The 51,620-nt window shown below is 42.0% G+C and carries 47 protein-coding genes; 25 read left to right on the top strand and 22 right to left on the bottom strand.

Going from position 1 to position 51,620, the window contains the following annotated elements:
• Nucleotides 1-178: 178 nt before the first annotated feature.
• A complete protein-coding gene (locus JUI58_RS09105; protein WP_239121352.1) occupies nt 179-997 on the top strand; it encodes a tetratricopeptide repeat protein in 819 nt (272 codons plus the stop codon).
• Between the two features lie 60 nt (nt 998-1,057).
• Nucleotides 1,058-2,089: a type 2 isopentenyl-diphosphate Delta-isomerase gene (gene fni / locus JUI58_RS09100; RefSeq protein ID WP_204103451.1), complete on the top strand. Its 1,032-nt coding sequence runs from the start codon at nt 1,058-1,060 to the stop codon at nt 2,087-2,089.
• A gap of 65 nt (nt 2,090-2,154) precedes the next feature.
• Here fni and JUI58_RS09095 read toward each other — a convergent pair whose 3' ends face one another.
• Nucleotides 2,155-2,514: a PadR family transcriptional regulator gene (locus tag JUI58_RS09095; RefSeq protein ID WP_204103450.1), complete on the bottom strand. Its 360-nt coding sequence runs from the start codon at nt 2,512-2,514 to the stop codon at nt 2,155-2,157.
• A gap of 737 nt (nt 2,515-3,251) precedes the next feature.
• Between JUI58_RS09095 and JUI58_RS09090 the strand changes: the two genes are divergently transcribed.
• The 4 genes from JUI58_RS09090 to JUI58_RS09075 all read left to right on the top strand — a co-directional run bounded on the left by JUI58_RS09090 (nt 3,252) and on the right by JUI58_RS09075 (nt 7,045).
• Nucleotides 3,252-3,860: a DUF3611 family protein gene (locus JUI58_RS09090; RefSeq protein ID WP_239121351.1), complete on the top strand. Its 609-nt coding sequence runs from the start codon at nt 3,252-3,254 to the stop codon at nt 3,858-3,860.
• 47 nt (nt 3,861-3,907) lie between these two features.
• Complete coding sequence (gene serS, locus JUI58_RS09085; protein ID WP_204103449.1) at nt 3,908-5,200, top strand: serine--tRNA ligase; 1,293 nt, start codon at nt 3,908-3,910, stop codon at nt 5,198-5,200.
• Nucleotides 5,201-5,241: 41 nt separating this feature from the next.
• Nucleotides 5,242-6,315, top strand: a complete 1,074-nt coding sequence (locus JUI58_RS09080) for an Rpn family recombination-promoting nuclease/putative transposase (protein ID WP_204103448.1) — start codon at nt 5,242-5,244, stop codon at nt 6,313-6,315.
• 190 nt (nt 6,316-6,505) lie between these two features.
• Entirely contained in the window at nt 6,506-7,045 is a 540-nt protein-coding gene (locus JUI58_RS09075) for a hypothetical protein (RefSeq protein ID WP_204103447.1), read from the top strand.
• A gap of 16 nt (nt 7,046-7,061) precedes the next feature.
• On the opposite strand, the gene JUI58_RS09070 is transcribed toward JUI58_RS09075, so the two are convergent.
• From JUI58_RS09070 to JUI58_RS09060, 3 genes are read right to left on the bottom strand one after another with little or no spacing between them, the layout of a single operon-like run.
• The gene (locus JUI58_RS09070; protein WP_204103446.1) at nt 7,062-7,280 is read right to left on the bottom strand and encodes a hypothetical protein; all 219 of its coding nucleotides are present in this window, start codon (nt 7,278-7,280) and stop codon (nt 7,062-7,064) included.
• Nucleotides 7,281-7,316: 36 nt separating this feature from the next.
• Complete coding sequence (locus tag JUI58_RS09065) at nt 7,317-7,769, bottom strand: ribonuclease HI (protein ID WP_204103445.1); 453 nt, start codon at nt 7,767-7,769, stop codon at nt 7,317-7,319.
• Nucleotides 7,770-7,776: 7 nt separating this feature from the next.
• Nucleotides 7,777-9,186 carry a response regulator gene (locus JUI58_RS09060; RefSeq protein ID WP_204103444.1) on the bottom strand — a complete coding sequence of 470 codons (1,410 nt, stop codon included), beginning with the start codon at nt 9,184-9,186 and terminating at the stop codon, nt 7,777-7,779.
• Between the two features lie 397 nt (nt 9,187-9,583).
• On the opposite strand from JUI58_RS09060, the gene ispG reads away from it, so the two are divergent.
• On the top strand, nt 9,584-10,807 hold the full coding sequence (gene ispG, locus JUI58_RS09055) for a (E)-4-hydroxy-3-methylbut-2-enyl-diphosphate synthase (RefSeq protein WP_204103454.1): 1,224 nt from the start codon (nt 9,584-9,586) through the stop codon (nt 10,805-10,807).
• A gap of 45 nt (nt 10,808-10,852) precedes the next feature.
• On the opposite strand, the gene JUI58_RS09050 is transcribed toward ispG, so the two are convergent.
• The 4 genes from JUI58_RS09050 to JUI58_RS09035 form a co-directional block, all read right to left on the bottom strand.
• Entirely contained in the window at nt 10,853-11,221 is a 369-nt protein-coding gene (locus JUI58_RS09050) for a hypothetical protein (protein WP_204103443.1), read from the bottom strand.
• Between the two features lie 98 nt (nt 11,222-11,319).
• Nucleotides 11,320-11,601: a DUF1816 domain-containing protein gene (locus JUI58_RS09045; protein WP_204103442.1), complete on the bottom strand. Its 282-nt coding sequence runs from the start codon at nt 11,599-11,601 to the stop codon at nt 11,320-11,322.
• Between the two features lie 174 nt (nt 11,602-11,775).
• Nucleotides 11,776-12,162 carry a hypothetical protein gene (locus tag JUI58_RS09040; RefSeq protein WP_204103441.1) on the bottom strand — a complete coding sequence of 129 codons (387 nt, stop codon included), beginning with the start codon at nt 12,160-12,162 and terminating at the stop codon, nt 11,776-11,778.
• A gap of 39 nt (nt 12,163-12,201) precedes the next feature.
• Nucleotides 12,202-15,777, bottom strand: a complete 3,576-nt coding sequence (locus JUI58_RS09035; RefSeq protein ID WP_204103440.1) for a hypothetical protein — start codon at nt 15,775-15,777, stop codon at nt 12,202-12,204.
• Nucleotides 15,778-16,037: 260 nt separating this feature from the next.
• Here JUI58_RS09035 and JUI58_RS09030 point away from each other — a divergent pair, with 260 nt between their 5' ends.
• The gene (locus JUI58_RS09030) at nt 16,038-16,397 is read left to right on the top strand and encodes a hypothetical protein (RefSeq protein WP_204103439.1); all 360 of its coding nucleotides are present in this window, start codon (nt 16,038-16,040) and stop codon (nt 16,395-16,397) included.
• A 30-nt stretch (nt 16,398-16,427) separates the two neighbouring features.
• On the opposite strand, the gene JUI58_RS09025 is transcribed toward JUI58_RS09030, so the two are convergent.
• Both JUI58_RS09025 and lspA read right to left on the bottom strand, forming a co-directional pair.
• On the bottom strand, nt 16,428-18,659 hold the full coding sequence (locus JUI58_RS09025; RefSeq protein ID WP_204103438.1) for a transglycosylase domain-containing protein: 2,232 nt from the start codon (nt 18,657-18,659) through the stop codon (nt 16,428-16,430).
• A gap of 40 nt (nt 18,660-18,699) precedes the next feature.
• Nucleotides 18,700-19,191: a signal peptidase II gene (gene lspA / locus JUI58_RS09020; RefSeq protein WP_204103437.1), complete on the bottom strand. Its 492-nt coding sequence runs from the start codon at nt 19,189-19,191 to the stop codon at nt 18,700-18,702.
• Between the two features lie 249 nt (nt 19,192-19,440).
• On the opposite strand from lspA, the gene JUI58_RS09015 reads away from it, so the two are divergent.
• Both JUI58_RS09015 and mfd read left to right on the top strand, forming a co-directional pair.
• Nucleotides 19,441-19,863: a hypothetical protein gene (locus JUI58_RS09015; protein WP_204103436.1), complete on the top strand. Its 423-nt coding sequence runs from the start codon at nt 19,441-19,443 to the stop codon at nt 19,861-19,863.
• 9 nt (nt 19,864-19,872) lie between these two features.
• Nucleotides 19,873-23,418 (top strand): transcription-repair coupling factor, encoded by a 3,546-nt coding sequence (gene mfd / locus JUI58_RS09010; protein ID WP_204103435.1) that lies wholly within the window; start codon nt 19,873-19,875, stop codon nt 23,416-23,418.
• Between the two features lie 151 nt (nt 23,419-23,569).
• On the opposite strand, the gene guaD is transcribed toward mfd, so the two are convergent.
• The 5 genes from guaD to JUI58_RS08985 all read right to left on the bottom strand — a co-directional run bounded on the left by guaD (nt 23,570) and on the right by JUI58_RS08985 (nt 28,918).
• Nucleotides 23,570-24,895: a guanine deaminase gene (gene guaD, locus JUI58_RS09005; RefSeq protein ID WP_204103434.1), complete on the bottom strand. Its 1,326-nt coding sequence runs from the start codon at nt 24,893-24,895 to the stop codon at nt 23,570-23,572.
• A 42-nt stretch (nt 24,896-24,937) separates the two neighbouring features.
• Nucleotides 24,938-25,813: a Tab2/Atab2 family RNA-binding protein gene (locus tag JUI58_RS09000; protein WP_204103433.1), complete on the bottom strand. Its 876-nt coding sequence runs from the start codon at nt 25,811-25,813 to the stop codon at nt 24,938-24,940.
• A gap of 246 nt (nt 25,814-26,059) precedes the next feature.
• Nucleotides 26,060-26,254, bottom strand: coding sequence for a hypothetical protein (locus JUI58_RS08995; RefSeq protein ID WP_204103432.1), 195 nt, complete (start codon nt 26,252-26,254; stop codon nt 26,060-26,062).
• A gap of 152 nt (nt 26,255-26,406) precedes the next feature.
• On the bottom strand, nt 26,407-28,107 hold the full coding sequence (locus JUI58_RS08990) for a Gldg family protein (RefSeq protein WP_204103431.1): 1,701 nt from the start codon (nt 28,105-28,107) through the stop codon (nt 26,407-26,409).
• A 25-nt stretch (nt 28,108-28,132) separates the two neighbouring features.
• Nucleotides 28,133-28,918, bottom strand: coding sequence for an ABC transporter permease (locus tag JUI58_RS08985; protein ID WP_204103430.1), 786 nt, complete (start codon nt 28,916-28,918; stop codon nt 28,133-28,135).
• 248 nt (nt 28,919-29,166) lie between these two features.
• Between JUI58_RS08985 and JUI58_RS08980 the strand changes: the two genes are divergently transcribed.
• The 13 genes from JUI58_RS08980 to JUI58_RS08920 all read left to right on the top strand — a co-directional run bounded on the left by JUI58_RS08980 (nt 29,167) and on the right by JUI58_RS08920 (nt 41,409).
• Nucleotides 29,167-29,337, top strand: a complete 171-nt coding sequence (locus tag JUI58_RS08980; RefSeq protein ID WP_204103429.1) for a ssl1498 family light-harvesting-like protein — start codon at nt 29,167-29,169, stop codon at nt 29,335-29,337.
• 140 nt (nt 29,338-29,477) lie between these two features.
• Complete coding sequence (locus JUI58_RS08975) at nt 29,478-30,008, top strand: phycobiliprotein lyase (RefSeq protein ID WP_204103428.1); 531 nt, start codon at nt 29,478-29,480, stop codon at nt 30,006-30,008.
• 25 nt (nt 30,009-30,033) lie between these two features.
• Entirely contained in the window at nt 30,034-30,957 is a 924-nt protein-coding gene (locus JUI58_RS08970; RefSeq protein WP_204103427.1) for an alpha/beta hydrolase, read from the top strand.
• 5 nt (nt 30,958-30,962) lie between these two features.
• Nucleotides 30,963-31,418, top strand: a complete 456-nt coding sequence (locus tag JUI58_RS08965; RefSeq protein ID WP_204103426.1) for a cupin domain-containing protein — start codon at nt 30,963-30,965, stop codon at nt 31,416-31,418.
• A gap of 27 nt (nt 31,419-31,445) precedes the next feature.
• Nucleotides 31,446-32,627, top strand: coding sequence for a nucleotidyltransferase family protein (locus JUI58_RS08960; protein WP_204103425.1), 1,182 nt, complete (start codon nt 31,446-31,448; stop codon nt 32,625-32,627).
• A 76-nt stretch (nt 32,628-32,703) separates the two neighbouring features.
• On the top strand, nt 32,704-32,889 hold the full coding sequence (locus tag JUI58_RS08955; protein WP_204103424.1) for a hypothetical protein: 186 nt from the start codon (nt 32,704-32,706) through the stop codon (nt 32,887-32,889).
• 103 nt (nt 32,890-32,992) lie between these two features.
• Nucleotides 32,993-34,555, top strand: a complete 1,563-nt coding sequence (locus tag JUI58_RS08950; RefSeq protein WP_204103423.1) for a rhomboid family intramembrane serine protease — start codon at nt 32,993-32,995, stop codon at nt 34,553-34,555.
• 111 nt (nt 34,556-34,666) lie between these two features.
• A complete protein-coding gene (locus tag JUI58_RS08945; RefSeq protein WP_204103422.1) occupies nt 34,667-35,887 on the top strand; it encodes a hypothetical protein in 1,221 nt (406 codons plus the stop codon).
• The gene (locus tag JUI58_RS08940; RefSeq protein ID WP_204103421.1) at nt 35,884-37,533 is read left to right on the top strand and encodes a mechanosensitive ion channel family protein; all 1,650 of its coding nucleotides are present in this window, start codon (nt 35,884-35,886) and stop codon (nt 37,531-37,533) included. Before JUI58_RS08945 ends, JUI58_RS08940 begins: the two co-directional genes overlap by 4 nt.
• 112 nt (nt 37,534-37,645) lie before the next feature.
• Nucleotides 37,646-38,887: a HAMP domain-containing sensor histidine kinase gene (locus JUI58_RS08935; protein WP_204103420.1), complete on the top strand. Its 1,242-nt coding sequence runs from the start codon at nt 37,646-37,648 to the stop codon at nt 38,885-38,887.
• A 72-nt stretch (nt 38,888-38,959) separates the two neighbouring features.
• Nucleotides 38,960-39,652, top strand: coding sequence for a response regulator transcription factor (locus JUI58_RS08930; protein ID WP_204103419.1), 693 nt, complete (start codon nt 38,960-38,962; stop codon nt 39,650-39,652).
• 38 nt (nt 39,653-39,690) lie between these two features.
• Entirely contained in the window at nt 39,691-41,004 is a 1,314-nt protein-coding gene (locus tag JUI58_RS08925) for a DUF4255 domain-containing protein (RefSeq protein WP_204103418.1), read from the top strand.
• Between the two features lie 183 nt (nt 41,005-41,187).
• The gene (locus JUI58_RS08920) at nt 41,188-41,409 is read left to right on the top strand and encodes a hypothetical protein (protein ID WP_204103417.1); all 222 of its coding nucleotides are present in this window, start codon (nt 41,188-41,190) and stop codon (nt 41,407-41,409) included.
• Between the two features lie 62 nt (nt 41,410-41,471).
• On the opposite strand, the gene JUI58_RS08915 is transcribed toward JUI58_RS08920, so the two are convergent.
• From JUI58_RS08915 to purC, 7 genes are all read right to left on the bottom strand, one after another.
• Nucleotides 41,472-42,599, bottom strand: a complete 1,128-nt coding sequence (locus tag JUI58_RS08915; RefSeq protein ID WP_204103416.1) for a heparan-alpha-glucosaminide N-acetyltransferase domain-containing protein — start codon at nt 42,597-42,599, stop codon at nt 41,472-41,474.
• Nucleotides 42,568-43,761 carry a lipid-A-disaccharide synthase gene (gene lpxB, locus JUI58_RS08910; protein WP_204103415.1) on the bottom strand — a complete coding sequence of 398 codons (1,194 nt, stop codon included), beginning with the start codon at nt 43,759-43,761 and terminating at the stop codon, nt 42,568-42,570. Before lpxB ends, JUI58_RS08915 begins: the two co-directional genes overlap by 32 nt.
• A gap of 136 nt (nt 43,762-43,897) precedes the next feature.
• Complete coding sequence (gene lpxA / locus JUI58_RS08905) at nt 43,898-44,737, bottom strand: acyl-ACP--UDP-N-acetylglucosamine O-acyltransferase (protein WP_239121349.1); 840 nt, start codon at nt 44,735-44,737, stop codon at nt 43,898-43,900.
• Between the two features lie 7 nt (nt 44,738-44,744).
• The gene (gene fabZ / locus JUI58_RS08900; RefSeq protein ID WP_204103452.1) at nt 44,745-45,221 is read right to left on the bottom strand and encodes a 3-hydroxyacyl-ACP dehydratase FabZ; all 477 of its coding nucleotides are present in this window, start codon (nt 45,219-45,221) and stop codon (nt 44,745-44,747) included.
• A 111-nt stretch (nt 45,222-45,332) separates the two neighbouring features.
• Complete coding sequence (gene lpxC / locus JUI58_RS08895; protein ID WP_204103414.1) at nt 45,333-46,193, bottom strand: UDP-3-O-acyl-N-acetylglucosamine deacetylase; 861 nt, start codon at nt 46,191-46,193, stop codon at nt 45,333-45,335.
• Between the two features lie 18 nt (nt 46,194-46,211).
• Nucleotides 46,212-48,605 (bottom strand): BamA/TamA family outer membrane protein, encoded by a 2,394-nt coding sequence (locus tag JUI58_RS08890; RefSeq protein WP_204103413.1) that lies wholly within the window; start codon nt 48,603-48,605, stop codon nt 46,212-46,214.
• Between the two features lie 73 nt (nt 48,606-48,678).
• Nucleotides 48,679-49,422, bottom strand: a complete 744-nt coding sequence (gene purC, locus JUI58_RS08885) for a phosphoribosylaminoimidazolesuccinocarboxamide synthase (RefSeq protein WP_204103412.1) — start codon at nt 49,420-49,422, stop codon at nt 48,679-48,681.
• A 121-nt stretch (nt 49,423-49,543) separates the two neighbouring features.
• On the opposite strand from purC, the gene JUI58_RS08880 reads away from it, so the two are divergent.
• Both JUI58_RS08880 and JUI58_RS27340 read left to right on the top strand, forming a co-directional pair.
• A complete protein-coding gene (locus JUI58_RS08880) occupies nt 49,544-50,317 on the top strand; it encodes an ABC transporter permease (RefSeq protein WP_204103411.1) in 774 nt (257 codons plus the stop codon).
• 38 nt (nt 50,318-50,355) lie between these two features.
• Complete coding sequence (locus tag JUI58_RS27340) at nt 50,356-51,528, top strand: ATP-binding protein (protein WP_204103410.1); 1,173 nt, start codon at nt 50,356-50,358, stop codon at nt 51,526-51,528.
• The last annotated feature ends 92 nt before the right edge of the window (nt 51,529-51,620 follow it).

Raw genomic sequence — 51,620 nt, 5'->3', positions numbered from 1 at the left:
TAGAAATAGGAGGCTCGAAAGAGCAAAAACGCTATGCGTACAGGGTTGTTTAGTTAGATACAGTAATTGTCCTGTTAAAAGTGCAATACAAAGGCACTCTAATTAAACAACTCCAAGGCGGTAGCGAAACTAATATAAAGCCGTCCTTATAGGACGGGGTTTCTACCCAATTTTTCTGATGAAACGCACTGCTTCTAACAATCGCTTTATATTAATTTTCACGATTCTTCTTATTATTCTTTTGGTTGGTGGTTCTTTATTACCATTGGTTGGCAATGTATTCCAAAGCGATCGCACTTCCAGAAGAACAACAGCAACCCCTACTCCGCAACTATCTCCAGTTCAACAAGAAAACCTTGAAGATAAAGCCAGAGGATATGAGTTAGTCTTGCAACGAGAGCCAGAAAATGCCACGGCTTTACAAGGATTAATTGAGGTACGCTTGGAACAGGGGAAACTCGATCTTGCTCTCCCTGCCCTCGAACGCTTGGCAGAATCCCACCCCCAACAGCCTGATTATACGATCTTGCTGGCACAAGCGAAGGAATATCTAGGAGATGCTGAGGGCGCTTTTCAAGCCTACGATCGCATTCTTGGATTCAATCCTGGCTATATTAAAGCCTTACAAGGTATGGTTGCCCTACAACTCCAGAAGAACCGCCCCGAACGGGCGATCGGGCTACTCCAAACTACTCTACAAACGGCTGCCCAAGCTAATGCCGTAACGCCAGATAGTATTGATGTTGCTTCAGTACAAATGTTGTTGGGACGAGTTTACGAAAACCAGGAACGCTATACCGAGGCGATCGCCGTTTATGACAAAATTATCGAGACTAATGACAGTGATTTTCGTCCGGTTTGGGCAAAAGCAGAAATTTTCAAACAACAGGGTGAAATCGACAAAGCCAAACCTCTCTACACTCGTGCCGTCACTTTAGCCCCCCCCAAATATAAAGATCAAATCAAACAACTCAGCGAACAAATTGATGAGGAATAGGCAACTATCAACTATCAACTATCAACTATCAACTATCAACTATCAACTATCAACTATCAAATGGCCGATACTCAAACACGAAAAGCAGATCATCTGCGAATTTGTTTAGAAGAAGATGTACAGTTTCGTAAGAATACAAACGGTTTCGATCGCTATCGTTTTCTGCATACTTGTTTGCCCGAATTGGACTATAACGAAATCGATTTAAGCACGACTTTTTTGGGTAAAACTCTGGGTTCCCCTTTCCTTATTTCCTCCATGACAGGAGGCACCGAACAAGCTAAAATTATTAATTATCGCCTTGCAGAAGCCGCCCAAACCTATAAACTGGCTATGGGAGTCGGTTCTCAGCGTATTGCTGTAGAAAAGCCGGAAGTTACCGATACTTTTGCCGTGCGAAATATTGCCCCCGATATTCCCCTTTTTGCCAATCTCGGAGCCGTCCAACTTAATTATACCTACGGCATCGATGAATGTCTGCGAGCCGTGGATATTTTAGAGGCAGATGCTTTGATTTTTCACCTCAACCCCCTACAAGAGTGCATTCAAACTAACGGCGATAAAAACTTTAAAGGATTACTTGACAAAATCGAGAAAATATGCAGTAAAATTCCCGTTCCCGTCATTGCTAAAGAAGTCGGAAACGGCATTTCGCCGCAAATGGCACAATATTTAGTTAATGCCGGAATTAGCGCCATTGACGTGGCTGGAGCCGGTGGGACATCTTGGGCTAAAGTAGAAAGCGAACGGGCTAATAATGCCATGCAGAGGCAATTGGGGCGAACATTTGCCGATTGGGGCATTCCCACCGCAGAATGTTTAGTGGGAATCCGCAATCTTTATCCTAAATTACCCGCGATCGCCTCGGGAGGATTGCGAAACGGACTCGACGGGGCCAAGGCGATCGCCCTCGGTGCAGACTTGGTGGGTTTGGCCTTTCCCTTCCTCCAAGCTGCTTCCGACTCTCCCGAAGCGATCGATAATCTCGTACAATTGTTGCAAGCAGAATTAAAAACCGTCCTTTTTTGTACGGGAAATGGGACAATTGCAGAACTCAAGCAGTCGAATACCCTTCAGAATGATCATAAATGATAATAAGTGATGAGTGATGAATAAACGGGAAAAGACCAATTTCCCAAAATACATCACCCAAACCCTTACATCGCTTGGCTTTCTTCCTCTCGATTCACATAAGCCCACCAAAACCGAGCCAGATCTTCGGATTGTTTGCGGGCATCCTCACAAACCTGATACATTCGACGAGGCCGGCCTCGACCTTCGACCTTTTGCCAATAGCCAGCAATGGTTTGTTCCTGTTCGAGAAACTTGAGGGCACCATAGAGAACCGTATCGGATAAACGGTAGGTTGGCTGCATCTTTTTGAGTTTCTCGATTAACTCCGTACCGTAGGATTCCCCATTCAATAATACTGACAGAATGTAACAAACTGCCAATTCTTTATTGAGATAGTTCGGTGGGGGATCGTTGAAAAACTGATAAATATCTTCAAATTTCATGTGTTTAACCCGTCAAGTTTCCCAGTTAACAATATGCCAATAAACCTGATGCCAATGAACTTGGTTAAAATCAACTTGTTTTTCACAACAAGGCTTTATTGGTTAACTATGGATGCACCCCAGCAGATCGGTAAATATTCTTGGTGAATGCTTGTGCATAATGCGATCGCATTATCTTGACACTCTGCCCAGTATACTGCTCGGTAAAATTGCTTGCTCGACATCGCCGATTTTATCACGCTTGATGCAAAAGATTGAATCAGTGGGATGAAATTGCAGATTAAACCAAGTTTTAGCTTTCGTTACCGATCCATTGTATAGCGATCTTCTGGCTGTTTCTCTCGAGTTCGGGAGGAATTTTCTCCGCCGAAATACTGAAAACGATTTGGGACCGCACAACCCATAGCTAGGGAATTGGCTTAAAGGCAAGCAAATCCTTTACAGTCAAGGGTTTAAGGGAATTAAAAAGACTGTCTCTAATTGAGAAATTAGACTTATTTGATTCCGTTAAATGCCCTATGCCATTATTGCCATTATCTAGGGTAACAGCATTTTTATCTTGGAGGAGCAAAAATTCCCAAGCCCCCTCGAATGAGACAACAGTTTCCCTCTACAGCACCCTAAAATCGCAATCGGGAAATCTTGCACCCCAGACGAGAGACTCCCGATAAAAGTTTCTTGAGAAGAAATTCATCTCTCCGTCGCGCAACCTCGACTCTAATGCCTAATAATAGAAGATGCAAAGTTCTGAGGCGATCGCGATGAGTGAAAAAAACCGGGGCGATCTGACATCTCCCATTCCTCAAAAAGTCCGACAAGTCTCCACCGACCTAAAATGGGCAGGTCGGATTGGATTTTGGCTGCAATTGGTTTTGGGGGTAATTTCTACTGTCACTGTCCTCTTTGCCAGTTCTAGTTTTATCGGTGACACCAATACGGCCAATACCCAAGGCACGGAATTGGGGGTATTTTGTGCAGTATTGGGGCTGATCGCTTTGGGGATTAGTATTTATTATTCCTTTCGCTACATGGCGATCGCGCAAATGCTGCAAAATCCCAATACTGCCCAACGTCCCAACCGGGCAGATACAATCAAGGTGATTCGGGCTGGGTTAGTGGTAAATTTAATCGGAATGTTGCTAACGATTATTGGGGCGGAAGCTAATGTAGGATTAGTTTTAGCGAAGTCTCTCGCTAATCCCCCAGGGGCGATCGCCAATGTCGATCCACAAAAATTAGTCAACTCGATCGATCTTCTCGTTATCCAGGCAAATGCGAATACGATCGCAGCCCATTTTTCCGGAATTGTCTCCTCTCTGCTACTCTTAAATCGTATTACTAAATGAAGAGGCAACAGAAGAGCATTTAATCTTTATTTTATATCCTTTGAAAAGTGCTAGATATCAAACAAATTCGGGAAAATTCGGAATTCGTGCGCGATCGCCTCGATCGCCGGGGTGGAGACTACGATCTGTCTCCTATCCTCGAATTGGATAAGCAACAGCGAGAATTACAAACAACTCGCAGTCAATTACAGGCACGTAGCAACGAAATTGGTAAGGCGATCGGGCAGAAGATGAGAAGGGGAGGTAATCCTAAAACTGAAGAGATTAAGAATTTAAAAGAAGAAGGCAATCAAGTCAAGGCTCAATTAGCAGAATTAGAACCTCAAGAAAAAGAACTAATTGTTAAAATTAACGAACTGCTTCTACAACTGCCCAATTTACCCGCAGATACAAGTCCTCTTGGTCAAAATGAAACCGAAAATGTTGAGATTCGGAGATGGGGTGATGAGTATTTAAGAGGAGGAGAAGAGGAAAAGATTTTACCTCATTGGGAAATTGGCGAAAAATTGGGCATTCTTGACTTTAAACGTGCTGTTAAAATTGCTCAAAGTCGCTTTGTGAATTTAATCGGTAAAGGTGCCGCTTTAGAACGTGCTTTAATTAACTTTATGTTGGATAAGCAAACAGAAGCGGGTTATGTCGAAGTCATGCCTCCTGTGCTGATTAATACGCAAAGTTTAACGGGAACCGGACAACTACCAAAATTTGCGGAGGAAAGTTTTCATTGTGTTGAGGATGACCTTTGGTTGACTCCTACCGCAGAAGTTCCCCTGACTAATTTATATCGCGATGAAGTTATTGATGCAGCCGAACTTCCCATTTATCATTGTGCTTATACTCCTTGTTTTCGTCGAGAAGCAGGTAGTTATGGCAAAGATACTCGCGGACTCATTCGCTTGCACCAGTTTAATAAAGTGGAAATGGTAAAATTAGTATCTCCCGATACTTCAATGGAGGAACTGGAAGCAATGCTGAAAAATGCAACGGCAATTTTAGAAGCACTGAAACTTCCTTATCGTATTATTGAACTGTGTACGGGAGATTTGGGTTTCAGTGCAGCAAAGTGTTATGACATTGAGGTGTGGTTGCCTTCTGCGGGTAAATACCGGGAAATTTCCAGTTGTTCTAACTGTTGGGATTTTCAGGGCAGACGCGCTAATATTCGCTTTAAGGAGAAGGGGAAAAAAGGCACGAATTATGTTCATACTCTGAATGGATCGGGACTGGCGATCGGGCGTACAATGTCCGCTATTCTAGAAAATTATCAACAAGCCGATGGAACGGTTAAAATACCTGAAGTTCTACAATCTTATTTGCAGTTTACAGTAATAGAAAAATAATCAAGCAATGAGTAAAAAGTAACGAGTAACAAGTAACAATTATGAGTTTTATCGATCCAAAAACTGATTTTGCTTTTAAAAGAATTTTTGGTTCTCCAAAAAGCAAAGATATCTTATTGAGTTTTTTAAATGCCCTACTTTATGAGGGTGATTCTGCGATCGAATCCGTGGAAATTGTTGATTTTAATGGGCGATCGCTGGTAGCGGAGGAAAATCATCCCTTGACCTTGAAAGCATTGCTTAATGGAGAACAAAAATGTATTTTCGATCTGCAATTTTTGAACTTACAAACCTTGGGTCAACGGGTTTTATATCATGCTGCCAAGAGTTATTCACAACAGTTATTTGATAAGAAAGAACGCAAGCCAGAAATTAAGCCTTTAATGGCGATTCATTTAACTGATTTTATTATGTTTGAGGAGAGAGAGTCTCCAATTTCTAGATTTACTTTTAAAGAAATTGAAACTGATTTTAGCTATCCTAACGGTGAGTTGGGATTGTTTTTTGTGGAACTGCCTAAATTTCAGAAAGAATTGCTAGAATTAGAAACAATTGGCGATCGCTGGATTTATTTTCTTAAAAATGCGAGTATTTTGGAAACTATTCCCCCAGAGTTGGCTGTTGTAGCGGAAATTCAACAGGCTTTTGAACTGGCTGATGTGGAATCTTTAACCCATGAAGAATTTGCCCTCGTCCAACAGCAGTTACTGGCGATCGCCGATCGCCAAAATGCGATCGCTTTAGGTAAAAATGAAGGCATTGAGGAAGGAGTTGAACAAGGTCGTCAACAGGGGATTGAAGAAGGCATTCAACGAGGTAAAGAAGAGGGGATTCAAGAGGGGATTCAGCGAGGTAAAGAAGAGGGGATTCAAGAAGGGATTCAGCAGGGACGACAACAGGGGGTTAAACAGGGAAGACAAGAAGGAATTCAATTTGGTAAATTAACGATTATTCTGCGTTTGTTAAACCGTCGTTTTAAATTAGATGCTGCTACCCAAGAAACGATTAAATCCTTATCTAACGAACAATTAGACAGACTGGCCGAGTCTGCTTGGGATTTTATTACCGACTCCGAATTAGAGGAATGGTTGGAAAAACAAGCCAAGGAAGAATAAAAGAATAATAATAATAAAATTGGGTAAAATTTAAGCAACAATTTTAGAGAATTTCCCGTCGTGTCTCTCGTAATTGGGTCATTGAGAAGGGATAAATTTCTCTTTTCTCCTTGAAAAAAAGCTCTCAATTCTATCGTCCTATAGTCCCGATCGCAAAATGAATTTAAGTATCATCAACAAAACCAAAATATTGAGTTCAATTACCAAATTAAACCAATTCAACTCGATCCGTCTTGCTAAAGATGCGTTAAGGGTGACAATGTTGGCGGCGATCGCGATCGCAGTAGGTGAATTTGTTAATCCTAATGTCGCTTTTTCGCAATTTTCACCCCCTATTTTTGAAAGTCCAGTAATCTCCCCCTTTAGATCGCCAAACACCTCTAATACTACCGTTATTCGCGGAATTAGTGGAGGGGAAATTGCAGCGAGAAATGTGGCCAATCTTGTTGATAGTCCAACGGGTCCTTGTGTCGGTTTTGTCGATCACGAACCGGATCATATTGTTACTCTCACGGGTTTCTTTAACTCCCTTGATATTCAAGTGCAAAGTTCTGCTGATACAACTATAGTTATTAAAGGTCCCGGTGGAACTTGGTGTAATGACGATTATCAAAATAAAAATCCTGGTATAGCCGGACAATGGTTAGAGGGTGCTTATCAAATTTGGGTCGGATCTTATGAGAAAAATCAATATCATCCCTACACAATGCAGATTACACGAGGAAATTAAATAGGGATTTTTTTGATTACGCGATCGCCTCAAAAGACTTCACTTGCAAAACCGGACCAATCATTGCCAAAGTCATCACATCTTCTCGAATTTCCCCGTTTATTTTCACCTTAATTCCATTTTGACAAAGTGCTGGGGGTGCGTCCTTCAATTCGTAAGTTTCCCCCGACTCCGCAACTAAAGCCCAAGTACCAACTCCAATATCTTTACGTTCGATAGTTCCCACAATCTTCATGCTTGCTAATCCTCATTAACTTTTTTTAATTTTACCTTATTCTCTGTTGTCCTTTAAAGCCTGTTTCGATGCCGCAACAGCCAAGCGATCGACTTGATTATTTAACGGATCGCTTGCGTGTCCCTTCACCCAAATCCATTCAACCTGATGCACTTGAGAAAGATGGTCTATTTCTGCCCATAAATCCTGATTGGCTTTGCGCTTCCAGTTTCGCGTCATAGTATTAACAATTAGTTGACTATCAGTATGTAAACGAACCAAACAGGGATATTTTAATGCTTTTAAGGCTTCAATAACCGCCGTCATTTCCATGCGATTACTGGTTGTGGTTTCCGACTCCGAACCGGATAATTCCTTATAGTGTTCGCCATATTTTAAAACTACTCCCCATCCTCCCACACCTGGATTTCCCGAACAAGCCCCATCCGTATAAATAATGACTTCTTTTTGTAATGACTCTGAAGATTTGGCGGAAATTAAATCTGACATAATAATTTTAATAAATAGAACTTTTTTCGCTGATTTTTTTCGATTTATCTATTGCTGGTTCAAGAAGTAAGGAAATGATAAATTCTGTTCCTTTCCCCACTTCTGAATGACAAGATATATTTCCTCCATGTTTTTCTTCAATAATTTGTTTGCTCAAAGATAATCCTAAACCCGTTCCTTTGCCTACCTCTTTTGTGGTAAATAAATAATCAAAAATCTGTTCCCTAATTTGTTCGGGAATACCCATTCCATTATCGCAAATCCGAATTCTAACAAATTGACCCATTTCTGGCTCAGAATAATCTACAATTTCTGTGGCGATCGCAATTTGCTTTTTCTCCTGACTTTTATCTTCCTCCAAAGCATCAATCGCATTGACTAAAACATTCATGAAAACCTGATTAAGCTGTCCAGGATAACATTTTACTAAAGGAATATCGCCATATTCTTTGACGATCTGAATATTGCTAGATTCTTGATCTCTTTTCAGACGGTGCTTTAAAATCGTTAACGTACTCTCAATTCCTTCATGAATATCAAAATCAATCTTTACTTTACTATCCTGCCGAGAAAAAATCCGTAAAGAGTTGCTAATTTGATAAAGTCTTTCTACTCCCCGATTCAGAGAAGAAAACAGTTTGGGGAAATCCTCCAATAAATAGTCAATATCAATTTCTTCGCCATGATCTTGAATAGCAATACTGGGATTTTTTAACTCATTTTTACATAATTGTAAATGCTGTTGTAGATTCTGTAAATATTCTTGTCCATGCTCTAAATTACCACGTAGAAAACCAATTGGGTTATTAATTTCATGAGCAATTCCCGATACTAACTGACCCAGTACAGACATCTTTTCCGATTGTACTAATTGAAGTTGTGTCTGCTGTAGTTCTGCAACTTTAACATTGAGAAGTTGATTGAGATGTTCGAGATTATTGTTAACTCGTTGGAGTTGTTCATTCTTTTCGATTAGTGCTTGACTTTGTAGGGAGTTAACCTCTTGTAATTTCCTTTGAAATCTATACAGTTGAATGTGATTAGATACCCGCACTAAAACCTCATTAAACTCGAAAGGTTTAGTAATATAATCTACTCCCCCCACTTCAAAACCTCTTATGCGACTGAAGGATTCATTCAAAGCGCTAATAAAAATAATTGGTATCTCACTACTCAAAGGATCATTCTTTATATTTTGACACACTTCATAGCCGTCCATTCCAGGCATATTAATATCCAACAAAATAAGATCGGGTGGATTTGCTTTTGTTGTCGAGATGGCTAACTTTCCCGTGGAGACAGGACGGACTTTATAGCCACTTTTTTTTAACAAATTTGTTAATAGTCGTAAATTATTAGGGTTGTCATCAACAATGACGATATTGCCCTTGTAGGTTGGTTTTGGCGCTCGATCCATTGGGAGTTAAATTGAGTTTGGGTTAGATAATAAAATGGTATTTTTTTCAAGTATGGCAAAATTACCCTCAAAGTTTTTTGCGCGATCGCATTACTTTGTCCCCTTAATCAAAAAAATTTTTATCTCACGAAAATTTTTTCTTTAATTCAAATTAAAGTAAAATTATAACTCTATTCTATTAGATATCTTAGCTCTCAACATAAGTGTATATTGGGAGAGTATAGATAATACGAGGTCTAAGAGTCAGAGAAATTACGGAAACGAGAGACAGACAAGAAAACAAAACAATTTTCTTTATTTTAGTCCTTTTTATCATTTTCCCTTTAATAGGGAACGCCTCAGCAGTATGATAACCAAGGAAAGCAATTTCGTTAACCCAAATCAAACGCAAGCCGTCATGCAAACCTTAGAACTACCCAAAGTCGCTGCATCTTCTGCCTTGACAGATACCACCATTCACCGACGCAAAACTCGCCCTGTTCCTGTAGGGGATATCCTCATCGGTGGCGGCCATCCTGTGGTCGTCCAGTCTATGATTAACGAAGATACCCTAGATATTGACGGGTCCGTGGCAGCTATTCGTCGTTTGCACGAAATTGGTTGCGAAATTGTCCGCGTTACTGTTCCCAGTCTGGCTCATGCCAAAGCCCTAGCAGAAATCAAAGCAAAATTAATTCATACTTATCAACCGGTTCCCCTCGTGGCTGATGTTCATCACAACGGCATGAAAATTGCCCTTGAAGTTGCCAAGCACGTTGATAAGGTTAGGATCAATCCTGGTTTGTATGTTTTTGAAAAACCGAAAACCGATCGCCAAGAATATACCGCATCAGAATTTGCCGATATTGGCGATCGCATTCGGGAAACTCTCGAACCGTTAGTCATTAGTCTACGAGATCAAAATAAGGCGATGCGAATTGGTGTAAATCACGGTTCTCTCGCGGAACGAATGCTTTTCACCTACGGCGATACTCCGGAAGGGATGGTAGAATCTGCCCTCGAGTTTATCCGCATCTGCGAATCTCTCAACTATTATAATCTGGTGATTTCCCTGAAAGCCTCCCGCGTTCCCGTGATGTTGACGGCTTATCGTCTAATGGTCAAACGCATGGACGAGTTAGGAATGGATTATCCTCTCCATTTAGGGGTGACGGAAGCGGGAGATGGAGAATATGGGCGTATTAAGTCTACGGCAGGTATTGGGACGCTTTTAGCGGCAGGTATTGGGGATACGATTCGCGTTTCTCTAACGGAAGCCCCAGAAAAGGAAATTCCGGTTTGTTACAGTATTTTGCAAGCCTTGGGACTGCGAAAAACAATGGTGGAATATGTGGCCTGTCCTTCTTGCGGACGCACATTATTTAACCTGGAAAACGTTTTAGATAAAGTTCGCGAAGCCACTAAACACCTCACAGGTTTAGATATTGCGGTTATGGGCTGCATCGTCAATGGACCAGGAGAGATGGCGGATGCTGACTATGGCTATGTTGGCAAACAAGCAGGTTTTATCGCCCTTTATCGCGGTCGAGAGGAAATTAAGCGAGTTCCCCAGGATAAGGGTGTAGAAGAACTGATTGCTTTAATTAAAGCCGATGGGCGTTGGGTAGAACCGGAAAGATAAAATAATAAAACCGTCTGGTTCTTCTCTAGCCAATAGGTTGAGAACCTACTGACTATCTGGTTTTTCCTCAGCCAGTAGGTTCTCAAAGCGTTCTTTCGACCAATTCTCGTTAAAATAGGCCACAGCCTCAATAGTGGATAGTCTGACCAGCCATGTGGTGCGTCGATAAGATTTATCTTTATCCTCTAACTCTTCTTCTTCTTCTTCTTCTTCTTCTGAGGTAGAGAGGGCAAGAAGTTCGACAAACTCCCAATCAAGATGAATGGGAACTCCAGCAAAACTATCGTTATTAGTCTCAATACGAACCTTTGTTCCCTGTTGTAAGGCTTCATCGAGTCGCTCGTAGAGGAGGTTTGTCGAATAGCATAGGGCATTCCGTACCGCGTTGGAAAGACGTTTGAACGATTCGTACATTTTCTTAACTTGGCGTTTGACGGGACAAGGGCAGGAGTCGCCCTTACACCTTATCATAAGCCTTGCTATGCGGTTTTCTCTCGATCCTAAATTTTGGCCTAAATTTCGGCATAGTTAGGAATAATGGGCGATCGCGTTGATGTTTGTTCTCCCCAGATGGTTAAATTTGTGGGTTTGCATTTGACGATCGCATATTGAATGTTTTCTGCACCTTCTGCTTCTAAGTCTTCCACATATCCAGGTAAATTTTCCTCGGCCTCGGCTGCATTGGCAAAGGGTCCAAAATAATACAGGCATTCGGGTGTATCAGTTTTAAGTTCGATCCAGTAAGCTAAACCGAGTCCCTCTAAAAGGGCAAGAGAAATTTCGGATAATTTCATAATTTTCTAGACGTAGATGTGGGAGGGGGGTTGGATAAATAATAAACGATTAAATTCTAGGCCAACTCTACAAAAAGATTGTGAGTATTTTGTGAAGGATTTTCTTCTGGATATTCAACTATTGCCTTGATTTGATGCAAAAATAGTTTTAATGGTTAATGTCAGGCGTATTTCTCAGTCCTCTTGATTTTCAACAAACTCTCGCAACCGCAATAATGCAAAAGTTTGACCTAAACTCAAAGGTAATAAGGAAATTCCCTCTAAGCGGGACTGAACCCAACCTTCTCCCCAATACCATTCGTGATAACCATCAATACCTTGATGCAATAATAAACGCACACATTCCGAACTAACCATATCTACATGATGTTCTACGGTAATCAATCCAGTTTTCGCTGTAAATGTCATCCCAGAAGCTAACTGATCGGGCAATTTCTCCTCAAACTGTTGGGGAAACAACCACTGGCGAAAATTCTCTGGACGCAGTAAACTTTCTCCAATGATTTTTGCCGATGCTTCCAATTCAATTCGCAAACAACTCTTCTGAAAATTCCCAAACATAATCCCTTCTTGATTAATAATTGATAATTGATAATTGAGTTAAAGCCAGCCTTTTTTGGCTTTGGCGATTTTGGGGGGGTGAACGGGTTCGACATCGTAAAATGTTCCCACTCCTTCATATTCTGCCAAATAATCTGACTCGTACAAAGTCCGAACCCGATCGCGAGGGCGATCGATATTGACTTGGGTGGGTAAAGTGGCACCGTTTTCGTCTACAAGGAAGTGATCGGCTAATCGTTTGGATTGTTCGAGATTACTTAATTCTAAGGCTAAATCCTTCAATAATTTCAGATAGGTATGATTATCGATCGCCTCGGTAGCAAAACGATGAATTTTCACCTTGACTGCTTGGATCTGACTGTGGAGAAAACCGCCAATTTGATGCGATCGTTCGTAATTGGGTGCCTCTCCTGCGAGAAGGGATAAGGTGGTGAGAATAGTTTCTCGTCGCTGTCCTTCCATGCGATCTAAATAGTGGGTACGATCGCACATTTCTAAAAACTCCTGTAGGATCGATCTCGCTGTTTCTTCCACCTGCGATCGCAAATTATCAGGAATTTCCGAACTCATGGGGTCAACTTGACAGAGTAAATCAACTAAGGGACGATTCCACTGTTCGATTTTCTTGGCAATTTCTTTCTTTTTCAAGCCCCAGAAATAAGAAATCAAATGGGAAACAATAATCGCTTGGAAAGGATACAAAACAATACTATCAGCCGGATAGGTGAAAATATAATCCGGTGCGTAGTCGGGAATATTTTGTAAGATTTCGCGATCGCTTTGATGGGCGATAAAAAAGGAAGTTGCGACCCGAGGGCCAATTTCGCTGGCAGATTTAATTGCCCGCGCATTAAAAAATGACCAACTGGGGGGCGGTGCATTATGCCCTAAAATTGATCCTAAAGTGTGGCGAGTACGGCGTTTCATGTGGGCATATTTGCCATGTTGGAACTGGAAGAAATGCCAACCCGCAAACATTTCTTGAATCATTTCTGCGGCTTTGTGCGCTTGTTCTTCGGGGACTCCATCAACATATCCCGTATAAACAAAATCGAAATTCCCTCCCACCAATTCAGCACACATTTTTTCGATTTCAGCAATTAGTTTTTTATCCCCGACAATTTCTTCAATCACATCGGGTAAACCCGCCAGTTCTTGATAGATTTTTTGGGCATATTCTGAGGAAATATCGCCGCGAATTTCGCCGATATAAGTATGCAAAGCCAATTGCCATTGTAGAGAGGCCATAGCAGCAAAAGTAGACCCGACGCACTCTTCTTCGGGTAAGTTTGTAATACCCGCACCTGCGGCTGGATGAATGATAGCATCGAGTCCTCGACCGATATTCCCTAATGGACTGGCTTCGATGTTTGTAATGGCATAAATCCAAGGGGTTTTAGTTGCGATAAAATCCTGTAAATGTTGGGGTAAATCTTCTCGTAATGTATCGGGTTTTATCAGCGATCGCAGTTCTTTTAAGCGTGCTTTGGCTACGATAGTTTCGGCTAAATTGCGATCGCGGCGTTTAATTTCTGCCTCAATTTTTTTAACTACAGAAGGCAAACTTGCCAGTTCGTGGGTTAGTTTAATTGTGTCGGATGTTCCCCCAGAATTTGAGTTGGCAATAAAGAGAGTTTTACTACTGGTAGAAGGGGGAATTGTATCGGAGCCGGTAAACCCATCTAAATTCATGATTGGCAGAGTATTTAAACATAGCTTACGTGCCATATTTCCCGCGATCGTATTGATTAAAAAGGAAGTTCCTGCTGCCCCAGTAATGATTTGTTGTAATTCCCGAATACGTTGATGGCGTAAGGTTTCACTCTCTGTTCCCATAATTAAACCAATGCCGTTTTCTCCGGTGCGGAGTTTAACGGTACCATCATAGGACTTTGGGAATAATTTTTCGGTATTTTTTCGTAAGGCTAAGGGTTGAATGACGATAATTTCTTCCCCATATTTATTATAAGGACAAGGAATAGGTCGATTCTCTAAATCTCGATAGTCAATTTTGAAAACCTTCAGAGGTGTCAAACGTTCTCGCCGGATATCGGTATGGATATAAGCCTCAACTTGATGTTGTTTTTCGATTCCAATTAGAGGTATTTCTTGACCGCGATAGATATTGAATAATTTTACTCGTCCATCAGCACTCACTTCGACGATTTCACCAGGGAGAACATCGTAAATAGGGGCAACTCCTTCAGTAATATAAGCGGTTGCTTGTAAATCTTTCAAGAAGGTAACTTCTTGGGCAATTTTATCGGCTATTTCGATTTTTCCCTCTGCGAGAGACTTGGGATTTAAGAGAATAACTTGTTCTTTGAGGGCATTTTCTTCGGACGCGGAAAGAAAAGAAAGACGATTATAATTCTTGAGATCGTAGGATTTGGGAATATAAAAGATAAGTTCTCCTCCTTCTTCTCCTCCTCGTTCTGTTCCACCGCGCAACATGGTAAAAGTACCGCCACTTAATAAGCCATGACTGGGTTTACCGAGAGGGGTAAAAGATTGAAAGGTGAATTTATTTTCAGGGTTAGAATATTCAAAAATACGGGCAACAAGGGCAGATATAATTGTCGTTTGTTGCGCCCCCGCTTGTGCCATTGTTGTTGCTAATCCTAACAATTCGGCAATCTTTTCACTGGCTAAAGATTGGTTATCATCTCGCAGAAAGCCTTGTTGTAAAAACTCTTGAATTGGTTTACCATTATTATTACAAAAGATAATTATTTTATCTTGCAGTTTAATTTGTAGGGTTTTCTGGGCAAATTGTTCTCCTAGGAAATAATGTCCAACATGACCATTAATATCTGTTGTTGCCCGATCGCTATTGAGATAATCAGGGTCTACATAAGCGAGGCGATGTAGTGCAGCAGCAAGGCGATCGCGGCTGAGATGTTCGTAAAGAAAGCGTTTAAGGGCGGGTTCTACGCAAGAATCGGAGTTGGAGGAGAAGCGAAATCCTTCGTAACTTAAAAACTGTTTATATCTTGCTGCATCGTTAATATCGCCATTGTGAGTATCGGAAAAAATACTTTCTCCGAGGTCGCGATCGCATTCTTCAAAGAATATTTGTCCTTCTTGACTGAGTTGGTAAATGCGGATTTTGGGTTGTAGTAAGCATTCTTGGTGGGGATGGGCATTACTTTCAGAATACATATCTCCCTGAGACGCTTGACGAACATGAGTTTCCCAATTTGTGATAAATTCTGTACTCTCTAAATCTATTTTATTTAAAAGCGTATTCCATGTTTTCAGTAAATCGCCGCCATCCCGAGCTAGTTTAACCCCTGTAGATGCCTCCGTTTGAATGCGTGCCGTCAATTCGGTCATTTCTGCATGGGATAGTCCGCGATCGCATTCTCTGATAATCTCTAAAATAGGATTGAGGGGAATCGTGCCGATCGCCATTCCTGCAGCATCATAGCCAGCTTTGGTGCTTTTTTTGGAGCAGTCTTCCGCTAGTGTCGTCCCATAGGAGGTGCGATCGTGTAATGTCGCTTGGATAATCTCGGTTGGACGCACCCGATAGGTTCCTGTTTCGGGGTCTTTGGTAAAGAACAGATGTTCGATTTTGACGGGACTCAGAAAAACGTTGAAATTACGGCACATGGTCAGTTATCAATGATTCATTATCCATTATCCATGATTCATTATCCCTTATCCATGATTGATTGAGTACAATTACTCAATTATTAGATAAGTTGACAAAATTGGCTTGATATGCAAAACGATTTGATGATTGGGGAAGGGGAAAAACGATAAGAATTATAAAGACGGGTTGGTTTAATTAGCTACCGTTTTATGTTTATAATTGAAGGCGGAGGGCAAAAACAGCCGTCGATTTTTGGGAGGAATTTTTGGGAGGATATATGGCAAAAAACTTGGTCAACCTAACCCTTTTATTTGTGAAGGAGGATATTAATCAAATCCTCACGGAACAGCCCGACCAGATCCAAAAAGATTTTATGAAAAGAGATTTATTTCCCGATTTAGTTGCCTATGTTTTAAGTCGAATTCCTAATAACTATACTGTATTCGATGAAACTGTATTTGATGAAGAAAGAGTTTCTCCTCTTCAGCTTTCTTCTCTCTTAAACGAGTCGGCAGAACGGCAGTTAGATCGAGAACAAGTGATTCGCCGAGGGATTTATGTAGTTTTAGAAAAGAGTTTTCATAAAACCATCTCTACAACACACTTGGAAAAGGAAAAAGAACCTTTATCCGTTTAGGGGAGTTTAGGGGAGTTTAGGGAAGGCAATTTAACGCACTATTTGGCGCATATAACTTGCCCAAAGTTGTGCCGCTTGGGAACTGCTGCTGCGAGTGGGAGAGTTGTCGTCATTCCCTAGCCAGATTCCCGTGACGAGTTGTCGAGAAGGGATATAACCGACAAACCATAAATCGACAGAGCGATCAGTTGTTCCAGTTTTCCCTGCTTCCCCCCAACCGATCGCGGCGCGTCCTCCGGTACCTCCTTGTACGACTCCTTGTAGTAAAGTGGTGAGAGTTTGGGCGATCGCGCTGGAAATAGCTTGTTTAGTTGCACCCTCATCCGTGGCAAAATCATAAATAACACGACAAGTTTGGGGATTTTCAGGATCGCTACAATCCCCACTGTCAAGAATGCGTTTAATGGCATGGGGACGATTCCAGACCCCATTATTAGCTAAGGCTCCATAAGCGCCTGTTAATTCCAATACATTTACCTCGCTTTCCCCTAAAACCAACCCTGGGGAGGCACGTAAGGGGGATTTAATGCCCAGATTTTGTGCCATTGCGATCGTGTTATTTAATCCTGCATCTTTAGCAACTCGCAGTGCCACCGCATTCTCCGACTGTGCCAAACCTCGATACATATCAATATTACCACTACTGCGCTCACAACCGCGATAGTTTTGTCCCTGCCAAGAAACCGGGGCGCAAGAATAGGTTTTACCTGGGGAATTTCCCGCCGCGATCGCCGCAGCATAAGCAAAGACTTTAAAAGTCGATCCCGGTTGTCGTTGTGCCTGAGTTGCCCGGTTGAACTGACTTTTAGCATAATCTACTCCCCCCACCAATGCTAAAATTTCCCCCGTTTCACTATTGAGAGTAACGATCGCCCCCTGTTGGAAATTTAAGCGCGATCCATCCCCTTCCACGGCATTTTTGAGGGCTTTCTCAGCCTCCTTTTGCTTATCAATATCTAATCCCGTTTCCACAATAAAATTACCTTCCCTTGCCAAACCTTCCCCCAATAAATCTTCAATTTCTGTAAAAACATAACTGTAAAAATAGGGGGCAATGGTATTGGAGAGGGCATCTTGTGCCTCGGGACTGACCTCAATCCGCGATCGCCGCGCCCGAGTTGCTTCTTCCTGGGATACCATCCCCAACTGTGCCATACGAGTTAGAATGCGATCGCGCAACTGTACCGCCGTTTTATAATCTTGTACTGGATTGTAACTATTCGGGGCGGGTAAAATTGCCACCAAACTCGCCGCTTCCGAAAGAGTCAAATCCGCCGCCGATTTATTAAAATAAAACCGTGCTGCATCTTCAAACCCATAACTGCCGATGCCCAAATAAACGCGATTCAAATAGGTTTTCAGTAATTCATCTTTGCTATAAAAAGTTTCTAACTTTAAAGAGACGATCGCCTCGCGAATCTTGCGCCCTGCGGTATTCGATCGCCCCGTATATTCAGGATACAAACTCCGCGCTAATTGTTGAGTGACAGTACTTCCCCCTTGGGCGATGCCCTGCTTTTGAACATTAATAATCACAGCCCGCAAAATTCCCAAAGGATCGACCCCTAAATGCCAATAATAGCGACTGTCTTCCGAAGCAATAACCGCTTTGGGAAGATAGGGGGAAAAATCCGATAAACGCTTTAACTCTCGATGGGCATCGGTCCGCAGGGGACGTAAAGGAGTTTCTCCATCTCGGGCGTTGACCACTACGGGACCTTGAACCCCCAAAGGCAAAGGATTGACAGGAATTTTCGTCCATTCTACAAGAATTAAGGCAGTAATAATCCCCGTAATACCCCCCACCCCATAGAGGCTGTAACGCAGGAGACGCACCCATAAGGGAGGAGGATTGTGAAATTGAATCCGAACCCCATTGGCTAATTCAGGAGGACCGAGAGTGAGGACATCTCCATGACGGAGAAAGAGGGTATCCAAACGCCGTCTTTTAATATAGACCCCATTCGTCGATCGCTCATCTCGGAGGAGAAAATTTTGCGGATGCTGGCGATCGCGGGTCAGAGACAAATGCACTTGACTGACCACTGGATTTCGCACCACAATATCACTTTGGCGAGAACTGCGCCCCAAGGTATATTTATCGCCAATTAAAGGATGTATCTCCGCTTCGTCGGCATTTTCTTCCTGTACCCACAATTCTGGAACCCTTGCCCCAGGCTTAAGTGCAAATACCGTGTTAACCTGTGCTTGGATAGTTTGGGCTATTTGGGTAAAGATTTGCGTGACAGGATTGTTAGCCATTGTTGAAAATTTGTGAAATACTGCGATCGTGAATTTTTGCCTACTCCCTACCCCCCACTCTCATCTCGAAAAAAGCCGAATATAGAAGGAAAGCAATTCCTATGTTAATAAAAGTGTCAGCTAGATTAAACACGGGAAATTGAATCCAGCGAAAATCGAGAAAATCAACGACGTGACTGTAGAGAAAACGACAGACTCCATTGCCGATCGCCCCTGATAAAATTAACCCATAGCCAAATTGTTCGGGAAGCCTCATAGGGGCACCAAACCAAGCAAAAGCCATAAGTCCCAAACTAACAATAAGGGACAGCCAGCGCAGCCAACCAGCCCCTCCCAGAAAAAGACTAAAGGCGGCTCCGGTGTTTACAACATAGGTAAAATGGAAGATTCCTGGCAGAATGGGCATAGTCTGGCCAAGACTGGCAAAGCTATTCATTACCCAATATTTACTCAATTGGTCTAAGGTAAGGCCGATGAGGGCAGCGATCCAGAAGAAAAGGTTTTTACGCAAGTTGTTGCGTTGCGATGCCATAGATAGGTTTGTTAATGTTTATATATGGGGGGAATATTCATTCGTCTTAATCAAAGGATTTGTTACAATTCGTAACAGTGATCAATTCTACCACAAAGCGCAAGACCACAGTAAACCTCTAAATTCAGATTGAGTCGGTCACTAGCAGGCGCTACAAATCCACAAATCCTAGTAAGAGAGTAGTTCGACCGCACCAATATTCTGATAAAATCTTAAAGTATCAAATCTCAACAGTAGAGGAAAAAGCCAATGACAGTGGAACGTTGGACAGATCAAATGCTCGACGGGTTGGCATCAAGCGTCAGCGAAATGCGTGAAAGTATGGGCGAAATGCGTGAAGGTATGAGCGAAATGCGTGAAAGTATGAGCGAAATGCGTGAAAGTGTTAGCGAAATGCGTGAAAGTGTTAGCGAAATGCGTGAAGGTATGAGCGAAATGCGTGAAAGTGTTAGCGAGGTGAAAGATAGCGTCGATGGTTTGAGAATTACAGTACAGGCTTTACTACAAGTAGCTGCTCAAAGTCAACGGGATATGGAAGTTGTCAAACAAGAGATAGAAATTGCGAAACAAGAAAGAGAGTTACTTAAGAAACGTCAAGCTGAAAGTGATGAGCGGTTTAATGTTTTACTGGAAGAAATTCGCTACTTAATTCGACGCAACGAGGAAGGTTAAATAACAAATATGCCCTTATCTTCAGTTATTCGCACTCTAACCCGATCGCCTCTCACTCGCGAACTTTGCGCTAAACTCCAACAACAAAATATTCTGCAACTGAATGGCATCCCCCGCTTACCGAAAGGCTTGGTATCTTCAGCCTTGGCGCGATCGGCAGGAAAGAATCTCTTTGTTGTCTGTGCCACTTTGGAAGAAGCTGGGCGCTGGGCGGCTCAATTAGAGGCGATGGGTTCAAAAGACTTTTTCTTCTTCTATCCCACCTCAGAAGCGTCCCCTTACGAGCCATTTGACCCGGAATCTGAGATGATTTGGGGACAGATGGCGACAATTGGTGAATTAGAAACTTTCCGGAGTCAGGAAGGGTTGGGAGAAGTTGCCAGCAACAGCGAATCTGGTTTTGTTATTGTCACAACAGAACGAGCTTTGCAACCTCACTTACCACCGCCAGAAATATTTGCTTCTTATTGCTTAACTTTAGAAGTTGGCATGACGATGAAGGCGAAAGACTGCGATCGCCAGTTGACAAAGTTAGGTTACGAAAGAGTTTCTCTAGTGGAGACGGAAGGACAATGGAGTAGGAGAGGGGATATTGTTGATATTTTTCCCGTTTCTGCGGAACTTCCCTTGCGTTTGGAATGGTTTGGGGATGAGTTGGAAAAGATGCGGGAATTTGACCCAGCAACTCAGCGATCGCTGGATAAAATTGCAACTTTATCTTTAACTCCTACCAGTTTTTCTCCCATTATTGCCGACGCATTAAAAGATAAAGAAACAGGGAAATTGAGCGATCGCTTTGCCGCATATTTTACGCCAGAAGAACAGGAATTATTTGCAGTCGGAAGCTATCCGGAAGGAATGCGCCGTTTTCTAGGATTGGCGTTTGCAAAACCTGCTTCTTTATTGGATTATTTACCGGAAAATACACTGATTGCTATTGATGAGATTGAACAATGTCGCGCCCATAGCGATCTTTGGGTACACCATGCAGAAGAACAATGGAAAGCTGCAATTATAGATCGTCAAGAATTACCGAAAAGTCACGCTTTTTTTGAGGATACTCTCAAGGCGATCGCGACTCAATTTCCGCGCTTATTATTATCGGAATTAGCAGAAGAAAAAACCCAATCTTCGATTCCAGTTGTTAATTTAGCCAGTCGCCCTCTTCCGACTACACCCCATCAATTTGCTAAGTTAGCAGAAATTCTGCGAGGAAAGCGAGAAATTTATCATGGCATGACTTTAAATCATTATACAACATGGCTCATTTCTGCTCAACCTTCTCGCTCTGTTTCCCTGCTTCAAGAACATGATTGTGCGGCGCAATTTGTTCCCAACCCCAAAGATTATCCGGCGATCGATCGCTTGCACGTACAGAAGACAGCCGTTGCGGTAAAATATTCCGGTTTGGCAGAATTAGAGGGTTTTGTTTTACCGACTTTTCGCATTGTTTTAGTCAGCGATCGCGAGTTTTTTGGGCAGCATACTCTCGCCAGTCCAACCTATATTCGCAAGCGTCGTCGTGCAGCTTCTCAAAAAGTCGATGTTAATAAATTAGCACCTAAAGATTATGTCGTTCATAAGCATTACGGAGTCGGTCAATTTATTGGGTTAGAAACCCTAGAGTTACGAGAATATATTACCCTTAAATATGCCGATGGGATTTTGCGCGTCCCCGCAGATTCCTTAGATAATTTATCCCGTTTTCGACAAACTGGCACCGGGAAACCCGAACTTGATAAAATGACGGGGACAATGTGGACAAAGAGGAAAAATCGGGTTAAAAAAGCGATTAAGAAAATTGCTGTCGATCTTTTAAAACTTTACGCCAAACGCTCAAAACAGCAAGGCTTTGCTTATCCTGCTGATGCCCCTTGGCAAGAAGAATTTGAAGATTCTTTCCCCTACCAACCTACTCCCGATCAACTGAAAGCAGTACAAGATGTGAAGCGAGATTTAGAAAGCGATCGCCCGATGGATCGGTTAATTTGTGGAGATGTCGGATTTGGGAAAACAGAAGTCGCTATTCGTTCAATTTTTAAGGTTGTCACAACAGCAAATAAACAGGTTGCTTTTTTGGCACCAACAACTATTTTAACTCAGCAGCACTATCATACTTTAAAAGAACGTTTTTCTCCTTATCCGATTAATGTTGGTTTATTGAATCGTTTTCGCACAGCATCGGAAAGAAAAGAGATTTTACAACGCTTAAAAACAGGGGAACTTGATATTGTCGTGGGTACGCAACAACTTTTAGGAAAAGGAGTAGAATTCAAAGATTTAGGGCTTTTAGTGGTAGATGAAGAACAACGATTTGGAGTCAATCAAAAGGAAAAAATTAAATCTTTTAAGGCTGAAGTTGATGTTCTAACCTTAAGTGCAACTCCGATTCCTCGTACTCTTTATATGTCTCTTTCTGGTATTCGCGAGATGAGCTTAATTACAACACCTCCTCCTTCTCGTCGTCCCATTCAAACCCATCTTTCCCCTTATAATCCTGAAGTGATTCGTACTGCCATTCGGAATGAATTAGATCGAGGAGGACAAATCTTTTATGTCACTCCCAGAGTCGAAGGAATTGAAGCAATTAGCGGGCAGTTAATACGAATGATTCCCAGTGCAAGAATTGCGATCGCCCACGGACAAATGGAAGCGAATGAATTAGAAGCGACTATGCTTTCTTTTAATAATGGTGAGGCAGATATTTTAGTTTGTACCACTATTATTGAGTCGGGTTTAGATATCCCTCGCGTTAATACTATTATTGTCGAAGATTCTCAAAAATTTGGCTTATCTCAACTCTATCAATTACGTGGAAGAGTTGGGCGATCGGGCATCCAAGCACACGCTTGGCTATTATATCCTCATAAACGAGAACTATCAGATACGGCTCGGAAAAGATTGCGGGCAATTCAAGAATTTACCCAGTTAGGATCGGGCTATCAATTGGCCACCCGAGATATGGAAATACGCGGAGTCGGTAATATTTTGGGGGCAGAACAATCAGGACAAATGACGGCGATCGGTTTCGATCTTTATATGTCCATGTTACAGGAGGCAATTCAAGAAGTTCAAGGGCAAGAAATCCCCAAAGTTGACGATACTAGCATAGACTTAAAACTGACGGCATTTATTCCTAATGATTATATCCCCGATTTAGAACAAAAGATGTCTGCTTATCGAGCAGTGGCGACGGCAACTTCTGCAAAAGAGTTAGCATATATTGAGGATGATTGGCGCGATCGCTATGGAAAAATCCCCGGTCCTGCACAACAATTGATCCAAGTTATTCGCTTAAAACAAATTGCCAAATCTCTCGGTTTTTCCCGCATCAAACCCGATGGAAAACAGCACGTTATCTTAGAAACACCTATGGAAGAACCCGCATGGCGATTGTTACGAGAAAATATTCCCAGGCACTTAATTTCTCGCTTTGTTTATTCTCCCAAAAAAGTTACAGTGCGTGGGTTAGGAGTAATCAAACCAGAAAAGCAATTAGAAAGTTTAATTGATTGGTTGGGGAGAATGCAGCAAAATCTAATTAATGAGGAATAAAGAAACCATAAATTTCCTTTAGACTTAATGGGTTATCATTTTGAACCTGAAACAAGATTTTCCCCCTGTATTTATTTGCTTCTTCCTAAAATCAAGCGTCGAGGTGTAACTGTTGCCCCTCACAATGGTATTCCCATGCGTTTAGTTTAATTCAAGTTATTTTTGCGCGATCGCCGAGAATGTAAGTGGCTGAAATTGCCCGATCGTCCCCCAACATCATCAGTGCAAAAGTGCGATCGCTGATTTCTGCAAGAGTTTGGGGTAATTCTCCTGAATTTCGCAAGGCCATTAAAGGGGTTGCTTGCAAATTTACAACAATAAAATCAGCTTCTTTCCCTACATCAAAATTACCGATTTTCTCCTCTAAATTGAGTGCTTTTGCACCCCCTAAAGTTGCTAAAAATAAGGCTTGAAAAGAGGATAATTTTTTCCCTTGTAATTGAGAAACTTTATAAGCCTCATTTGCAGTTTGGAGGAGGGAAAAACTCGTTCCTGCCCCTACATCTGTCCCTAAACCTACCTTAATTGGTGTATCTTGAGACTTCGCTTGCTGAAGTTTAAATAATCCGCTTCCGAGAAATAAATTAGAAGTCGGACAAAAAGAAATCGCTGAATTTGCCTCAGATAAGCGCTTAAATTCTGCGGGGGATAGTTGTACCCCGTGGGCAAAAATAGAGCGATCGCCCACTAATCCAGCGCGATCGTAGACATCCAAATAGTTCTGAGAATGGGGAAATAATTCTCGAATCCATTCAACTTCCTTGACATTTTCGGAAAGATGTGTATGGAGATAAACATCGGGAAATTCTGCGAGTAATTTCCCTGCAAGTTGTAATTGTTTTTCGCTAGAAGTTGCTGCAAAACGAGGGGTGACGGCATAGAGTAAACGCTCATTTTTATGCCATTTCTGAATTAGTGCTTTTGTCTCCTCATAAGACGATTGTGCTGTATCTTTGAGATAGTCGGGGGCATTACAATCCATCATAACTTTACCCGCGATCGCGCGAAGATTGCGATCGCCTGCTGCTTCAAAAAATGCGTCAACAGATTCAGGAAATATTGTCGTAAAAACTAAAGCCGTTGTTGTACCATTTCTCAGCAATTCATCTAAAAAGAAAGAAGCCATTTTCTTAGCATAGCTTTTCTCTTTGAATTTTCTTTCCGTGGGAAACGTATATTGATGCAACCATTCTAAAAGTTGTTCCCCATAAGCAGCAATCATTTCTGTTTGGGGAAAATGAATGTGAGTGTCAATAAAACCGGGCAGAATTAGGCGATCGCGGTAATGAGTAATAGAGAGATTGGTATATTTGGAGTGCATTTCTGCATAATCCCCAAAATCTTGAATCATCCCATTTTCTATTACCAATAAACCATCGGGAAAATAGCGAACGCTTTCCAATTCGGAGACATAGAAAGGATCCCCTACAAAATCAAGAAATGCGCCACGAAAGCCTTTAATTGCAGATAAATTCATTCACTTAAAAGCACTGAAGTGCTGACGATAAAACTAAAAGCATTATAAGTCTTCTTTTAAAAGCCAAAAACCTGCAAATGCTTCTGAATCTGGGCTAGACTGAATCGCTAGGAAATGAATATTATTGACTTTTTCTTTTGCGTTTTCAAATCCATTCGCTTCGGCTAAAGTTTTATCGTCTTTAATATCCGCTAAAATCCAACTATCGCTAGATCCCGTTTCCAAACGCAAGCGGGGAAACTGACCTTTTTCAAACTGCAAAAATGCTAATTCTAAACCCGACATCCAAGCCGCTAAAGGGGTTGCGCGAGGGGAAAAGATAATTAACCCTGGAATCTTCATTTCAGGGGTAATTCCCATCATTTCTAGGGGGAATGCTTCACTAAAACCAATCTCCCAATCTTTCATTTCTGTAAAGGCTTCCGCTTCTAAAGACACAAATGCCCATTTGTCTGTGCGATCGCCTTTGACTGCATCGGGAAGAGGTACGGCATTTAAAGGAGGATATTTAATCGAAGTTGCTTGGGCAGATTCCTCATCATATCCTTCTTGGGTTGGATAAAAACGATCCATGCGATCGCCGATCCACTGATTTAGCGCGTAAGTTCGACGACTGGGGATAGCAGGTATATCCGCTTCCTCGCAGGCTTTCAGGATCATATTGTTCATAGCCCGACGAAAGAAACGAATGCGATCGGGGGCATAAGCTGCTTTCGCGATCGCCTCTTCAAGGGCTTCTCGCAACCAAATTGAATTCACGCTTTTGTTATTGGTGAATTTTGAGAACTTAAACAAGGATTCCGGCGATCGCGTCATATCGAGGGGAGTTTCGCAGATCAGCACTTCCCACAGTTTCTTCTTATTTTCATCAAAAATTGGACGCGAGTAAAAATCGAGTTCCCAAATTGTCGTTCCCATACCTGATTTGCGTTAGTTTTTGCGGCCTTTACCATCATAAGTTGTTCGGGACGCGATCGCTCGGGAAATTTTCTGAAATACTCTGGTTTTCTAGCAGGAGAGATTCATTACCTCTCTTTATCTTTATATCGTTATAGAGGACAGACGAGATTCTCCACAACCTCAAATTATGATTTCTCACATCTAAAACAGGATTGCTCTAAATCCTCCAATTTTTGCTAACTTTTTCAGCAAGCCTTAATTAAACTAGGGATTAGAAACAAGCTGAATGCGTCCTGCATCCATTTCATACATCAGTAATTCTAATGCTTCGTAATCCACATCAGAAATATGACCCAAGCGTGTTAGCTCGGCATTGATTTGGTTTTCAATATCTGGGGTTAAGCGTCTAATATAAAGAGCTTCTTCAACTAGACAGCGAATCACTCTAGTAGTATTCACGGTTTTTATTACCAATTTGAATTAATCTTATATTCTACTGGATTTGCGATCGAGAAAGTGATCTCTTGTAAGTTAATTTAGTGATCTACTATAAGTTAATTTAGTGATCTAAATCACTGATTTCCTTAGTTTTTCTCGGGTTTGTAGGATTCTCATCGTTTCACCCACCAAATTGCCCCAGCCCCAACAAAAGCACATAAAGGGAAGAAAACGATCGCCAGTAATCCTAATAATACCGCTAATCCTGGAGATAAATTAATGCGGCGACTGGACAATTCTTTAGGGCGAATCGATAATAACTGCTTGTCCTCATTGGCCAACCATTTGACGGAATTCAAAAATACATCACTGTTAAATTGTTGCTCGAACCAGCCATTTGTTACAAAGCCCGCATTGCCAAAAACTACCATTCTCACTTTAGCATTCTTTTCCTCTTCTTCATCCTTTGAAGTTGTCGAACCCGGCTCAGAATCTTCTTGATCTGATTCTTTCGTTGTATTGTCCGTCTCATCTTCTTCTCGGCTTTCAACCCGATTAGAATCCTCATCGCGATCGCCTTTAGTTTCTGATTCTAAAGAGCGTTCCAGAGCAACACCAATATCAATTGGTCCCGCCAAATCTGTATCGGGATTGAATTCAAGGGTATCCGAAGTTAAGTCCCGTTCCGCCCAACTTTCCTCATTGGTCATGACAATGGGAACCGCTTCAATGCCATCCTTTTCCTCAATTTTGAGAGGAGTGGAAAGGGGATAAACCGAGAAACGAGTCCCAAACTCAAGGGTAATGGGATGAGTCCCATAGTGGTTAACTAAAGGCGTTGTGGGACCGTAACCGATAACACTCCCGGCTCCCGAAGCGTCGATTGTCAAGCGATCGTCTACTTCAATCCCCCATTCTTCTAAAAGAGAATTCAAGCCAGTATTACTATTAGGAGCCAATAATACTAATAGTCCTCCTCCCTTTTCTAAATAATTTTTCACCGCCTCTTGTTCCCCTACAAATAAAGGACGTTCTGGAGCCGCGATCGCCAGCACTGTCGCATCTTCAGGAACCTCAGACTCCTTGCTCAAATCGAGGGGTTGCACCAGATAGCCGCGCTCCTCTAAACTGGTAACACCTTGGGAGAGTCCCCCCTCTATCGTCTCTAAGGGTAATTCTCCGTGACCTTGCAAGAAATAAATCTTAGATTCGCGATCGCGCAACATCTTTTCAATTCCATTAGTAATGGAAACTTCCGAGAGAGGTTGTCCTTGCTGTCCTTCCCGTAAAGTTTGAATCAATTGAGTTTTGTTGCCATACTCTAAATGAACTTCCCCAGGCTGTTCGACTTGATATCGCCGAGATAAGCCAATCTCCACTTGGGGATCGACAAACTGATACTCAAAATTCGGACTCAACTCGGCGTAACGTTCGAGTAAATTGCGATCGGGAGGAGCAGGAATAGGTTCAAAAACCAAGATTTTCAAAGGTTGGGTTAAATTCTCAACTAACTGTTGCGTTTGTGGGGAGAGGGTAAAAAGTTGAGTTTCTGTAAAGTCCCAACTCTCGGCATAACGCACAGCTAAAAAATTGAACCAGCCCAAAATTACTAGGAAGGAAATTGTGGCAATGAGAGCATCTGTTCCCATCCGAGCCGCCCGTTTCTGCAAAAGTTCTCGAAACAGTCCACTCCATAATCCCCCACTGACCAGGGCGGTAAAAACCCCCAATACCACTAAGAAAATTGTTAAGAATGACCAACTTTTACTCGCAGCCCCAGCTACTAACCCTGCTGTTGTCAGGCTGACACCGATCCAAAAGAGATATTTCCACGAGATGCGGCTAAGGCGAAAGTGGGGGACGAAGTTTTTCATCGGTAATCAGAAAACAATAAATCAATTAAGAGCGCTGAAAGCGAAGAGTTTCAATGGATTGAGCCGTCAGGAATATTCCCAGAATGATGTAACTGGCAAAGAGGGTCAAACTACCGAGATCGAGAACGCCTTGAAGCATCGTATCGTAATGTTTGACTAGGGAAAGATGAGCAAAAATTGCCCCTAGGGGTTGAGGAAGAGCATCCGCAATGACATCCATGAGGGCGAGAAAGAGGACAAGGGCAAAGGTGGAAATTGCTGAAATTAGGGAACTTGCTGTTAAGGAAGAAATAAACATTCCCAAGGAAAGAATGGATGTCGCTAAAAGCACTAAGCCCAGATGGGCGAGTAAAGGGACGACGAGGGGGAAGGCAGGATCGGCTGCACTAAAGGCGATCGCCTCGCAAATAAGTACCGGTATGAGCAAGGTAAAATAAAATGTCACCACCCCCAACAGTTTACCGATGGCGATCGCCCAATTGGAAATCGGAGAAGTTGCTAATAGTTCCAGGGTGCGTCCTTTGCGTTCTTCTGCATAGAGTCCCATAGATAGAATCGGCAAAATAAACGATGAAATCGAACCAATTGTACTTAAAAACCGAACTAAGAAAATATAGGCAACATCTACGGCGGGGATCGGTAGCCCTAACTGTTCTCCTGTCGCTACTTCTTGAATAACTCCCCTCGGACCGAGAAGTAAAAAGACGAAGACGGACCCCGATAGCAGCCAGAAAATTCCCGCTACAACATAAGCCAAGGGAGAAGCAAAGTAGCCTTGCAATTCTTTACGGAAAATCGCAAAAATGAGCATAAATCATTAACAATAGCGAACAGCCTTTTTGATTGTACAGTTGATTCTATTATTTTTTGTTGGTGATTTCCTCTAACTTTAGAGTAGGGAACTCTTTGTTGAGAATCCTATCATAACTTATGCTTATGCAACTGTAAAATTAGTTAAAATGTCTGATCTTTATTTTGTAACAAAATGTAACAATCTATGAGATGATGTTGAAAGAGGGAGTAAAAATCCTTGTTAAAATCAAAAGGGAATTTTAAAATATGCCTTATACCAAAGAAGAAGGAGGACGGTTGAATAATTTCGCCGCCGAACCTAAAATGTACGTTGCAGAACCTCCTACTGCTAACGAAAAACGGAATTATGTCATTATGGGAATGGGCGCTTTAGTATTGGTGGGCGGTGTTGTGGCGATCGCCTTCTCTATTTCCTAGATTCTTGTTCTCGGTTTTTGTACAGGAACCGAATAAGAGGGGCGATCGCGCGATCGCCCTTTTTATTGGCAAAAAATTCAGAAAGCATGAGAAAATAAGGAAACGTCGGATTTTCATTGTAGTTCTTGGCTTTGTTTTGAATGGATATTAAAACTTTTTTAACGAATTCTGAAGGTGAGTGGTTTTCTCAACGCACTCTCTATCAAGTAGCGGCAGAAGAACCGGATAATAGTAAATCAAATTTAACGGTAGAAATTGTTGTTGGCGATCCAGCCGTTGTAGGGCTTTGTCAGCAATATAATATTAGTGCTGCAACAATTTCCTTTGGGATTAAAACCAGTTGGGATACTTCCGTAGACTGGGGAAAACCGAAACAAACTGGCTCGAGTTTTTGGGCGATCGTCCCCGATGAAAAGAATGGGAAAACTGGCAAAGTGTTGCGATCGCAAGGGCGAGAAAATGCTAGTTCTCAAGGAGTATATGCTATTGGTGCAGATGGTGCTTTAACGCTAACAATCCAAGATAACAATATTTGTACAGAAGAACGTCTTTGGTTTGCCAGCGAAAATTTGCGCCTACGGACATTATTGGTCAATAATGGTAAGGAGTTTACCCAGATGGCTTTTTATTCCGAAATTCGTCGCATGACAGCAAAACCAACGGATAGCTAATAACTCACTAATCATTGAATATCTCATGAAACCTCTCATTTTTGGCATACACGGATTGGCGAATAAACCTTCTAAGGAAACCCTTGAGGCTTGGTGGAAAATGTCCATTATCGAGGGACTGGTGAAAAATTGTCAAGTTTCTGCCCCAACATTTGACTATCAAATGATTTATTGGGCAGATTTGCTGTATAAATATCGCCTGCATGATGATGAGAATTTTCCCTTCGATTCTTTGTATAATAAAGAACCTTATATTGAAGCAAAAACGGGTTCTTTAAAGGAATATAAAGAGAGTTGGCGAGATGAACTACAACGGAAACCTTTAGAGATTATCGGTAAGTCTCTTGATTCATTTCGATTACGTTTTGAAATAGATGTTCTTTCCAATCCTCTTTTGAGTAATTTAATGCGAGATTTGCATTTTTATTATGAGAGCGATCGCAAGATTAAAAACCGCCAAAATCAACCGCAACTGATGCGTACTGTAGTTCTCAATGAATTAAAACAGGCGGTTCGAGAAGCGAAAGATCGTAAAATTGCTGTTATCGGTCATTCAATGGGATCGATTATCGCTTATGATGCTTTACGAGATTTGGGACAAAGCGATCCCGATCTAAAAGTTGCTCATTTGATTACTATTGGTGCGCCTTTGGGTTTGCCCTATGTTAAGGGTAAAATCATCAAAGAACGCGGTTACGATCCTCGAGTTCGCACTCCTTCTATTGTAACAGAAAGTTGGGTAAATTATGCCGATAAACGCGATGTGATTGCCCTCGATGTCCATTTAGCTGATGATTATGAAGCTAATGATTTAGGAGTACAAGTGGTTGATGATGTGATCGCCAATGACTATATTTTACCGAATGGCTGGCCGAGTTATCATAAATCTTACGGTTATTTAAGAACGCCAGAATTTTCCAAGTATATTAAATCTTTTTTGGGACTGTAAAACAAATGTTTGTCGATCCTCAAGATATGCCAGAAACTTCCGGATCGAGTTATCCGGAAGTATTTAAAAGCGTGGTTGCGGGACGTTATAAAAAACGTTTGGGAAATGCTGCGGGATTAAAGAATTTTGGCGTTAATTTAGTCCGTCTCGAGCCTAAAAGTGCTTCTTCTGTGCGTCATTGGCATAGTAAACAAGATGAGTTTATTTACGTGATTAAAGGAGAAATTACCCTAGTTACTGATTTCGGGGAACAAGTTTTAACTTCAGGTAATGCAGTTGGATTTCCCGCAGGAGAAGCTAATGGACATCATCTCATTAATCGCAGCGATCGCGATGCGGTTTATCTGGAAATTGGCGATCGCACCTCGGGAGATACTGTTATCTATCCCGATGACGATTTGCTTGCAGAAATGGGAGAGAAAGGTTGGCAATTCACCCGTAAAAATGGAGAGGCTTATTAATGAAAAATTAAAAATAATTGAATACTCATGACCCCAGAAATCGAATTATTATTGTGTTGTATCCCCACTCAAATCACATCTCAACAAGAAGAAAAAATATCTCAATTTCTGCATAGTCCTTCTTTAAATTGGCAAATGTTAATTGATAGCGCACATTATCATAATATTGCGCCTCTATTATATTGGACTCTCAACAAATTGAACTGGGAAGGTGTACCCGAAGCAAGGCGATCGCAATTATCTTTAGCATTTCAAGCTAATCTCAGTCATAATTTTTTAGTAACATCTACTCTGGTTAAAGTTTGCCAGTATTTGCAAGACAAAAATCTGAGCATAATTCCTTTTAAAGGTTCTCTTTTAGCCACAAGAATTTATAATAATATCGCCTTACGTCGCATACGGGATGTAGATTTATTAGTTAGAAAAGAAGATTTCTTACAAGTTAAACAACTTTTGATTGAACAAGGTTATTATCCCTACGATCGCTTAAACTTAGCGCAAGAAAAACTACGCTTGCAAACTAATTATGAAGATGCTTTAGTTAATTCAGAAACAGGAATTAAAATTGATATTCATTGGGGCTTTCATCCCCCTTATTTTGCCTGTAATATTCCCATTGATGATATTTTTAAACGTGCGAGAATCACCAAGATTAGTAAAACGGAATTACTCGATCTGGCTGCTGAAGACTTATTACTCGTCTTATGTTTAAATGGAGCTAAAGATGGTTGGTTTGAATTACAGAGAGTCTGCGATATTGCAGAACTTTTGCAGCAAGAAATCGATCTCGATTGGCAAGAACTTTGGCAACGATCTAGGCAATTTAATTGTGCTAGAATATTATTGCTAGGACTTGAATTAGCTCGGATTTTCTTGTCAAGTTCAATCCCAGAAAATATGATCGAAGAAATTGAAAAAGATTCCACTGTCAAACAATTAGGCAAACAAATTTATCAGCGTCTCGTTAATAATACAGAACAAGAATATACTTTACTCCAACGTGCCTATTTTCCTTTACAATTACAACGGGGACTCAAAAACAAAATTTATTATGGCTTGAATTTACTCCTTCCTATTAATGAACGCGATCTAGAGTTAATTGTTTTACCGCGCTTTCTTTTTTGCTTATATTATCCTTTACGCTTTATTCGCTTACCCATCAAATACGGGTATGCGATCGCCAAAAAAGCGATCGGTAAGAAAAGTTAAGATTTATTTCTCGATCGCCTCCTGCAAGTATAATTAAGAATCGATTCTATCAAATTCTAAGCTGGAGATAACAACGATGACAACGCATTTTATTACCGCAGAAATCGACCTACAAGAAACACCGATTAAGTTAAAGCAAGAAATTGAGGCTGAATTAGAGAAACGCGGCGAACCGTTGCGCTGGGCAATTACTGAGGTAGATATAGAAGCACAAAAAGCCAAAGTTGAAGCAGTTATTACTGTGAGTTCTCAAGGAAAATAATCAAGAAAATAATCAAAACAATAATTCAGCATTTGCGATCGCCCTTTTTAGAGTTGGGGAAAATGCGATCGCAGTGTAATATTTTCAGGATTATTCATTGTTTATGTCCTACTACTTATTAATTGGAATAATTTGCCTGTCCTGTTTTGCGTTCCTCATCCGTACATTACTCGACCATCGCGGTTGGGGTTGGAGTATTGTCTCTGGAGGGATTTTATTAATTACCGGTGTTTTATTTTATCTGAATCCTCAACTGGCTGGGATAATTGGAGGTAGTTTATGGGGATTATTTCTCATTCTTCCCCTCTGGGGCTGTGCTTGGGTCAATCAACTCATTTATCAAGAACGTTATGGAGAGGCGCGAAAACTGGCTCTCTGCTTGCGCTGGCTGCATCCTGCTGATGGTTGGTTCGAGCAACCTTTTATCCTAGAAACCTTGGAAATGGGACAGCAAGGGAAAATCTCTGAAGCCATTAAACGCTTGCATCCCTATGAAACCAGCATAACTTCCACGGGACGCAATGCAACAGCCCTGCTCTTCATTATGGGGGCGCAATGGCAGGAACTTCTACAATGGATCGAGCATCACGTACCGGAAAGAGTATTAGAGGAAGATGCTTATCTCGTGACCAATTATCTGCGAGCATTGGGAGAAACGGGAGATTTAAACGGTTTGTTATGGGGTTTAGAGCGTTACGAAGGACATTTAAGTAAGAGTGGAAACCCCATTCCGCTTAATTTGGCCAGATTGTTCGCTTTTGCCTTTTGCGGTCAAGTCGATCGCGTCTGTCACTTACTGGCAGAACCGTTAGTGGATTATCCCTCACACAAAAAAAAGTTTTGGCGTTTAACCGCACAAATGGCAGCCGGACAAAATCCTAACGTAGAGGAACAATTCCTCGCTCTGCAAGAGAGTGCTAATGATTTTATGCTCAAAAAGGCGATCGCTTGGCGTTTATCCCATCCTCCGCAGGATTTAGAAACAATTCTCATTCCTTTTTCTTGGCAAACTTTAAAACGGCTGCAAGGTTCATTGCAACAAGAAAGGCGCTACGGTACGGCGCTGTCTCTCTCTCCCCGTCACGCTAAAGTAACTTGCTCGCTTATTGCTCTAAATATCCTCTTTTTTGCGTTAGAGGTGGCATTCGGTGGCAGTAAAAACACAGATACGTTAGACCAATTAGGGGCATTAATGCCTTACGCATTATGGCACGGGGAATGGTGGCGATCGATCTCGGCGAATTTTCTTCATTACGGTGCCTTACATTTATTCTCGAATATGGTCGGGCTTTATTTTCTGGGACCTTTTGTAGAAGCAATTGCGGGAGGATGGCGCTATCTTTTCATTTATTTTGGCAGTGGTATTGGGGCGATGTATGCGTTTAGCGCGATCGCGATCGCACAGGGAATGCCTTATCAGCGTTTGGTGGGGGCTTCTGCGGCAATTATGGGGATTTTAGGGGCAATTTTAGCGATTCTTCTCCAGGGTTGGTTACGGGAAAAAAGTCAGGTTGCGGCTAAACGGTTGCGCTTATTTTTAGCAATTGTTGCTTTACAAGTGACTTTTGATTTTCTTATTCCTGAAGTGAGTTTTTTAGCTCATGCTTTAGGCTTGGGTTTAGGCTTTACAATTGCTATGATTTTATTCCCTCAAGGCGTTAAATAGTTGATAGTTGATAGTTGATAGTTGATAGTTGAGAGTTGAGAGTTGAGAGTTGATAGTTGAGAGTTAAATATTTTATAAACTATAATTAACAGTTATTGATTGGAGGTTGGCATGAACAAGAAAATTGCGATCGCGTTGATTATTTTTACCTGTTTAACGGGGAGTTTGGCGATCGAACCTGTGGACATTGTACTGGCTCGGGAGAAGGATAAGCAGGAGGAAGAAGAATTTAAACCGTTAGAAATTGTCGAACTCGATCCCCTCCTTCCTGCGGATATTGAAACAAATCCTCTCAACGATGCTGAAAAACGCAATTTAATTCCGATCCTAGATCAATTCGCTTTAGAAGCAGAAGCCGAGTTTTTAGCAGAAAATGGGGATAAAGATCGTGCTTTTACAATATGGTATCGAGAACTGCGCTTGCGACGATATTTAGGTGCAGTGGAGGAAGTTGAAGCATTGGGAAGAGTGGGAAAAATTGCTTGGGAAAATAATCGCAATCAAGATTTATTCGTCATTCGCGAACGACTCATAGAAATTCAAACCGATGCAGAGGAAAAGAAAACCCTTGATTTTCAATTGGCTAATGTTTTGGCGATCGCCTATGAGGGAATTCGCTTTTATCCCCAAGCCTTAGCCATGTACGAATTTATTTTAGTGGGAGTTCGAGAAACAGGAGATATTAATGAGTTAGAAAGGATTTTAAACACGATCGCGCAACTTCATTTAGAATGGTTTCAATATTTTGCGGCTGAGGAAGTTTATAAAGAATTGTTAACATTAGCGCGATCGCAATTCGACGATGCCAATATTTTACGCTATTTGGAACAGATGGCATATCTTTACGATCGCGCCAAGCAACCGGAAAAGGCGATCGAAACTAAAATCGAATTGTTACAAGGGTATTTAAAAAAGGAATTAATTGCCAAAATTCCCCCTTTACAAATCTCCTTGGCTGGGGATTATGAAATCATTGGTGAAGGAGAAACCGCCAGCGCAACCTATCAGGAGGCTTTTAGTTTAGCTTGGGCTAATCAATACTACGCTTACGCCAGCGATGCCCTCAAAAAATTGGCAGAATTGTATTATAATTACGATCAACTTGATTATGCTTTAGAGATTTATCGAGAACAAATCAAAGCCGCAGAATATGCGACCGATGAATTCTCAATTATGGAAATTTACGATCGCATGGGACAAATTTATCTAGAATTAGAAGATTATCCTCAAGCCTTAAATGCCTTGCAAGAAGGATTAAAAATCGCTCGTTCTTTGGGTCACAAAGAAGAAGATTTTTTAGAAAAAATTGCTGAAATTAACGAGTTTTTATGATTGACAAACAAAGACTAATACAACAAGTAAAATCTCGCCTTCTGGCTATCTTGAGTCTATTTCTCTTGACTTTAATAGTTACGATAGGAATTAGTAGTCTATCTCCCATTTCCGCACAACTTTTCTTACCGCAAACCCTTGAAAACACCCTACCGGAAATTTTCCCTCTTGATACTGAGAAGGAAACATCTGTCGAATGGATTAGATTAGATGGAAAACCACTTTTTCCTATTGTAGGGGGGGAAGAAGAACTTTCGCAACGAGTTCGGGAAGTACAAAAAAATCTGTGGGACATTCAACAATATTACTTGAATAGCCCAGATCGAGAAGTAGAAATTGAAATTCGTACCTCACAATCTTTGCCGATTCTCTATGTCAGCGATCGCTATCTTTTAAGCATAACTCATCTCGATGCTCGCTTACAAGGCAGCGATCCCGTTACTTACTCGGAAACTTTACAAGAAAAAATAAGCAATGCTTTAAAAGCCTCAAAAGTCGAACGTCAGCCCCAACAAATGCGAAAAAAGGCAAGACGAGGAATTATTATTTTTATCGTGGTCGCACTGGTTAGTTTAGCTTTAAATATTTTACCCGCTAAATTGGCGCGATCGCCCTCTTCTCAACCTTTTGATGAACCCCCCATCACTACTCGTTTAAATCAAAGACAGTACCGCAATTTAAGTGCTATTCGCCGCATTTTCAGGCAACTCTCCCAGATTGCTCTCTGGATAATAGGACTGTTGCTTATTCTCTCTTTATTTCCTCAAACTCGAACTTGGCAAGTTATGATTTTAGGGCGAATTAAATCATATTTATTAGCAAGTGCAATTTTAATTACAACTTATGTTTTAGTTCGCCTCAGTTATATTCTCATCGATCGCTCTATTTCTGCTTTTATTCAAAGTGCAGAACTCATTCCCAAGCGCAGCACTCAGAGATTACAACAGCGCATTTCTACCATTTCTAGTGTCACTAAAAGTATTAGTACGATTTTCCTGTCGATTATTGGTATCCTCTTGGCTTTAGTCAGTTTAGGTGTTAATATAGCACCATTACTAGCAGGGGCAGGATTAATTGGGGTCGCGATTTCTCTTGCTTCCCAAAATTTGATCAAAGATGCTATTAATGGTTTCTTGATTTTGGCAGAAGATCAATATGCAGTTGGCGATGTGATTGGTGTTGGTAATGTATTTGGTTTGGTCGAAAATATTAGCCTGCGAATGACCCAACTGCGAGATACAGAACAACGCTTAATTACAATACCCAATAGCGAAGTTAAAATTGTTTCTAATCTCTCTAGTCTTCGTTCTCAAGCCGATATCAAAATTCCCTTAAGCTATCGTGTTAATATTGATGATGCGATCGCCTTAATAGAACAAGTTAGCGAAGATTTTGCAGAAGATGTCAACTGGAAAGAATACATTCTCGAAAAACCGCAAATTTTAGGGTTAGATGAATTCACCGATCGCGCGGTGATCGTTCGAGTTTGGATTACAACCCAACCCCTGAAACAATGGGATGTAGGACGAGAATTTCGCCGTCGTATCAAACGTGCTTGCGATCGCGCTGAAATACCCCTTGCCCTAGGACGAGAAGAAGTTTGGCTACATAGTAATAAAGATGACGCAAGTTCAATTGTAAAATAATTTGTAAAATGTGCTTAAATTTCCCCAAATTTGTTCTTTTTTGTCTTTAATAGAAATAACTCCCAGATTTTGAATAGATTCTTCCCATTTTGACCACAATTTTGATACAGAGATGACTTCTCTTATCTCCGATCGCCATAACGCGAAATTATCTCTAATGCCTCAATCTTCGGATTTAAGTTCGGTTTGTCAAAAGCAACTCGAATATATTGCTTCTTCTTTGTCTTGTCTTACAACTTGGATTGTTTATCGAGAGCAAAAAGGAGATGAACGTAAATCCCTCCGTTTTGTGCTAAAAACGAGCGACACAGCAAAAACCATACTTCTCGAAGGCGAAAATCGAGAACTTTTAAGCTATCTAGAAGGAGAAAAATGGCTCGATCGCAATTTTCCCGAACTACAATGGACGCAATGGCAATTAGTCGCAAATCCTATTTTACAATTGATTGCGATCGAGTCTAATCTTATTGCTTTGAAATCAGAAAATTCCCAAGCGAAAAACTATATTTATATTTACTGTTTTGATGGGCAAGAAAAGCCAGATGAGTATTTTTTATTGTGGAAGGAACAACCCTTATCAGAGTCACAATATCATTATCTTCAACAGCAAATTAATTTCTTAGAGAATTATCTGGCACTAATGCAAACCGTCACCCAACAGCGAGAAGAAATCGATTTTTTAGAGCAACTGATTCAGCGAGGAAAACATCAATTAAGAGAACCATTAGCTTTGATTGGTTTATATGCCGAAAATCTCTGTTTGGGTTTAGCAAAAGGAAAATATCGAGAACAAGCACAAGGAATTCGAGACAGTGTTAGGGAATTAAGTCATAATTTAAAACGATTGCTTAATAGCGATCGCGAAATGCGAATTTATCCCGCACTCTACGATTTAAGAAAAATTCTTCAAGAAACCTTGACTTTGCTACAACCTCAAATAGAAGGAAAAAATATAGAAGTGATTTATCCCGAACAGGGAGTAATTTTAGCCATCGATCGCTGGCAACTCAAACAGGTTTTTGAGGTTTTACTTTGTAACGCGATTAGTTTTAGTCCAGAGCATGAGAAACTGTACTGTAATTGGCAAATTTTAGCCGATGAAGTCTTAATTGAAATTTGCGATCGCGGTAGAGGACTATCCCCAGAAGATCGCGAAAATGCTTTTTCCCCTTTCTATTCTAGACGCAGGGGAGGAACAGGTTTAGGATTGGCGATCGCCAAAGATATTATCGATCGCCATCAAGGGAAAATCTGGGGGGAAAATATGCCAGAAGGAGGTGCGCGTTTTTGTTTTACATTACCTCGTCAAGGTTCCCAAAGTGCGATCGGAATTTTGGGAGAATTCTGTCTTTAATTTACTCTTTAATTTACTCTTTAATTTACTCTTTAATTTACTTTTAATCTCAGTTTTCATTTACCGATAACCATGACTCGTAAAACCCCAGTGATTTCTATTTTGCTAGTAGATGACGAACAACGCTTTCGTCAAGGTTTGCGAACTTTACTCGATTTTTACAACGATCGCGGAGAACTTAAATTTAAAATTATTGGGGAAGCTGCAACCGTCGAACAAATGCTATCTGTTACCCAAAAACAACAACCCACTCTCATTTTATTAGATTTAGAACTCTCGGAAAATAAGGCAGAAAATAATGGTATTGATGCGTTACTTGGCTTGCAAGAATTATCCTATCCAGGGAAAATTTTAGTTTTGTCTTCCCATCAAGACGATAGTTGGATTTTTCGTGCTATGCAAGGGGGGGCAATGGGGTATGTTTTTAAAGATTGCTTGGCCGCGCAATTGTATAATGCGATCGCAACGGTCATTGATGATAAAATTTATTTAGCTCCTGAAGTAGCCACCCGCTTTTTCCGACATTTTCAATTTTATGCCGGTCATTCCCTGCCTCTCGCAAAATCTCTAAAATTAACCGAACGAGAACAAGAGGTTTTACACTGGTTAGTACAAGGTGCATCCAATGACGCGATCGCCAAAAATCTCTATATCACCGTTGCAACAGTTAAAGCACATTTATCCTCAATTTTTACAAAACTCGAGGTCAAAAATCGCACCCAAGCGATCGTTAAAGCCCTCCGACTCGGATTAATTCAAGCGTAAAATAAGCCAGAGAAAATCAACAGCAAATCACCAAATTCATGAGTAATCATCTCGCGATCGCAACAGTTACAGCCACCTTACAAAGACTTCTACAATCAGCCATTCAAGGCGATGTAGAGGGGGCTAGAGTGACAACAGTACGACCGGATGCGATCGGGACGGCTACCCCCGAAACAGGCGTAAATCTTTATTTATATCATGTTCCTACCAATTTTATTTGGGGTAATAGTGCGGAAATTCAAAGAAGAAATCGGCAAGGATTAGCCGCAAATAAAGCAAGAACAGCTTTAGATATGCACTATATGATTAGCTTTTATGGTAACGATGCAGAACTAGAACCTCAACGTTTACTGGGTAGTGTGATTCAGACTTTAACCGATCGTTCCAGTATTAGTACAGACATGATTGCCGATACATTAGCCGACTCAAACCTCGGCTATCTCACCGAATCAACTCTCACGAATCAAGTTGAACAAGTTTCTTTTCAACCCCTTAATTTAACCATTGAAGATCTATCTAAAATTTGGTCGGTATTTTTCCAAACTGCTTATAATCTTTCTTTGGCTTATAAAGCAAGTGTCGTCATGATTGAAGGGGAAGAAGTCGGATCGAAACCTTTACCAATGGGAGATAGATTTGGCGGTATTGGTCCTTTTTTCGATCAACCGAATGTCACAGATGTTATGCACCAAGATGGTCGTTTTGTTCCCATTGAAGCAGAGAGTACGATTATTATTCGCGGAACTAATTTAAAAGAAAAAGATGTATTTGTTCGCATTGGAGACGCAGAAACAAGGGCAGAAAATATAGAGAAAAATCAAATAAAATTATCTTTATCTTCTTTTCCTCAAGAACTTTTAAAATCAGGAATACAAGAATTACAAGTTATTCATCGTTTTCCTTTTCGTACCGAAATCGGTAATAATGGCAATAATAATGAAGAGAGTCAAAACGATCCTATTGAAAAATTTCGTAATGTTAAATCGAATGTCATTCCTTTTGTCCTGCGTCCAACGATTATTGACGCATCTCTTGATGATTTGATAGATATTGGCAAAGGTTTACGCAATGCAACTCTAATCATTGAGATTAATTGGGATGTTAAACCGCAACAAAAGGTTATTATTGCCCTCAATGAATGGTCAAGAGAAGAGGCAAAATCTTATTTGTTTGACGTGGATTCTTTTGAACAAGATACAAGAATCATTTTTTTCCCAGTCAAGGAGGTGAAAGCAGGAAATTATTTGATTCGCTTGCAAATTGATGGGGCTGAAAGTAAATTAGAACGGGATACCGATCCCGGTAGTTCGACTTATGGTTTATTTATGCGGCCTATGTTATCTATTGAATAAAATTGTGTATATAACTCAACTTGCTAGTTATTGATTCGATCCCCCCCAGCCCCCCTTGATAAGGGGGGAGAATCCCAAAGTCCCCCTTGATAAGGGGGGAGAATCCCAAAGTCCCCCTTTTTAAGGGGGATTTAGGGGGATCGAAATGTATAAAATTGTGTCTAAAATTGGGGTAGAAAACTCATGAATGAAGAAGAAAAACTGAGACAAAAACTTGATGATGAACTCGATATGATGAGTTTTAATCGTCTACACGAACTCGGAAATCAAGCCATTAAACAAGGCGCGATCGCCGGTCATGGATTTCGCAATGGTCAATACGAAATTCTACAAAATGGTGAAGCTAAATTGATGACTCCAGAAGAAGCGCAACAGTATTTGGAGGAACTTATTAAGAATTTGTAGGGAACGTTGCCTATTAGGAATTTGTAGGGACGTTGCAGGCAACGTCCCTACAGGAAACCCGCTTAAATTTTGATAAACCAACGTTGGCGATACATGAAATAGAGGATTATCCACCAGAAAAGAACACTGGCGATCGCAAACAATAAAGACCCATTTAAAGAACCTGCCCAAGGTTCAAAAAGGGTTTGATATAGCCAACTATAGGTACTCGGTGCATCATCTCCCGTGCCAATTTTAGTACGATAGAGAATGCGAACGACAAAACCGGAAATAACAAACACAAAAATTGCATTTAATCCCATCACTTTAAAGGGAAATGCCCAGCGTTTAATATTGCGAACTTCGATTAGTTCGTAACAAAATGCCAGCAAAAGTAACGACCAGCCAGCACTATACAAAACATAGGAACTCGTCCATAATTGCTTGTTAATGGGAAAAAATGCTCCCCATAAAGACCCCAATAATAAACCGGAAATTCCAAAAGCAACTAATCCCAAACTCGTTCTTGATTTTTGGGGTCGATCGCGCAACCAATCTCCTGTAAAATAACCGAATAAGACCGTAACAACAGCAGGAAGGGTACTAAATAAACCTTCTGGATCGAAATTAGCTTGCTTGTATAAATGCGGCACTCCTAACACTAAACGATCCAAATAAGCAGCAAAATTCCCATCAGGAGTTAGTTCTCCGGCACCAATTCCAGGGACAGGAATGAGGGTCATCAGTAGCCAATATCCCACTAATATAAAAACAGATAATCCCCATAACCATTTTCGAGATAAGTGTAATACTGCCATTGCACCGCAAAAATAAGCAACAGCAATGCGCTGTAGGACTCCCATAATTCGCAATTCGGGTAAATTATAAGTGGGAAATCCATTTAATAATAAACCCAGTAAAAATAGCAAGCCGCAGCGTCTCGCAATGCGCCAATAAACTTTAGCAGTAAGTTGCTCAGAATGGGTATTTTCTGGATCGAGATACTTTCGTAAAGAAAAAGCCATTGCTGCCCCCGCAATGAACAAGAAAGCAGGAAAAACGAGATCGGTGGGGGTAAAACCATCCCATTCTGCGTGAAGTAAAGGGGGATAAACATGGCTCCAACTGCCAGGATTATTGACGAGAATCATGCTGGCGATCGCCATACCTCGGAAGACATCAAGAGAGACTAATCGTTTGCTTTTTTCCATTGTTCCTTGAGAGTTGATTGAATATTTTTGTAGCAGCGCGATCGCAAACCCCCAACTCTCCCATATTTGCCCGCATTTTCTGATATCCAGAGAGAATTTTATCGCGTCTTTTGGGGTTTTCCCATAACTCTAGCGCTGCTTTGAAAATGCGTTCCGATGTCACTTCTTCCTGAAATAACTCTGGGACAATATCTTCCATATTCATTAAATTAACAGGAGAGATAAAAGGAACCGAAAAATTAAAAATTTTCCGCGCGATCCAAGCATTCAAAGGATGAAAACGATAGACAACCAATTGAGGTACATTTAACAAAGCAAGTTCCAGATTAACGGTTCCCGATTTGGTAATGGCCAGATCCGCAGCCGCCAAAATTTCTAAAGTTTTGCCTTCTAAAAGCGTTGCTTGTAATTGATATTCTTGAATTTTTTGCTCGATCGCAGCGCGATATTGTTCCAAAGCCAGAGGAATCCAAAAATGTACCTCGGGAATTTTAGCTTGTAATTGGCGAGCCGCCGCAAAAATAGGCGGGAGAAGAGATTGAATTTCTTGTCGGCGAGAAGCGGGAACCAAAGCGATCGCCGTTTGTTCCGGTTTGATACCCAAGCCCAACCGCGCTTTGTCTCGCGTTGGTGCGGTTTGAATGCGATCGATGAAGGGATGACCCACCCAATCAGACGGCACCCCCCGTTGTGCGTAAAACTTCTGTTCCTCGGGGAAAATCGCCAGAACGCGATCGGTAATGCGAACCAGCGTATTAACTTTACTACCCAAGGGGTACCAAATCCAGGCTTGGGGCGCAATAAAATAAATAATCGGCAGATCGGGGAAATTGTCTCGCAAATAGGAACCGATCGCCAAATTCGGGTCTTGGTAATCAATGAGAATCACCAGATCCGGAGGGTTTTGCTGTAAATATTGCTTCGCTTTGCGTTGAATCTTCAGAGTTTCCCAAATAAAAGGCAGAGATTCAATGATGCCAAATGAACCAATCGGCGCGGTATTGGCAATTAAAGTTGCCCCGGCTGCCTCCATGCGATCGCCCCCCAAAGCAACGATCTCTAAATCCTCTCCTCGTTGCTCTCCCTGACCCTTGAGGGCTTTAATTAAGAGGGATCCCTGTAAATCTCCGGAAACTTCACCCGTGCTGATGAAAATACGCATTGCGATCGGTAATTGGTAAGTGATAATTGACTAGGACTTACGCATTAACGGGCAAGATGCCCGCACTACTATATTCTCTCTTTATGGTAGTGGGAGCGCCTCGCTCCCTAACTGCATAAGTCCTATTGATAAAAATTCAGCGTTTTGCTTTTTGACTGCCTGGAATAGGACCCCGGCGATCGGAAGCCAGAGAAGCATTTAGGAAAGATCGTAAATGTGCCAAATAAGAATTATCTCCTAATAAATCCAATTCTTTGAGAGCCTCATTAAAAGAGCGATCCGAACGATAAAGCATCCGAAACGCCTTTTTCAATAAAGTCATCTCCTCTCCACTCAGTCCGCTTCGTTGTAAACCGATTAAATTCAGCGATCGCACCCGCCCAGGATTACCCTCAATTAACATATAGGGAGGAACATCGCGATCGATGCGACTCATGCCCCCCAACATCGCCATTGTGCCAACGCGAACAAATTGATGAATACCCAATACCCCACCAACAACCACCCTGGACTCAATCTCCACATGACCCGCTAAGGCCACATTATTAGCAATCACCACCTTATCGCCAATTTTGCAATTGTGGGCGACATGAGAATAAGCCATGATTAAATTATTGCTGCCAATAGTTGTCGCTTCTCCTTCCGCCGTTGCGCGGTTGATCGTGACATATTCCCGAATGCGATTGCCATCACCAATTTTGACCCAACTCAATCCCCCCTTGTATTTTAAATCTTGAGGTTCGAGTCCGATGGCAGCCCCCGGAAAGATATGATTGTCTACCCCAATTTCTGTCGGACCTTCAAGAACAACATGAGCGCCAATACGAGTTCCCGCCCCGATTTTCACGTTTTCGCCAATGATGGCATAGGGATCGACTCGAACCGTAGAATGCAGTTCGGCTTGAGGATGAATGACAGCACTCGGATGAATTAAAGTTTTCAAGAGAGTTACTCCGGCAAATTCAGCTTGCACCATTCAGGGATTAGTCTACCAAGGAAAACATCATTTCGCCTTCCGTGACTAACACCCCGTCTACTTCCGTGCGACCGTGCATTTTGCCAAAACGACCGCTTCGGATGCGGAGGAGTTCCACCGTCATGACGAGGCGATCGCCAGGAATGACCGGGCGACGAAAGCGAACTTTATCAATGCCGGCAAAGACAAATAAACGACCGCTATTGTCCATTTGTGTGAGAATTAGTCCCCCCACTTGAGCCATCGCTTCAACGATCAACACCCCAGGCATAATAGGACGAGTGGGAAAATGACCTTGAAAAAAGGGTTCGTTAATGCTGACATTTTTAATCCCCACCGCTTTTTTTTCCGGGACAAATTCGATAATGCGATCCACCAGAGCAAAGGGATAGCGGTGAGGTAGGAGGTTTTGAATTTCTTCGATCCCCATGACGATCTCTTCGGGTAATGGCTTCCCGTCGCCATCTCGATCGGTTTCCGGCATGGGGGGAATTTTGGGGGTTGTTTCAGTTGCTATTGTCATTATTCCTGCTCTTATTGCTTGAACTCCTAGCGCCGATAGGGTGGGGGTCAATGGGGGACAGTCGAGGCAACCTTACAGACACTGCGCGATCGCCCTCGCGAGACGGACGTGCAGATCATGGCTGGCCTTATAAGCCAAAAAATGTCCTCTCGGCCATTTTCCCAATAGGCTTAAATCCCCCACTAAATCTAAAAGTTTATGCCGTACTGGTTCATTTGCAAATCTTAAAGGTGGATTCAACCATTTTTCAGTATCGCAAACCAAGGCATTATCAAGGCTTCCCCCTTTTATCAGTCCTCCTTGACGCAGGCGCTCGATTTGGTCGGCAAAACCAAAAGTACGGGCAGGGGCGATCGCTTTAGCAAAATCTTCGACTTCGGGATTCCAACTGTACCATTGATTGCCAATGGGGGCATAAGAAAAATCGATGCCGTAGGTAAAACGAGTTTCGGCGGCGGGCATGGCAGTAACAAATGCGTCTCCTTCTTGTACGGAAATCGGTTCGCGAATTTCCACAAGATTGAGATTTGTCTTATTTGTCTTAACAGTTGTCTCAGGCGATAAGTCCCGAAAACCTGAAGCCGCGATCGCCTCCATCCAGTCTCGAGCCGATCCATCCAGCAAAGGAATTTCCCCCCCATCAACTTCAATGCAAGCATTATCAATGCCACTGGCTGCCAAAGCCGCCAGCAAATGTTCCACCGTGCGAATAGTTGCCCCTTCCCCTTCTAACTCTGTAGATAGGGTAGTTTGAGCCACAGAATGCAAACAAGCGGGAATTTTCGGTTGCTGGGGCAGATCCGTCCGCACAAAATAGCGTCCCGCCCCAGAAGGCGCGGGGAGAACTCGCACCGTCGTCTTATGACCCGAATGCAGCCCTATCCCCGATCGCACAAAAGATTCCCCAATTGTCCTTTCCATATCATTCAGCATTCAGCATTAATCTTTTCCCTAGAACCGTTGTCCAATACCAAAATGCAGGCGGCTATCGCCATTATCATTAAAGCCATAATCGACCCGAATCGGTCCGAGAGGAGATTGAATGCGAACCCCGACCCCATAACCAAAACCACTGCCTGGCTTACCTCGCACCCCAGCAGGATCTCCTGGAACATCATTGCCGGTGCCCAAATCGGTTCCGTAATCTAAAAATAATGCCCCCCCGACAAAAGATAAAATCGGGAAGCGATATTCCGCCGTAGCTTGAAAATAGGAACGACCGCTACCCACATCTCCTTCCGCAAACCCGCGCACGGAATTTGCGCCTCCCAAACTAAAGGCTTCATAAGGGGGCAAATCTCCGATAATGGTTCCCGCTTGAAGATTAAAGGCGAGGGTTTGGGGCGCATTGGCATCTTCGGTAAAGTTAATGAAATCCACTGGGAAGTAATGACTGTAACTCGCTCGCAAACGGTTGAATAAGATGGTTCCCGCACCAATGGGAATACTTTGATCCATGCCTAGGCGCAAGAGAGAACCTTCGGTGGGTTCCAGGGCGCTATTTCGCAAATCCCGAACTGCACCGAATTGCAGGAGGGCTAAAACATCGTGTCCCCCTGGAGAAAAGGAGAGTAAATTGCCGGAACTGTCAAATTGACTGAGATCCCCATCGGCATCTTGAATGGATATTCCTTGATACTGGAATCCGCCGGAAATCGTCCATTCGGGTTCAGTAAAGGGATCTGGAGAGAGAGGGCGACTGAAGGTAATGCCTCCCCCTGTGCGGACGACCCGAGGGCGATCGCTATTAGGCAGGCGAATTTCTGTGTCGCCCCCGTCAAAAATCAGAGAAATTGATTGTCGGCGAAAGGCATTCACAGTGTAAGACAAACGGTTGGGATCTGTGGCGATCCAAGGGTCAGTGAAGCTGAGATCGAATAAGATTTCCCGTTCTCCGATTTGTAATTCACTGGTGAGTTGCTGATTATTGCCGCCGACATTGCGCTGTTGATAGCTTACTGTCCCGAAGAAGCCTGTTGAGGAACTAATCCCGGCACCGGCTGCGATCGAGCCAGTATTACTCTCTTCTACATCAACATTGACAATGACTTGGGAAGGATTCGTGCCAGGAGAAAAAGATAAACGCGCATCTTTAAAGAGTCCCAAGCCAAAGATCCTCTGGAGATCGGCTTGAGCGGTTTCTCGTTTAAATACGGTACCCGGTGCAAGCTGCATTTCTCGGGTGACGATGAAGGGGCGGGTTACACCGTCTACTTCTTCTTGGTCTTCTGTAAAAAAGCGAACCTGAACATCTTCGATAATTCCTTCAGCAATGACCAGGGTAACAACACCATCATCACTAACGTTGGGACTGTCCAGGACTTGAGCGAGATCGTAGCCGTTTTCTTGATACCACTCGTTTAACCTGATAATTCCTTCTTGTAAGTTGCGGAGATTGAGGGTTTCCCCGTATCCCTCTTCAAAAATTTCGTCGATCGCCTCTTGAGCAATTGCCGGTTCGTTCACACCTTGGGGAAGATTGCGGACAACAACGCGACTTAAAACAGGGTTAACTTCTACTCGAAAGGAAATTCGCACCCCTAATGGCGTATCTTCGGGGGATTGGGTGACATTGGCAAAGAATCCTGTCGCAAAAATGGCGTTGACATCTTCTTGTAATTGCCCTCGGGTGGTTGTTCTTCCTGGTTGGGTGCTAATGGTGTTATAAACGAGTTCTTCCAGTTCTGGGGTTAATCCTCTGCCCTCTACGGTCACTTCTGAAACGAGGACTTGCGGTTCGGCTTCGCTTGGTGGTGCCGTGGGAATCTCATTTTCTAAAGGAGAATCTACGGGAAAGTCTGGTGTTGCTTGGGTGAGTTCTTCCCCTTCCAAAGCAGAGTCTGGCAGTGCTTGAACTAATTCGCGATCGCCGATCGCCTCTGACGGAGAAAGTGACTGAGAAATTTCGGGAAATAAGGAAAGCGCTGGCATTTCTGAGGTTTGCGCTTCAACTAAGTTAGTTAGCCCTGGGATTGGTGCGGGGATAGCTTCAATTGCTTCAGTTTCAAGGATTTCAATACTTTTAATTTCCCAAGTTTGCTCCGATGCTTGGAAAAATTCTGGACTTTTCAGGAGAATGGATTCATTTTCCGATATTGTTGCCAGTGCCTCGGGCAATCTTTCTGCTTCGCGATCGCCAATAGAGATAATGAATTTTTCTTGAGTTTTGTTGAAAGGCAAACTCGCATCAGGCTCAATGGTATTGTCAGTAGCGTACATTGAGGCTTCTTCGGTGAAAGCAGTTCTCTCTTGGGCAACTTGATCGGCGATCGCCAGAGCGGAATCTGCTGTACTCAGGGTTGTTGAAGCAGTCAAGACAACGATAGGAACGAGTGATAGGCGCATTTTTTTAGTTCGGTTTAACACTTCTACACACCAATTTAATTATGTTTTTAAGATGTTTTATGCAGGATGGCGATTATGAATTCTGAGGGGAGGAGGCCATTTTCAGAACTCTTTCCCGCAGAGCTTGATAAGCTGATTCAACTTGCCCGAGATCTTGACGAAAACGATCTTTATCCATCACCCGTTTTTGGGGATCGCTTTCGGCAGTATCCCATAAGCGACAGGTATCGGGACTAATTTCGTCGGCAAGACGAATTTGGTTTTGGGCATCCAAGCCAAATTCGAGTTTGAAATCAACCAACGTAATTCCACAACCTTCAAAAAACGTTGTCAGATATTGATTAATTTGTAAAGCACGGGTGTGCATTTCCTCGACTTGCACAGGAGTAGCAAGTTCCATTAAGAATAGGCGATCGCGGGTCAACAAGGGATCGCCAAGGGCATCATTTTTATAGTAAAACTCAACCAGGGGATTCTCGAGCGGTTTACCCAGAGGCAATCCCGTTTGCTTGCATAAACTGCCGGCTGCTTTATTTCGCACCACGACTTCCAAGGGGAAAATTTTGACCGATCGCACTCGCATCCAATCTGGTGCCGTTTGCTCGAGGTAATGGGTGGGGATACCTTGCTCTTCGAGATACTGAAACAGTGCGGCTGAAACGGTACAGTTGACCTCTCCTTTCCCTTGAATGGTGCCTCGTTTTTGCGCGTTGAAAGCGGTTGCATCATCTTTAAAGTAAGCAAGCAAACTATCTATATCCTCTGTGGTATAGATAATTTTTGCTTTACCCTCGTACAATTTTTGCGGTTGGGACATGGAAGAATCGGTAATCGGTAATCGGTAATCAACTTACTAATTTACCTGAAGTTGCGAGACTGCGCTCAAGGACGCGAGATATACTGAGTAAATAACCAACAAGTCGTACATACTAAATTTCATGAACGTGGGTAGAATTTTGGCGATCGCAGGGAATGGGTTTCGCGAAACTCTGCGCGATCGCGTTCTTTATTTCCTTGGCATTTTTGCTTTATTTCTCGGCATTGCCAAGAGATGGCTGCCGGAAGTTGCGGCAGCGACGGAGACGAAAATGTTTATTGATTTAGGGTTAGGGACGATCGCCGGATGCAGTGCGATCGCGGCTATTTTTGTTGCAACAAACTTGATTAACAAGGAAATTGAGAAGCGCACCCTATTAACAATCTTGTCTAAACCTGTCAGTCGCGCTGAATTTATTGTGGGTAAACATTTGGGACTGTGGGGGATTATCGGCGCGATCGCCTGGATGATGAGTATTGTCTATTGGGTCATGTTGGCAGGCGATCGCCATGATTTCCTTTTGGTTAATTTTCTCATCATCCTCGCCTTTTTGTTTTTAGAACTTGGGGTTTTGATTGCTGCGGCTTTGATGTTCGGTACATTTACTAATTCTTTAGTTGCGGTGATGCTTTCTCTAGGGGTTTACTTAATGGGACACGGCAGTAAAGATTTGGTGGCACTGGGAAAGCTCAGTGAAAATGCTCAAATTGAGTCGATCTCAAAAAATCTCTATCTCATTCTGCCCGATTTGTCAAGATTAAATTTCAGAAATGAAGCGGTTTATAACTTACTGCCTCCAGCGTCGGAACTTTTGACAGATGCACTTTATGCTTTAGTTTATATGATTCTCTTTTTAGCGATCGCCATCCTGATTTTTTCTCGCCGTCAGTTTTAATTTCAGAGTTTCTCTCATCCCGACTTCCCTCAAATTTTGTGAATTATCATTCCCATAGCTTTATTAATAAAAATATCGATTTATTGCATGATTTTCTCAATATAAATCGTTGTTTTATTGCGCTTCCCGATCGCAATAAAAATCTTATTATTCGCTATGCTTCAACCCAAACCCTCCAGCAAGAATTGTGCTTAAATCCTTGTTATTTATCGGCAGAATCTCATTCTCCCGATTGCCATATCATCGCTTCTTATTATCGGGAAAATGTTACTGAGAGTGCCAATTTTTTAACCGCAGATTTTGTAACATTAGAAATTCCCTTGCACTATCAAAACCGTGATTTAGGAATCTTGGTTTTGCAAGATTGCGATCGCCAATCCCCTTGGAGTCAACAAGAAATCAAAATTGCCGAGACTATTGCGGAGAATTGCGCCTTGGCTTTATACCAAGAACAAATTGAGGTAGAATTACAACAACAAAAAGAAATTGCCCGCGAATTGGTGCAAAAAAATCAACAAAAAAATGAAAATTTTTCGATGATGAGTCACGATTTGCGATCGCCTTTAACTGGAATTGTTGGTTTATCTCAAATGCTAGTCGATTGCATTTACGGCGATCTCAACCCAAAGCAAATGGAATATATTCGCGCGATCGCCTCATCTTCAAAGCATTTGCTCAACCTGATTAACGATTTATTAGATTTGGCAAAAATTGAAGCCAATCGAGAAGAATTATACTTAGAAACCCTCTCAATCGAAGAAGTTTGCTTGGCTTCCATCTCGATGATTAAACAGCTTGCCAATGCCAGAGGATTAGAATTAAAATTAGAAATTGCCCCAGATATTTCTACCTGTATGGCTGACCAACATCGTCTCAAACGAATCTTAGTTAATTTACTCTCAAATGCGATCAAATTTACAGAATCTGGTTCAATTCTACTCAAGGTCGATCGCACCCGCGATCGAGGGGAATCTCTCCTCTTAAAATTTTCCGTCATTGATACAGGAATTGGCATTGCAGCAGCAGATATCGAGAAGCTATTTCAGCCTTTTACTCAAATTCAAAATCGCCTTCAGCGTCGGCAAAAAGGAACGGGTTTAGGGTTAGCATTATCGAAGAAACTTGCTCAACTCCACGGAGGAGATTTGAGTGTAACTTCAGAGCTAGAAAAAGGAAGTTGTTTTACTTTATATCTACCGCTTGGGGAGTGATTAGTGGGGAGTGATTAGTGGGGAGTGGTTAGTGGGGAGTGGGTAGTGGGGAGTGATTAGTGGTGAGTGGTTAGTGGGGATTGGTTAGTGGG

Source organism: Spirulina sp. CCY15215, assembly GCF_016888125.1.
Lineage (GTDB): Bacteria > Cyanobacteriota > Cyanobacteriia > Cyanobacteriales > Spirulinaceae > CCY15215.
The sequence above is the reverse complement of the archived record's forward strand: the minus strand, read 5'-3'. Positions and strand labels throughout refer to the sequence as shown.

Excerpts from the sequence above, each read along its gene's own strand:
- JUI58_RS09095 (WP_204103450.1), bottom strand. The coding sequence starts at position 2,514 with ATGAAATTTGAAGATATTTATCAGTTTTTCAACGATCCCCCACCGAAC.
- lspA (WP_204103437.1), bottom strand. The coding sequence starts at position 19,191 with ATGGCATCGCAACGCAACAACTTGCGTAAAAACCTTTTCTTCTGGATC.
- fabZ (WP_204103452.1), bottom strand. The coding sequence starts at position 45,221 with ATGCCGGAAACCGATCGAGATGGCGACGGGAAGCCATTACCCGAAGAG.
- JUI58_RS08890 (WP_204103413.1), bottom strand. The coding sequence starts at position 48,605 with ATGCGCCTATCACTCGTTCCTATCGTTGTCTTGACTGCTTCAACAACC.
- JUI58_RS08880 (WP_204103411.1), top strand. The coding sequence starts at position 49,544 with ATGAACGTGGGTAGAATTTTGGCGATCGCAGGGAATGGGTTTCGCGAA.
- JUI58_RS09035 (WP_204103440.1), bottom strand. The coding sequence starts at position 15,777 with ATGTGCCGTAATTTCAACGTTTTTCTGAGTCCCGTCAAAATCGAACAT.
- JUI58_RS08985 (WP_204103430.1), bottom strand. The coding sequence starts at position 28,918 with ATGCTCATTTTTGCGATTTTCCGTAAAGAATTGCAAGGCTACTTTGCT.
- JUI58_RS09000 (WP_204103433.1), bottom strand. The coding sequence starts at position 25,813 with ATGGGAACGACAATTTGGGAACTCGATTTTTACTCGCGTCCAATTTTT.
- JUI58_RS09030 (WP_204103439.1), top strand. The coding sequence starts at position 16,038 with ATGGCAAAAAACTTGGTCAACCTAACCCTTTTATTTGTGAAGGAGGAT.
- JUI58_RS09070 (WP_204103446.1), bottom strand. The coding sequence starts at position 7,280 with ATGAAGATTGTGGGAACTATCGAACGTAAAGATATTGGAGTTGGTACT.
- JUI58_RS08930 (WP_204103419.1), top strand. The coding sequence starts at position 38,960 with ATGACTCGTAAAACCCCAGTGATTTCTATTTTGCTAGTAGATGACGAA.
- JUI58_RS08915 (WP_204103416.1), bottom strand. The coding sequence starts at position 42,599 with ATGGAAAAAAGCAAACGATTAGTCTCTCTTGATGTCTTCCGAGGTATG.
- JUI58_RS08975 (WP_204103428.1), top strand. The coding sequence starts at position 29,478 with ATGGATATTAAAACTTTTTTAACGAATTCTGAAGGTGAGTGGTTTTCT.
- JUI58_RS09045 (WP_204103442.1), bottom strand. The coding sequence starts at position 11,601 with ATGAAATTATCCGAAATTTCTCTTGCCCTTTTAGAGGGACTCGGTTTA.
- purC (WP_204103412.1), bottom strand. The coding sequence starts at position 49,422 with ATGTCCCAACCGCAAAAATTGTACGAGGGTAAAGCAAAAATTATCTAT.
- JUI58_RS08935 (WP_204103420.1), top strand. The coding sequence starts at position 37,646 with ATGACTTCTCTTATCTCCGATCGCCATAACGCGAAATTATCTCTAATG.
- lpxA (WP_239121349.1), bottom strand. The coding sequence starts at position 44,737 with ATGGTGCAAGCTGAATTTGCCGGAGTAACTCTCTTGAAAACTTTAATT.
- JUI58_RS09090 (WP_239121351.1), top strand. The coding sequence starts at position 3,252 with ATGCAAAGTTCTGAGGCGATCGCGATGAGTGAAAAAAACCGGGGCGAT.
- JUI58_RS08925 (WP_204103418.1), top strand. The coding sequence starts at position 39,691 with ATGAGTAATCATCTCGCGATCGCAACAGTTACAGCCACCTTACAAAGA.
- JUI58_RS09080 (WP_204103448.1), top strand. The coding sequence starts at position 5,242 with ATGAGTTTTATCGATCCAAAAACTGATTTTGCTTTTAAAAGAATTTTT.
- JUI58_RS08990 (WP_204103431.1), bottom strand. The coding sequence starts at position 28,107 with ATGAAAAACTTCGTCCCCCACTTTCGCCTTAGCCGCATCTCGTGGAAA.
- JUI58_RS08940 (WP_204103421.1), top strand. The coding sequence starts at position 35,884 with ATGATTGACAAACAAAGACTAATACAACAAGTAAAATCTCGCCTTCTG.
- JUI58_RS09060 (WP_204103444.1), bottom strand. The coding sequence starts at position 9,186 with ATGGATCGAGCGCCAAAACCAACCTACAAGGGCAATATCGTCATTGTT.
- JUI58_RS09050 (WP_204103443.1), bottom strand. The coding sequence starts at position 11,221 with ATGTACGAATCGTTCAAACGTCTTTCCAACGCGGTACGGAATGCCCTA.
- JUI58_RS08970 (WP_204103427.1), top strand. The coding sequence starts at position 30,034 with ATGAAACCTCTCATTTTTGGCATACACGGATTGGCGAATAAACCTTCT.
- JUI58_RS09025 (WP_204103438.1), bottom strand. The coding sequence starts at position 18,659 with ATGGCTAACAATCCTGTCACGCAAATCTTTACCCAAATAGCCCAAACT.
- lpxB (WP_204103415.1), bottom strand. The coding sequence starts at position 43,761 with ATGCGTATTTTCATCAGCACGGGTGAAGTTTCCGGAGATTTACAGGGA.
- JUI58_RS08965 (WP_204103426.1), top strand. The coding sequence starts at position 30,963 with ATGTTTGTCGATCCTCAAGATATGCCAGAAACTTCCGGATCGAGTTAT.
- JUI58_RS08950 (WP_204103423.1), top strand. The coding sequence starts at position 32,993 with ATGTCCTACTACTTATTAATTGGAATAATTTGCCTGTCCTGTTTTGCG.
- JUI58_RS08955 (WP_204103424.1), top strand. The coding sequence starts at position 32,704 with ATGACAACGCATTTTATTACCGCAGAAATCGACCTACAAGAAACACCG.
- JUI58_RS08920 (WP_204103417.1), top strand. The coding sequence starts at position 41,188 with ATGAATGAAGAAGAAAAACTGAGACAAAAACTTGATGATGAACTCGAT.
- JUI58_RS08980 (WP_204103429.1), top strand. The coding sequence starts at position 29,167 with ATGCCTTATACCAAAGAAGAAGGAGGACGGTTGAATAATTTCGCCGCC.
- JUI58_RS09065 (WP_204103445.1), bottom strand. The coding sequence starts at position 7,769 with ATGTCAGATTTAATTTCCGCCAAATCTTCAGAGTCATTACAAAAAGAA.
- JUI58_RS09105 (WP_239121352.1), top strand. The coding sequence starts at position 179 with ATGAAACGCACTGCTTCTAACAATCGCTTTATATTAATTTTCACGATT.
- JUI58_RS09040 (WP_204103441.1), bottom strand. The coding sequence starts at position 12,162 with ATGTTTGGGAATTTTCAGAAGAGTTGTTTGCGAATTGAATTGGAAGCA.
- ispG (WP_204103454.1), top strand. The coding sequence starts at position 9,584 with ATGCAAACCTTAGAACTACCCAAAGTCGCTGCATCTTCTGCCTTGACA.
- fni (WP_204103451.1), top strand. The coding sequence starts at position 1,058 with ATGGCCGATACTCAAACACGAAAAGCAGATCATCTGCGAATTTGTTTA.
- JUI58_RS08960 (WP_204103425.1), top strand. The coding sequence starts at position 31,446 with ATGACCCCAGAAATCGAATTATTATTGTGTTGTATCCCCACTCAAATC.
- lpxC (WP_204103414.1), bottom strand. The coding sequence starts at position 46,193 with ATGCTGAATGATATGGAAAGGACAATTGGGGAATCTTTTGTGCGATCG.
- JUI58_RS08945 (WP_204103422.1), top strand. The coding sequence starts at position 34,667 with ATGAACAAGAAAATTGCGATCGCGTTGATTATTTTTACCTGTTTAACG.
- guaD (WP_204103434.1), bottom strand. The coding sequence starts at position 24,895 with ATGAATTTATCTGCAATTAAAGGCTTTCGTGGCGCATTTCTTGATTTT.
- mfd (WP_204103435.1), top strand. The coding sequence starts at position 19,873 with ATGCCCTTATCTTCAGTTATTCGCACTCTAACCCGATCGCCTCTCACT.
- JUI58_RS09015 (WP_204103436.1), top strand. The coding sequence starts at position 19,441 with ATGACAGTGGAACGTTGGACAGATCAAATGCTCGACGGGTTGGCATCA.